27 protein-coding genes, 2 other RNA genes and 3 pseudogenes (1 of these 32 cut by a window edge) are annotated in these 42,968 nt (G+C 64.4%); 11 read left to right on the top strand and 21 right to left on the bottom strand.

All coding sequences use genetic code 11. From position 1 onward, the window contains the following. The 4 genes from NX05_RS13575 to NX05_RS22655 all read left to right on the top strand — a co-directional run. Nucleotides 1-1,439 carry the 3' portion of a TonB-dependent receptor gene (locus tag NX05_RS13575; protein ID WP_039436605.1) on the top strand. Its footprint begins 724 nt before the window's first position, so 1,439 of the gene's 2,163 nt are visible here — the last part of the coding sequence; its start codon lies beyond the left edge, outside the window; it ends in the stop codon at nt 1,437-1,439. A 375-nt stretch (nt 1,440-1,814) separates the two neighbouring features. Continuing rightward, nucleotides 1,815-2,390, top strand: a complete 576-nt coding sequence (gene pnuC / locus NX05_RS13580) for a nicotinamide riboside transporter PnuC (protein WP_039436602.1) — start codon at nt 1,815-1,817, stop codon at nt 2,388-2,390. Between the two features lie 105 nt (nt 2,391-2,495). Beyond that, nucleotides 2,496-3,224, top strand: coding sequence for a UTRA domain-containing protein (locus tag NX05_RS13585; RefSeq protein WP_039436598.1), 729 nt, complete (start codon nt 2,496-2,498; stop codon nt 3,222-3,224). A 60-nt stretch (nt 3,225-3,284) separates the two neighbouring features. Further along, nucleotides 3,285-3,360, top strand: a non-coding RNA gene (locus tag NX05_RS22655) — sX9 sRNA. Nucleotides 3,361-3,796: 436 nt separating this feature from the next. On the opposite strand, the gene NX05_RS13590 is transcribed toward NX05_RS22655, so the two are convergent. From NX05_RS13590 to purL, 15 genes and pseudogenes are all read right to left on the bottom strand, one after another. Then, nucleotides 3,797-4,627, bottom strand: a complete 831-nt coding sequence (locus NX05_RS13590) for a glycosyltransferase family 2 protein (RefSeq protein WP_039436595.1) — start codon at nt 4,625-4,627, stop codon at nt 3,797-3,799. A gap of 444 nt (nt 4,628-5,071) precedes the next feature. Next, complete coding sequence (gspD, locus tag NX05_RS13595) at nt 5,072-7,357, bottom strand: type II secretion system secretin GspD (protein ID WP_039436592.1); 2,286 nt, start codon at nt 7,355-7,357, stop codon at nt 5,072-5,074. Further along, the gene (xpsN, locus tag NX05_RS13600; protein ID WP_010367764.1) at nt 7,354-8,151 is read right to left on the bottom strand and encodes a type II secretion system protein XpsN; all 798 of its coding nucleotides are present in this window, start codon (nt 8,149-8,151) and stop codon (nt 7,354-7,356) included. Before xpsN ends, gspD begins: the two co-directional genes overlap by 4 nt. After that, nucleotides 8,141-8,794, bottom strand: coding sequence for a type II secretion system protein GspM (gene gspM, locus NX05_RS13605; RefSeq protein ID WP_010367766.1), 654 nt, complete (start codon nt 8,792-8,794; stop codon nt 8,141-8,143). Before gspM ends, xpsN begins: the two co-directional genes overlap by 11 nt. After that, nucleotides 8,778-9,899: a PilN domain-containing protein gene (locus NX05_RS13610; protein ID WP_017113742.1), complete on the bottom strand. Its 1,122-nt coding sequence runs from the start codon at nt 9,897-9,899 to the stop codon at nt 8,778-8,780. The genes gspM and NX05_RS13610 overlap by 17 nt, the downstream gene beginning before the upstream one ends. Further along, nucleotides 9,896-10,747: a type II secretion system minor pseudopilin gene (locus NX05_RS13615; protein WP_039436590.1), complete on the bottom strand. Its 852-nt coding sequence runs from the start codon at nt 10,745-10,747 to the stop codon at nt 9,896-9,898. The genes NX05_RS13610 and NX05_RS13615 overlap by 4 nt, the downstream gene beginning before the upstream one ends. Continuing rightward, on the bottom strand, nt 10,744-11,379 hold the full coding sequence (locus NX05_RS13620; protein WP_010367772.1) for a type II secretion system protein J: 636 nt from the start codon (nt 11,377-11,379) through the stop codon (nt 10,744-10,746). The genes NX05_RS13615 and NX05_RS13620 overlap by 4 nt, the downstream gene beginning before the upstream one ends. Beyond that, the gene (xpsI, locus tag NX05_RS13625) at nt 11,376-11,792 is read right to left on the bottom strand and encodes a type II secretion system protein XpsI (RefSeq protein WP_010367774.1); all 417 of its coding nucleotides are present in this window, start codon (nt 11,790-11,792) and stop codon (nt 11,376-11,378) included. Before xpsI ends, NX05_RS13620 begins: the two co-directional genes overlap by 4 nt. Beyond that, nucleotides 11,789-12,298, bottom strand: coding sequence for a type II secretion system protein XpsH (gene xpsH, locus NX05_RS13630; protein WP_039436589.1), 510 nt, complete (start codon nt 12,296-12,298; stop codon nt 11,789-11,791). Before xpsH ends, xpsI begins: the two co-directional genes overlap by 4 nt. Before the next feature lie 9 nt (nt 12,299-12,307). Next, nucleotides 12,308-12,739 (bottom strand): type II secretion system major pseudopilin GspG, encoded by a 432-nt coding sequence (gspG, locus tag NX05_RS13635; protein WP_010367778.1) that lies wholly within the window; start codon nt 12,737-12,739, stop codon nt 12,308-12,310. Nucleotides 12,740-13,006: 267 nt separating this feature from the next. Next, entirely contained in the window at nt 13,007-14,224 is a 1,218-nt protein-coding gene (gene xpsF, locus NX05_RS13640) for a type II secretion system protein XpsF (RefSeq protein ID WP_039436588.1), read from the bottom strand. Between the two features lie 175 nt (nt 14,225-14,399). Further along, nucleotides 14,400-16,127 (bottom strand): type II secretion system ATPase GspE, encoded by a 1,728-nt coding sequence (gene gspE, locus NX05_RS13645; RefSeq protein ID WP_039436586.1) that lies wholly within the window; start codon nt 16,125-16,127, stop codon nt 14,400-14,402. A gap of 129 nt (nt 16,128-16,256) precedes the next feature. Then, a pseudogene (locus NX05_RS13650) lies at nt 16,257-18,138 on the bottom strand (diffusible signal factor-reguated S8 family serine peptidase). A gap of 220 nt (nt 18,139-18,358) precedes the next feature. Then, the gene (locus NX05_RS13655; protein ID WP_039436583.1) at nt 18,359-24,931 is read right to left on the bottom strand and encodes an ESPR-type extended signal peptide-containing protein; all 6,573 of its coding nucleotides are present in this window, start codon (nt 24,929-24,931) and stop codon (nt 18,359-18,361) included. A 979-nt stretch (nt 24,932-25,910) separates the two neighbouring features. Continuing rightward, nucleotides 25,911-29,957 (bottom strand): phosphoribosylformylglycinamidine synthase, encoded by a 4,047-nt coding sequence (gene purL, locus NX05_RS13660; RefSeq protein ID WP_039436581.1) that lies wholly within the window; start codon nt 29,955-29,957, stop codon nt 25,911-25,913. A 185-nt stretch (nt 29,958-30,142) separates the two neighbouring features. Here purL and NX05_RS25175 point away from each other — a divergent pair, with 185 nt between their 5' ends. Together NX05_RS25175 and NX05_RS22670 are read left to right on the top strand one after the other, a co-directional pair. Continuing rightward, entirely contained in the window at nt 30,143-30,268 is a 126-nt protein-coding gene (locus tag NX05_RS25175; protein ID WP_257003512.1) for a hypothetical protein, read from the top strand. Nucleotides 30,269-30,325: 57 nt separating this feature from the next. Next, a non-coding RNA gene (locus NX05_RS22670) (sX9 sRNA) lies at nt 30,326-30,402 on the top strand. 139 nt (nt 30,403-30,541) lie between these two features. On the opposite strand, the gene NX05_RS13665 is transcribed toward NX05_RS22670, so the two are convergent. Next, entirely contained in the window at nt 30,542-31,339 is a 798-nt protein-coding gene (locus tag NX05_RS13665) for a DsbC family protein (RefSeq protein ID WP_017122182.1), read from the bottom strand. 489 nt (nt 31,340-31,828) lie between these two features. Then, nucleotides 31,829-32,800 (bottom strand): site-specific tyrosine recombinase XerD, encoded by a 972-nt coding sequence (gene xerD / locus NX05_RS13670; protein WP_039436918.1) that lies wholly within the window; start codon nt 32,798-32,800, stop codon nt 31,829-31,831. Between the two features lie 432 nt (nt 32,801-33,232). Here xerD and NX05_RS13675 point away from each other — a divergent pair, with 432 nt between their 5' ends. Beyond that, complete coding sequence (locus NX05_RS13675) at nt 33,233-33,700, top strand: RDD family protein (RefSeq protein WP_039436579.1); 468 nt, start codon at nt 33,233-33,235, stop codon at nt 33,698-33,700. Between the two features lie 112 nt (nt 33,701-33,812). On the opposite strand, the pseudogene NX05_RS25255 reads toward NX05_RS13675, so the two are convergent. The 3 genes and pseudogenes from NX05_RS25255 to lptF all read right to left on the bottom strand — a co-directional run bounded on the left by NX05_RS25255 (nt 33,813) and on the right by lptF (nt 36,306). Continuing rightward, nucleotides 33,813-34,116: pseudogene (locus NX05_RS25255) on the bottom strand (hypothetical protein). A 4-nt stretch (nt 34,117-34,120) separates the two neighbouring features. Then, the gene (gene lptG / locus NX05_RS13680) at nt 34,121-35,275 is read right to left on the bottom strand and encodes an LPS export ABC transporter permease LptG (RefSeq protein ID WP_170962550.1); all 1,155 of its coding nucleotides are present in this window, start codon (nt 35,273-35,275) and stop codon (nt 34,121-34,123) included. Further along, nucleotides 35,224-36,306, bottom strand: a complete 1,083-nt coding sequence (gene lptF / locus NX05_RS13685; RefSeq protein ID WP_039436577.1) for an LPS export ABC transporter permease LptF — start codon at nt 36,304-36,306, stop codon at nt 35,224-35,226. Before lptF ends, lptG begins: the two co-directional genes overlap by 52 nt. 107 nt (nt 36,307-36,413) lie before the next feature. Between lptF and NX05_RS13690 the strand changes: the two genes are divergently transcribed. From NX05_RS13690 to NX05_RS13705, 4 genes are all read left to right on the top strand, one after another. Then, complete coding sequence (locus tag NX05_RS13690; RefSeq protein ID WP_039436575.1) at nt 36,414-37,886, top strand: leucyl aminopeptidase; 1,473 nt, start codon at nt 36,414-36,416, stop codon at nt 37,884-37,886. Between the two features lie 44 nt (nt 37,887-37,930). After that, a complete protein-coding gene (locus tag NX05_RS24945) occupies nt 37,931-38,077 on the top strand; it encodes a hypothetical protein (protein ID WP_236611290.1) in 147 nt (48 codons plus the stop codon). A gap of 163 nt (nt 38,078-38,240) precedes the next feature. Beyond that, nucleotides 38,241-38,666 carry a DNA polymerase III subunit chi gene (locus tag NX05_RS13700; protein WP_003490202.1) on the top strand — a complete coding sequence of 142 codons (426 nt, stop codon included), beginning with the start codon at nt 38,241-38,243 and terminating at the stop codon, nt 38,664-38,666. A 206-nt stretch (nt 38,667-38,872) separates the two neighbouring features. Then, on the top strand, nt 38,873-41,707 hold the full coding sequence (locus tag NX05_RS13705; protein ID WP_039436573.1) for a valine--tRNA ligase: 2,835 nt from the start codon (nt 38,873-38,875) through the stop codon (nt 41,705-41,707). Nucleotides 41,708-41,898: 191 nt separating this feature from the next. Here NX05_RS13705 and NX05_RS22675 read toward each other — a convergent pair. Continuing rightward, nucleotides 41,899-42,630 (bottom strand): annotated as a pseudogene (locus NX05_RS22675) (IS5 family transposase); the annotation flags it as partial. Nucleotides 42,631-42,968 lie beyond the last annotated feature (338 nt).

The raw sequence follows: 42,968 nt of genomic DNA on the forward strand, positions 1-42,968 counted from the left end.
ACGTGGAATATCAACATCGGCAACAGCGCTCGGTGCCGGGCTATCAACTGCTGGGTGGCACGCAGGTGCCGCGCGATATCGATGTGCATCGCCTGCTTGGCTATCAGCCGTGGGCACGCCCGGTGGAAATGGATACGCTCAACGCGCAGCTGCGGTACGCCTACCAACTCAACGACGACTGGCGCGCCACCGCCGAAGCATCGCGCAGCCGCTCGACGATCAACGACTTCTCCGCGTTCGCCTGGGGCTGTTATGGCGCGGCAAGCTGCGCCGACATCGCCACGCCGAACTTTTTCAGCGCGCAGGGCGAGTACGACGTCTACGATTACCGCAGCCCCGACGACACCCGTGTGCACGATCAACTGCGTGCCACGCTGGAAGGCCATAGCGTCACCGGCGCGCTGGAGCACCACCTGAGCATCGGCGGCGAATGGCTGCGCCGCACCATCGACCGTTTTGGTTCGGTCAACGAATTTGTCGGCAGCGGCAACATTGATCGCGATCCGGAGGTGTTCGCGCAGACCGATGTGCCGCTGGACCCCAAGCAGCGCCGCCTGGATAGTCGCCAACGCGCGTTGGTGTTGGCCGACCGCATCGGCCTGGGTGCGCAGTGGGAGCTATCGCTGGGCGCGCGCCATGTGCAACTGGACGAACGCGCCTTCGATCGCGAAGGGCTGTTGGAACGACGCACCCGCAAAGACACGGTGCTGCCGCAGGCGGCATTGTTGTTCAAACCACAGCAGAACGTGTCGCTGTATGCCAGCTACGCCAAGAGCCTGGCGGCCGGTGGCACTGCGCCGTGGTTTGCCGACAACGCCGATGAAATCCTGCCGCCGACCAATGCCTATCAACTGGAAACCGGCGCAAAGATCGACCTGCAGGGCCTGCGCCTGGGCGCAGCGCTGTTCGACATCCGTCAGGCCTACCAGTTCACCCAACCGCAGGCCGATGGTGGACTGCTGTTCGTGCAGCAGGGCCGCCTGCATAACCGCGGCCTGGAGCTGTCTGCTGACGGCGCAGCGACGCAGCAACTACGCCTATTCGCTAGCATTGCGGCAATCCGCGCGCACGCGGAAGACACCGACATTGCTGACTACGAAGGCCACCAGGCCATCAACGTGCCCAAGCTGCGCGCCAGTCTGCAGACCGATTACAGCGTACCCGGCGTCGATGGATTGGCGTTGTTGGCCGGTATGCAATACAGCGGGCGCAAGTTCGCCGACCGCCTGGGCAACGCCAGCGTGCCGGCCTACACCGTGGCAAATCTCGGTGCGCGCTACGCCACGGCACTGGGCGGTCTGGCGACCACCTGGCGCCTGAACGTGGACAACGTGTTCGACAAGCGCTACTGGCGCGATTCCGGCGAGTACCAGGGCGATGCATATCTATTCCCAGGTGCACCGCGCACTGCGCGTCTGACGGTGCAGGTGGATTTCTGACCTGCCATGGCATGCACTCGCTACGTGCCTTCCCATGCATGCGCGGGAAGGACGCGGAAGTGATGCATGGTTTGGCAGCATTGACCGCCGACACATCTGCAAGTTGCCGTGATCAGCGCCTGGTCGCGGGCCTTGCTGGCATGTTGCGCACCGCGCGTTTGCTGCACGCATCGTCCGGGTTCGAAGAACAGCGACCAGCGCCTAGCGACCAGTCCTCACGTGGGGATGAACGGCGCTGCGGAACCGACGTTTTTGCGAGGTACACGCCGCACCGGGCACTGGCTGCACCTGCATGGCGACCGGGCAGGCGTTTTGTTAGCCACTCCCGGTTGTCTTACGCATCTCCACCGTAGTCCAGACCGCACCAGGAACCGCATGTCGCTGCTCGAATCCATCGCCGTCGTGATCAACCTGCTGGGCGTGTGGCTCACCGCGCGGCGCATTCGCTGGTGCTGGCCGGTGGGCATCGTGGCGGTGGCGTTGTACGCGTGGCTGTTCTATGAGTGGAAGCTGTACTCGGACATGCTGCTGCAAGGGGTCTATGTGCTGACTCAACTCTACGGATGGTGGCACTGGCAACGCGGAACCCCTGCAGACACACGCATTCGCCCGCTGCCGATGCCATCCGCGGAACTCTGGTTCTCGCTGGGCATCGGCGCGGCGTTCGCTGCGGCGCTCGGCGCCCACATGCATTACCGCACCGATGCGGCGCTGCCGTGGCTGGACGCGGCACTGGCCAGTTTCAGCCTTGTGGCCAGCGTGTGGGCGGCACGCAAGCGCATCGCCAATTGGGTATTGTGGATCGTGCTGGACTGCGTCTATGTCGGCGTCTTCCTCAGCAAGGGGCTGTATCCCACTGCCGCGCTCTACGCCGGCTTCGTGGCGCTTGCGGTGTACGGCTGGCACAGCTGGAAACCCCAACAGAACCCGAACCTGGCCAGCGCACGCTGAGCCAGGCGCGGTTTACGCGCACTTTCTTCTTTACCATCGCAACATGCACGCCTTTCACCTCTTTGCCTTGCGTATATCCAGCGCCCTCCATCAACGGTTCGGCGTATGAGCGTCTCGCGCCAGCACACCATCACCGAAGCGATCTCCGCGCAGATTGCAGCCGGCGAATGGGGCCCGGATCAACGCTTGCCGGTGGAACGCGCATTGGCCGAGCGGTTCGCCTGCACTCGCATTACCCTGCGTGAAGCGTTGCAACAACTTGAAGCCGAAGGCCGCATCTACCGCGAGAACCGGCGCGGCTGGTTCGTGAGTGCGCCGCGCGTGCGCTACGACCCCACCAGCATCGCGGGTTTCATGCAGTACGTGACAGCGCAAGGGCGCAAGCCGCGCACAGAATTATTGAGCGCCACTCGGCAGATCGCGGGCGCGTACTACGCTGCGGCATTGCGACTGGACAGCCAGTACGACGAGGTCTTCGTGATGCAACGCCGGCGTTGGATCGATCGCCGCGCCGTGCTTCTGGAAACCAATGTGGTGCTCGCGGACTGGGCGCCGGGCCTGCTCGAACACGATCTGGCCGGATCGCTCTCGACTGTGTTCAACCAGCGACTCGGGCTGTTTCTGAGCCACGCGCAGCTGTCGATGCACCCGACCGGTTTGGATGCAGCACAGGCGATGCTGCTGCAATCCACTCCCGGTACGCCATGCTTCCGGCTGCAGCGGATCAGCTTTGCCGAAGACGGCCGCGCGGTGGAACTGGATATCGAGTCCTGGCGTCACGATGCACTGGATGTGGTGGTGCGTACGGAGGCACAGACGCGCGCAGCTTCTTAGAGCAGCGGACAAAACTACTGCGCAACCACCAGGCGGACTCGGCCGGTGCTCAGAATCGGCATGTACCACTCGTACACTGCGTTTCCTCCGCGTCGTCCACGCCGACTTGGCGTCTGCTCGCGACGTTTTGTTAGCGGCTCTTAGCGCCGGGAAGCGGGAATCGATAAGAGCATGCTTCGTCGTCATCGTTGTTGCGGGTGCGGCGCTTCCTTGCAGCCTCAACGTAACTGAGACTAGATCACGAGCTATCGCGATGGATGCGGGTGGTGCGCTCGGAGCAGAGAGCACAGATGATACGTGCAGTGCCTGGCAGTGGCTGGCAGTGGCTGCAAACGGCTGCCGACTGCGTGGTGCGTTTGTCAGTCGCTTGATCAACTGCATCACTGCGTTGATCCGAGGCCCTGCGAGGCACGGTCGCGAGACGAGGAAGAGCGACTAACCACAAGCCGTGGCGGGCAGCCGTCAGGTGGTCGTAGACGGCGCGCAGGAAACCGCAGTGGACGAGTTGTGTACGCCGCACCAGGCACCGGCCGCAAACGTCTGGCGTTAGCGCCATTGTTTTGTTAGCTGCTCTAGGCGTCAAACAACGTGCGTTGCGGGTCCGGTGGTGGCAAGTCGGCTAGAAGTTGAGCCAACTGATCACGCTGCGCGCGCAGCGGGTCGTGCATCAGGAAGCTGGCCAGACGCGCGTGCCAGGCCGGCCAGCGGGTGGCCAGGGCATCCATGTCGCCGTCGACCGGTCGGCCCTCGCGTGGCGAGGCGACGAAGGCGGTGTCGCACAAGACGTTGCGCCAGCCCAGCCCGCCCATGCGCAGGCTGAGGTCCACCAGTGCGGCGTACCACGAGCCGTAACTGCTGGCATCCAGGCCGCCGGCCTTGCGTCGCGCGGTGCCGCGCAACAGCACCGCGTGGCCGATCGCCGACGGGAGTTCCGGATGCAGGGGCGGCATCGCGGCGCAGGCAGCTGCAAGCCGCTCGGTTGCATCCGGCATGGGGTTGAGTTCGCCCAGCCGCGGCCAGCTGCAGGCTTCGCCCACATTGCTCCATGGCGTGGCGGTGGCAATCGCAGCGTCTCGTGCGAAACATGCGGTCAGTTGCTGCAACCACCCAGGCAACGGGCGGGCATCCACTCCGAGCACCACCACGTCGGCATCGCCACAAGCGCTGAGCATTTCGTCCAGATGCGCGACCTCGCCAAGCATGCGCTGGCGGCGGGTGTAATGCGCCTGCAATTGGGTGCGTGCCAGCCAATGGTCGATCACTGCGCGCCCGCGCGGGCCGGCCTGCGCATCATCGACCAGCCAGACGCGTGTTCCTGCGGGCGTGGCCGCATCCAGTGCGCCCAGACAGGCATCCAGCGCCTGGTCGTCGGTGCCCACCGGCATTAAAATAATAGGCTCCATTCGCCCTAATATCGCCAAATAAAAATGACCTCATTATTAAGAAAGTCTCGGCAATACTTACCGAGACTTTCTCGCCTCACAATTAATAAATCTCTAAACTAAATTTCCCGGGTGCAGGTCACTGTTGCGATAACGGTCAACCCCAAGACGGGGTCTTGCCACCACGTATAAGACGTCATAGGACATGTTTTTGGCGACAGAGCCGACTGCCCCCAACCGTCGCCACTATAATAAGCCTTCATCCTTGCATAGCCTGCCGCAATATTAATTGCATTAGAAAGCGGTATGCCGCTGTATTTATCACTATAGGACAGACTAAATGGGACTGCGCTAGCACTGCCCGCTATAAAAAAGCCAGCCATTAGTAAACTAGCCCGAATAAAACGGGAGCACTTATTGTTACTCATCTTTTACTCTCCATGTTGTTTGACCCCCCCTGCAAATTCAGTTGCGACTTTTTAGAGGCTTCATTGCATTAAATTTAGCACCATACTCGTCGGTTAAATTACGCGCCTCCTGAGGATTGCGAACTATTGAAGGCGTTATAAGCACGATAACTTCTCTGCGGCTAGTATTTTGTGTCTTGCGCCCAAAAAGAGCACCCACAACTGGTAATCTACTAAGGAATGGGATGCCATTGCTACCATCAGATGTATTGTCATCAATCAGGCCAGCAAGCATGATGGTATCGCCATTTTGAACAGCCGCCTCGGTTTTAACTCGACGAGTATTGATATCAACGTTACATGCCGCACTATTAACTGTTGTAGTTGCTGCAGCCGTGCAAGCTGCGGGGCGAGCACCAGGCGTACTAACCTCTTGGACAATATCAAGAAAAACCATCCCATCTTTAGTAACGCGAGGGCGAACCTTCAAAATAACGCCGGTATCGATGTATTGAACTGAAGAAAAACTACTATCGCTACCTAGCCCCGTATTTATCGACGTCGAATTAATAGGAATTCGAGAACCTACATTGAGTGTAGCCTCTGCATTATTCCGCACAAAAACTGAAGGAGTCTGGAGGATACGTAAATTTGTGACATGGTCTAATGCACTAATTATTGCGGCAGCGTTTTTCCCCAGAAAAGTCCAGGCAACACCATTATTTGTAACACTACCGGATATGTCCCCCCATATACTTCTGCCCGCAGCTGATGGCAGACCAGCACCACCCGTACCATCTGCGTTTACGGGTGCGTTGACTGCATTCTCGAAATACCAGTTAACACCGTATTCCAGCTGGCCAGTCAAAGTCACTTCAGCGATCTGTGCCTCGATGTGCACCTGCATAGGCATCACATCGAGCCTTTCAATCACATCACGAATAGAGCCCCATGCTTGAGCACTTGCACGTACCAGCAGCGTATTAGTTTCAGCAACTGCCGAAACGCCGACTTTGCCGCCTTCAACTTCAAGAGTTACGCTACCGTTTTGGTTAGTGCTGGGCTGTAGCTGGAGCATGCCACTGCCATTTCCACTGCTTCCGCCGAAGCTCCCAAACGTATCCGATTGACTCGAACCATTACTCGTGCCACCGATCTCTCCACCAGTGGTGCCACTGCTACTTCCAAGACTTTCATCCCGATCGGTCGCGCCACTGTTATTTCCTAACATACTCACAACACCGCCCGGCACCAAAGAAGGACCGCTACTACCGCCATTGCCACGGCCGCCGAACACTTCCGAAAGACGGTCAGCCAGGTCCTTGGCCTTGATGTACTTCAACTCATACGAGAACAGCCGCACGCCGCCGCCGGCACTGTCGATGCGATCCAGCCACTGCTGGATTTGATCCAGATAGCGCGGCTGCGGGGTGATCACCAACACCGCATTGGCGTTTTCCAGCGGCATGAAACGGAACATGCCGGCGCTGGGCGTCTTGCTCTGCTCACCGAAGACTTTTTCCAGATCGGCAGAGACTTTCTCGGCCTTGCCGGACTGGATCGGAAACACGCCCACCGACATGCCCGACAACCAGTCCACGTCGAAGATCTGCACGGTGCGCAGGTAGTTTTCCAGTTCGGCGCGGGTGCCGCCCAGGGTGATCACGTTGCGCGCCGGGTCGGTGCCGACGATCGCATTCGGGCGTGCGTACGGCTCCAGCACCTTCTTCATTTCGCTGGCGGAAATGAACTTCAGCGGCACCACGCGCACTTCGAAACCGCGTGCGGCCGACGGCGATGCGGTGCTGGGCGCAACAGTGCCGGCCAACGCCTGGTCGGCCGGCACGATGTTGTAGCGGCCACCGCTGAACACCATGCGGGCATTGTTCCAGCCCAGCACCATCTCCAGCAGGTTCAAGGCCTGCGCCGGAGAGACCGGATTGGGCGTGGCCAAGGTCACGGTGCCCTGCACGCCGGGCGCGATGACGTAGTTCTGACCGAGCATGTCGCCCAGGATGGCCTTGACCACCGCCTGCACCGATTCGCCTTCGAAATTGAAGGTGGCGCTGCCGCTGCTGGCCATGCCCAGCGTGGGCGCCGGCGCGGATGCAGCGCTCTGGTTGATCATGGTGCCGCTGCCGCGCCGGATCACCGGGCTGGGCTTGGCGATCACGCTGCCGTCGGCACTCTGCTCGGCGGTGGTCTGGGTGGCGCCGGCAGCGCCGACTTTCGGATCCAGGCGCGCATCGCGGCGCACGTCCGGCGGCGGAGTGGTGGCGCAACCGGCCAGCAGGCCAATTAACAGGGACACGGGGAACAGGCGCGGCGTCATGCGTTCACTCATTGGGTCTGACCGGGGGTAGAGCCGCTCTGGCGCTGCTGTTGCAGCTGGCGGCGTCGGGCTTCGATGCGTTCGCGGATGGCACGCATCTGATCGTCGGAGGGGCGTGGGGCTTCCTGCGCGCCATCGCTGCGCTGCGGCGGCACCGTCGGCGGCGCCTGTCCGCCAGGCTGTTGCACAGGCGTCACAGGTTGCGGTTGTTGTTGCGGCGGCTGCGGCGCGGCAACCGCGGCAGCGTCGGGAGACTGTACCGGCGGGGTCGCAGCGGCTGCACCACGTGCGGCGGCATTGGCGGTGGGCGGCTGCCCGCCCTTGCCGTTGAACACGTGCAATTCCAGCGTTTGTGTGCCGCCGGGGCCTTCGATGGTTGCGCTACGCGGCTGCAGGGCGAGCAGGCGCCAGCCCTTGACCGCATCGCCGCCCAGTTGCACGCGCACCGAATCCTGCGGGTCCAGGGTCAAGGTCGCCATTTTGAAGGTATCGGTCAGCAGTACGCCGGTCAGGCGCACCGTGGAGGCAGCGCTGCTGCCGTCGTTGCCGGACAGGAAGAACGGATGCGGCAGGCGGTCTTCGGCGAATGCGGGATGCGCAGCAATTTCAGAATATTTCTCGAACGCACCCAGGCGTTCCGGTGCCGGTGCAGGCAAGGTGGGCAGCCGCTGCACCAGTGCCGGGTCGTCGGGCAGCAGCTCGACGCGCTTGCCCAGGCCGGCAACGGCCAGCACGCACACCAGCAGCGCCCATCCGACCACGGTGGCCAGCAACCAGGTGCGCAGGCCGATCATGTCAAGGCGCATTGCTGGCCTCCGCGGCGTCGGGGGCGGCAGGTGCGGCCTCGTTATTCAGCGGTGCGGCGCTGGCGCCCGGGCGCAGATAACCGGCCAATTCGAAGGCGATATCCAGACCGTTGCCGCTTTCGTTCGGCGAGAGTTGGTAGCGCTGCGCCATCACGTTGAGGTTGTCTACGAACAGCCGCGGCGTGCCGTTTTCCAGGCTGTACAACACCGAAGCCAGTTCCGGCGTGCCGCAGCGCAAACGTACCTGCACGGCCACGCGGGTGAAGCGGTTCTTGCTCTCCGGCTGCAGCGGTGAGCGGTTGCTGATGGCGCAGCTGCGGTTGCCGGGGCTGGCCTCCACCACCGCGCGTTCCAGCCGCTGCACGAGCCCGGCGGAGGCGAGTTCGGCCGAGGTTTCCGGCAAGAACCCCGGGCGGCTTTCCAGTGTCTGACGCGCCTGCCGCAGCCGTTTACTGACTTCCGGTGCCTGCTGCAATTGCACGCGCACGCGCAGCTCGCGCTCGCGCAGCGCTTGCAAGTCGTCCTGCACCGCGATCATCGGTTGGGTAAACCACGGATGCACCAACACCAGGTAGGCCACGCCGATCACCAGCAACAGCAGGCCCAAAGCGATCCAGCGGTCGCGCTTAACGCTGCGTGGCATCGGCCGCCTCCTTCGCATCGGGGCCGGCAAGCTCGGCGGTGATGGTGAAGCGGTCGACATTGCGCCCGGCATCGCTCTGCAGCACGCCGGTCAGCGACGGCTTGCGCCACAGCGGCGAGCCTTCCAGACGACGCACCAGCGAAGAGGCTTCGTTGCTCAATCCGATCAACTGCAGTTGCCCACCTTCGACCGAGAATTTTTCCAGATAGGTACTACCGGGCAGGCGCCGACTCAGTTCGTCCCAGATCTCAACCGAGGTCGGGCGGGTGGCGCGTTGCTGCTGGAAGAACCGTGCGCCTTCAACCAGATCCATCAGTTGCTGCCGTTCGGCAGCGACCTGGCGCGCGCGCGCCGCGTTGGCCTGCACCTTGGCGCGCAGATCGTCGGCAGCCTGGCGGCGATTGTCGAGCAGCAGCCAGCCGGCCACCGCCAGCAACACCAGCGCTGAGGCGGCGAGCAACAGATTCCAGCGCTGCATCGGGTCGCTGCGGCGCAGGCGGCGCGCCGGCGGCAGCAGATTCACGCCCAGCGGCGACCCGTTGGCGTCGGCAACATCAATCCCCGACAGCGCGCTGTTCCATACGTCCGGCACACCGGCCGGGCCATCGATCATGCGCCGCGGCACCACCACCAATTCGGCATCGAGCTGGCCATCTTCGCGCACGTCGAGCACACGTGCATCGACATACACCTGGTCGGCGGTGAACGGGGTTTGCCGATCGATCTCGAATCGCGCCACATCCTGCAACCGCGCCGCCGCCGCTGCAGGCAGGCGCAACGGCCGGCGCAGCGCGTGCGCGGCCGGCAACAGCCAATACCGGGGCAGGCCTTCCAGCGCGGTCGGCAGCAAGTTATTGACTTCCTGCGGATGGACCGGCCACGGCAGGCTGGCGACGCTGTCGCAGCTATGGTCGCGCTGGCGCAGCAATTGCAGCGTGTCGCCGTCCTGTTGCAACAACAGGCGCGCCTGCGACAGACCCAACTGCCACTGCCACCGCTGCGGCAGCCATGCCAGCAGCGATTGTTGCCACCAACGCCAGAAGCCTCCGGCTCCCGGCATGGCGCGTACGCCGATACGACCCAAGGTATCCCGCCATGCGGTCATTGCACTACTGCTCCCTCTTCCCAACGCAACACGGTATAGGCCGACCCTGGTAATGCAGACGCGCTGGTCGACACCACCGCCCGCAACACGGCCTCGCGTCCCTGACTCAGTCGCGCCCGGCTCTCGATACTATAAGTGCCCGAGCCACCCACCGTCGCCTCGCTGCCGGGCAAACCCAGCGGCGCGTCACGTTGGGCCAGCAGTTGCTGCGCATCCAGCCCCATCGCGGTAAGCACCGGAGCGGGCGCAAACCGCGCTTCAGGCCGCGAACGACCGCTGTACAGCGTGACGTTGGGCAATAGCTTGCGATACAGCTCGCCATCGATACCCAGCACCAAGCGCAGTTCGCCCAGCGTTTCAAACGGGCTGTCTTTTGCGCCATACGGCAGCCCGGCATCGGCGTAATCGCGATCTTCCGCGCCACCGCCCGGCTGGCTCAATGAATCGGTATCGCGCCAATCGACGATGGCACCGGCGATGCGCGTGGCACTGGCCTGGTCGCCGCCTACCGCACGCACCAGACCAGCCAGCAAGCTGGGCTCGGCCATGTTCAGATCCACCTTGCCGCTTTCATCGGTAATACGAATCTCCACGCTGGCATCGTCCATCTGCCAGCGATAGCGCCGGCCGTCTGCGCGCCAGCGTGCCTGGGTGTCGGCATCTTGCAAGCGAAATAATGCGTATTCCAGGCCAGCGCGCGCGTATTCCTGCGCCTGCGCGCCGTTGCGCAACATGCTGCCCTGCAGTGCCTCCACGCGTGCGGTGAGCGCAAACGCGCCGATCATCGCGGTAAGCAACGCGATCAACCACAACACCAACACCAGCGCGGCACCGCGCGCGCGGCTCATTGCCCTGAGCCCGGGTTGCTGGATTGCGGCAATGCCACCACCATCGGCGGCCATGCGGCATCGTCACTGCGGATGTCGATGCGCACTATCAGCGGCAGGCGGTCGTGCCATTCCCACTGCGGCAACCACGCGCTCAGGCGCCCGGTCTGCGGATCCATGCCGCGATAACGAAAACTCACCTGCTGCACGCCTTCGGCAAGCTTTTCCGGCGGCAGCGGGGTGCTCTCTTCAATCGACGTGCCCGATTGCAGCATGGTCAGCGCAATGAGCAGGTTGCTTTGATCGCCATCGCCGGCCACCGACAGATCGTGCAGATACGGCCCACCACGGCCAAGGTAATCTGGCACATCCGCGGCAAAGCGCAGCCGTTGCGGCTCGCCGATAAACAGAATCGGCTGCTGGCTTTGCGTATCGATGCCCATGGCGATCGGCAGTGCCGCGGCCAAGCGCCGCCGCAGGAATTCTTCCACTGCACGCACGCGCTCGCTGCGTTGTGCGATCGCCTCGCCGCGCTGACTCACCGCACTGGCCGAGCGCAACGTGGCAAACGCCAACGCCAGCCCGCCGACCAGCAACATCGTGGCCAGCAACACTTCGATCAACGTAAAGCCCGCGCTGCGCGAACGGCTCATGGCGGGCTGCCCTGCGCGTTGGCCGCCACCAGCCGCAACGTGCGCCATTGCAGCATCTGGTTGGGCTGCTCACCCCAGCGCACCACCAAGGTCAGCTGCAGCAGACGGTGCGCACCGGGCGACATTGGCGCCTGCGGGTTGCGCCGCGGTTCGTCGTAGGGGCGCACATCCATCGACCAGCGAAAGTGGCCATTCTCGAAGGTGCCTTGTTGCTGCTCGGGCTCCAGCGGCTTTTCGATACCTTGCACGGCCAGCAGCGATTGCGCGTGCAAGGTGGCGCGCGTGCTTTCATCGGCGGCGCGCACCTGGCGTGCGGCGCCGGACAACGATCCCAGCAACAAGCTCAATGCCAGCGCCAGCAACGCAAAGGCGACGATCACTTCGATCAAGGTGTAACCACGCTGACGCTTCATGGCGATGGTGTCCGCACTGGACCCGAACGCACCTCGCCGGTGATCCAGCCCACGTCCACACGCCATCTGGCGTCCTTGACCTGCAGATCGATGCGCCCGCCGGTGGAGGCACCATCCGGAAAGAACTGGATCGCGCCCTGATCCTGCCGCGATTGCACTTGGCGCGCGCCGGTGAAGCGCACTTCCAGCGACGGCGGCAGATCACCGTGGTGGCCGCCGGGTGCTTCCCAGCGACGCTGCTGCGGGTCGATCAAAAACCGCTGCGGCGTGCCGGTGGCAATCGCCTGCGTGCGCGTATAGCGCAGCTGCGAAGCGATCGCCTTGCCAGCGGTGCGCAGGCGCATGCCGTCGATGCCGCCATTCAATGCCGCGGCTGCGAGCACGCCGGCCATTGCGATCAACGCGATGACCAGCAGCATCTCCAACAACGAGGTGCCACGCGTGCGTGCCCGACCAGGGCCGACCACTCCATGCGGATGACGCAACGGCTGACACGCAACGCGCATGGCGAATGCTTATTGGTACTTGATGTCCGCGTCGTAACTGCTACCGCCGGGCTTGCCGTCCTTGCCCAGGCTCATCAGATCGAACGGCTGACCGTCGCCGGGCACGCGGTATTCGATGGTGTGGCCCCACGGGTCGTTGAGTTCGGCCGGCTTGGCGTACGGACCCAACCAACCGCTGCTGTCGCCGGGCTGGGTGACCAGGTCATCCAGCTTGCTCGGTAGCTTGCCGGTGTCGAGCTGAAAATTCTCGATCTTGCCGGCCAGCGTCTGGATCTGCGACTTGGCCAGGTTGGCCTTGCCGCGATCGGCGCCGCCGAGCACGCGGCTGCCGACCAGCGTGAGCACCGCACCGATCAGCACGATGACGATGATGATTTCCAGCAAGCTCATGCCGGCCTGGCCTGCGCGCGACGGACTGCGGGTGATGGAACGCTTGATCATGAACGATTTCCTTGCACGTCGATGAAAGATGCTGCCGCCAACAAATGACACGGCGAGCATTGCAATGGTTCCCGCATGGCTGTTGTGCGGTCACCGGAACGGTGTTGTGAATACGCTGCCCAGTCAACACCGCTGGCACAGCGCTGCGCGAGCTTGGCCGTTGGGCGTAGCGCGCGCGCAGGACGTGCAGTGTACGAGCGGTCCAGGCCGATGCCGAGCACCGGCTGCGCTCGCCTGATAACTGCGCCGTTGCAGTGACCTCCGCTCTCAGCCGATTGCATTGGTGAGGTCATACAGCGGGACCAGTACCGAAATGATGACAAGCCCCACCACCGAGGCCAGCACCAGCGTGATGAACGGCACCAGCGCGGCCAATGCGCGGTCGATAGCCTGCGCGGTTTCCAGTTCGAACGTGTCGGCGGTCTTGAGCAGCATCGTGTCCAGTGCGCCGGATTCTTCGCCCACCTGAATCATCTGCAGCGCCAGCCGCGGAAAGCGCTTGCCGCGCGCCAGCGACATCGACAGGCCATGGCCGTTCTTGACGTCGTCGGCTGCGTTGGCAACATCTTCCACCAACGCCAGATTGGACATCACATTGCGCGCGATGCCGATCGCCGCCAGCAATGGCACGCCGTTGCGCAGCAAGGTGCCCAACGTGCGTGTCAGGCGTGCGGTTTCCAGCCGCGCGATCAGGCTGCCAACCACTTTCTGGCGCAGCAGCCATTCGTCCAGCGAGGCGCGAAATGCGGCATTGCGGCGCTTGCGATCCAGCCACAGCCCCAGCACGCCCGGCACCACGACCAACACCAGCCACCAGTCGCGCACCAGCAGGCCCACACTCAACACCGCCTGGGTAAACCACGGCAGCGCGACATCCAGGCTTTCGTACATCTGCGCAAATTGTGGCACCACATAGCCAAGCAGGAACAGCAGCGCGCAGCCCACCACCGCCAGCAGGATCGCCGGGTAGATCAACGCATTGATCACCTTGCCCCGGAGCGCGCGGCTACGCTCCAGATAATCGGCCAGCCGTTGCAGCGTGTCCTGCATGCTGCCGCCGGCTTCGCCCGCGCGCACCATGTTGATGTACAGCTTGGAAAACAGCCCATGCTGGCGCTCAAGTGCAGACGACAACGGCGCACCACCGCGCACGGTGTCGCGCACATCGCCGATCACGCGCCGGCTTTTTTCGTCTTCGGGTAGCTCCATCAGAATCGACAGCGCGCGATCCAGCGGCTGCCCGGCACCGATCAAGGTCGCCAGCTGCTGAGTAAATTGCATCAGCGCCGCGTTATCGAACGGCTTCTTGCGCAACAACATGCGCAGCGAAGGCGAATCGTTTTCGCCGGTGGCCAGACGCGTTTCTACCGGCAGATGCCCCTGCTCCTGCAGACGCAGCGCCACCTCGGCGTCGCTGCCCGCTTCCATCTGGCCGTCGAGCATTTCGCCGTGCGCGTCCAGGGCCTTGTAGCGGTAGAGAGGCATCAGGCTGGGAGGCCGGGATTGGGGAATCGGGAATCGGGAATCGGAAGAAGCACATCGCTGCGTACTGGCGACATCGCGCACGCATCGCTGTCCACGCACAGCAGAGCCAGCGGGTTGATGTGCTGGCGGGTCGTTGGCCCGGTGCCTGCTAAGCGTGTTTCTGCCACCTTACCGATCACGCATCCTCCGTGACGCGCAGGACTTCTTCAATGGTGGTTTCGCCGCGCAGGGCCTTGGACAACCCATCTTCGTACATGGTGCGCATGCCGGCCTGGCGGGCCAGTTGTTCGATCTCGCCCATGCCGGCGCGGCGCATCACCGCACGCCGCAATTCGTCGTTCATCACCAGGAATTCGACGATGGTGGTGCGGCCGAGATAACCGGTGGGTGCGGCGGCGGACGGACGCGGGCGATACAGGAAAATCTCTCCCTCGGGCTGCAGGCGACGCAGAGTGAAGCGTTCGATCTCTTCGGGCGATGCGGCGTAGCGTTCGGCGTTGGCCAGGTCGAGTTTGCGTACCAGCCGTTGCGCCAGGATGCCGTTGATGGTGGAGGTGAGCAGATAATCCTCCACGCCCATGTCGAGCAGACGGGTGATGCCGCCGGCCGCGTTATTGGTATGCAGCGTGGACAGCACCAAGTGTCCGGTGAGCGCGGACTGGATCGCGATGCGCGCGGTTTCCAGATCGCGCATTTCGCCGATCATGATGATGTCCGGATCCTGACGCACGATGCTGCGCAACGCGTTGGCGAAATCCAACCCGATCTGCGGCTTGGCCTGAATCTGGTTGATGCCTTCGATCTGGTATTCCACCGGGTCTTCGACGGTGATGATTTTCACGTTGGAGGTATTGAGCTGGCTCAACGCGGTGTACAGCGTGGTGGTCTTGCCCGAGCCAGTGGGGCCGGTGACCAACATGATGCCGTGCGGTTGTTCCAGCACCTTGCGGAACTGCGGCAAGAAGTCTTCGGTGAAGCCGAGCTTGTAGAAGTCGAACACCACTGTTTCGCGATCGAGCAGACGCATCACCACGCTTTCGCCATGCGCGGTGGGCACGGTGCTGACGCGCAGATCCAGCTCCTTGCCCTGCACGCGCAGCATGATGCGGCCGTCCTGCGGCAAGCGGCGTTCGGCGATGTTGAGCTTGGCCATGATCTTGATGCGACTGATCACTGCGGCAGTGAGCTTGGCCGGCGGGCTTTCGCCTTCCACAAGCACGCCGTCGACGCGGTAACGCACCTTGAGCCGGCTTTCGAACGGTTCGATATGGATGTCGGAGGCACGCAGTTCCACCGCATGCTGGATCACCAGATTCACCAGCCGGATCACCGGCGCTTCGGAGGCCAGATCGCGCAGCGCTTCGATGTCGTCGCTGCTGTTGGCATCGCCATCGGCGGTTTCGACGATGGTGCCCATCGCGCTGCGGCCCTGGCCATACCAGCGCTCGATCAAATCGTCGATTTCCGAGCGCAAGCCGACCTGCAACAGCAGCGTGCAGCCGGTGGCAAGACGCACCGCATCGATGGCGTAGTCATCGTACGGATCGGCGATCCACAGCTCCAGCCGGCCATCGCGTTCGCCGACCGGGCACAGATGAAATTGTTTGAGAAAGCGCAGCGATAACCCCTGCACTTCAGGCAGCATTTCCGGCGGGGTATCGCCAAGCTGGCGTGCATCCACCAATGGCAGGCCGAGCACCTCGGCGCAGGTTTCTGCGTGATCGCGTTCGGACACCAGACCCAGGCGGCCGAGCAACGTGAGCAAGCCCATGCCGGATTCGGTCTGCAATTGGCGCGCGCGCAGCAGATCGGTGTCTTTCAAACGACGGCGTTCAAGCAGCGCATCAACAATGCGCATTTCCGCATTTCGATGCTCGATAGGATCGACGGCAACCGCGTTCACACTCGTCTCCACTGGTCCGGCGCCGACTGTAGCAGTTTGCCGCGACGATCAACCGCACGCATCTGAATCGCCCTGAAAAGCAATGCCCCCGGTGGTTGGCCGGGGGCATCGGTCACACTATTTCGCTACTTACTGTCGCGCAACGAGCGTCAGCTTCGCATAGTCCGCCGCACCAACCAACTTGATGTAGTAAGTGCCGGCCTTGGGCGCAGTGAAACGCACGGTTTCGCTGTTGCCCGGACGGGTCGACTTGGCGTCGTAGCTGGTCGCGCTGGGCTCGGCCTCAAAGCTGACGTACACCGACACATCGCCGGTTCCGCCGTATGTCATGAAGCTGAGCACCGCACCGGCCTTGGCTTCGAAGCTATACAGCGTGGAGCTGCCTGCGGCGCCGCTCAGTCCAGCCACCGGTGCCTTGTTGGTCAGTTCGATAGCGTTTGGTGCGCAGCTCTCGGTGGCCGGGTCGCACGGCTCTTCTAGCAGTGCTTCCAGCGCGGCCTTGGCATCGACGATGCCGCTGCCGATCGGGGTGCTGGCCGGCGGGGTCACCGGGAAGCGACGGCTGGTCTGCTTGAGCAGCGCTTCGACCGCAGCCGGGGTCAGCGGGCCTTCGCCCAGACCGATCGCTGCGCTCTGCACCAACGCCACGACGCCAGCCACATGCGGCGAGGCCATCGAGGTGCCGGCCATACCCGTATATGTATAGCTACCCGAGGTCGGCGTGGTCGCGCCGGTGTAGCCGGCCTGCCAGATGTAACCGCCCGGATTGCCGTCCACGCTGCCACCGCCGCCCGGGCCGGACAAGTCGACCTTGCTGCCGTAGTTGGAGTAATAGGTGATGCCGCCGGTGATGCGGGTGGCGCCAACGGTGATGGTGTTGTTGCAGCTGGCCGGCGAGTGGTTGGCTGCATCTTCGCCGTCGTTACCGGCCGCCACCACCACGGTGGTGCCGCGCGACACCGCACCATTGATCGCAAGCTGGGTGGCCGAATCGCAGGCACGGCCGCCGCCCAGGCTCATGTTGATCACTTCGGCCGGGTTGGTGTTGGTCGGCACGCCTTCGACGGTGCCGCCGGAAGCCCACACGATGGCATCGGCGATATCGGAGGTGTAACCGCCGCAACGGCCGATCACGCGCACCGGCAGGATGGTCGCCTTCGGCGCCACGCCAGCCATGCCCACGCCGTTATTGATCGCTTCGGCAATGGTGCCCGACATGGGTGCCGTGCCAGGAACTTTCCTGCGCCACCGAGCCGGTGTAGCAGACGTTGTCGGCCTCTTCCCAGTCGCCGTAATCGAGTGCGCCCGGCACGCGCGCATCGGTGGGGCGACGCGAGACTTCGGCGTCGCTGATGAAGTCATAACCCTGCAGGATGTTGCCGGCGAAATCCGGATGGCCCGGCAGGATGCCGGTATCCAGCACCGCCACCACCACGCCTGCGCCCTGCGACAGATCCCAGGCGCCCGGGGCATTGATGCCGCCGTTGGGTTTGCTCAGGTGCCACTGGTACTGCGCGTACAACGGGTCGTTGGGAGCCAGCTGCGGGCTCACATCGGTGGCGGGAACGCTTTTGCTGATGTCGATCGGGCGCAGCATGCGGTCGATCTGCACGTCGGCCACGGACGGGTCATTCTTCAGCTCGACCACCACCTTGTCCACCTGCGCGGCGTTCAGCGTGCTGGACAGCTTGATCAGGTCCGAACCGATAGCGAGCTTGCGCACATACGTCGCCTTGGCAGCGGCAGCGCTGCTGCGCGCGCCAGTGCTGGCACCGACGCGGCCCACCGCGGCCTGCACGGCGCTCAGCTTGCTGCTGCGATCAGTCGCAGCAGCGGTGTTGTCCTTGTAACGCACGATCAACCGGCTACCGAACGCTGCGCCGGCCGGGGCTGCCTGGGTTGGTTCCTTGACCAGCAGTTTGGGGGCAGCAGCGAGGCCGCCAGAAGCACCAAGGGCCATCATCAAGATGGCGCCGGTCAGCGGGTTGAGACGGAAATTCTTGTCGATCACGGTGAAGTCCTCTTCGTATTTTTCGTGAATCAGGCTTGGAGCAGCCAGCGCAATCGCTGCGTCCCGCGTGCGGTTCGCTGCGTCCTTGTCAGCCACCCCTGGTACGGCCATCACTCCATGCGAATCCGTTGGCCGGCCCAGCCACGGTCCTTGCCTGCCCCCTCAGGCCTTACTGATCACGACGGCGCACCTGGCGCCGCCGCGTTTGATGAAACTGCGCTTACCACCCGAAACCGGCACCCACGCCGACCGAGCGGTCGTCGCCACTGAGTGCGCCACCCACGGTGACCGTGGCGCGCGGGCTGATCGCACGCTGATAGCCCACCGACAGTGCCGACTCGCCGTTCTGGAAACCGACACCGGCACCGATGCGGTTCTGCGAAGCGATACCGGCCACGCTGGCGGACATGTTCAACATCGCCGAGCTCATTGCGCCCTGACGGTCCAGACGTCGGTTCTGCCGGCGCAGACGGTCTTCGATATCGCCCTGATAGGTTTCAAAGCTATCGGCCATCGCGTTGTAGCGGCTGTCGGTGTAGCTGTTGGCCGCAGCAACGCCGCTATCCAACTGGCCCTTGTTGACCGCATCGGTGGCACGCGTACCGGCGGCCACATTGGCTACCTGACGCTCGCCGCCGACGCTGCCCACCGACACCGTGTCGGCACGATCGGCAACCGAGCCCTGACCCAGTGCGACAGCGCCTTGTGCCGTGGCACGTGCGCCCTGGCCGATGGCGGTGCCGGACGCAGCGGTCACTTGCGCGCCTTCGCCCATGGCCACGGCATTGGTGGCCACGGCCGCGATCTGCGTATTGGCACCTACCGCCGTGCTGCCGTCGGCATTGACGCGTGCATTGCTGCCGATCGCGGTGTCGTTGGGGCCATGCGCATACGCGCTGCCACCAATTGCCGTGCCGGTGACGTGGTTGGCCACGGCTGCCGTACCAACCGCCGTGGAGGTGGCTGCCGGGGTGATGCTGCCGACCACTGCTGCCGTCGGTGTGCCCTGCACAGCGGCGGTTGCCTCGCTCGCAGCAGTTGCGACGTTGCTTGCCACATCGCTGACCGCAGTTGCGGCCACTGCCGGTACCGTTGCGGTGCGTAGCGACGCGGTGCGTGCTGCGGTGTTGGCAGGAGCGGTACCACTGCGTGCATCCAGCTCGGTGACCTTGCTGTCCAACGCAGTCAATGCCGCACCGACGTTATTGTAGCTGGCACCTTGGATGACGTAGGTCGGCGCCACGAACACACCCTGCGCACCGATCGCCGCACCGCCGCCGAGGAAGCTGGCGGCATTGCTCAACGATTGGAACAACTGGCCGCCATTGATCGCCTCAAGGCTGGCACTGGCAATCGCGCCGGCGCCCACATTGACGATGCGCCGCGTGGCCGGGCCGCCGCGGCCGTTGCCGCTACCCACCGACACCGTATTGGCGTCATAGGTGCGCGAGCCCGAGCCCAATGCCACCGAATCGGCACCGCTGGCACCGGCGTTCGCACCGAGCGCCATGGCATTGCTGCCGCTTTCGCGCACGAAGGAGTTGTAGCCCAGCGCAACGCCGTTTTCGCCGATGGAGTTGGTCTGCCGGCCCATCGCGGTGCTGTTCACGCCGCTGGCGCTGCTGTCCACACCCATCGCGCTGGCGCCGGTGGCCGCAGCGCGGCTCCCGGAGGCGATCGCCACGCTGCGTGCGCCAGTGGCCGCAGCGCCGGAGCCAGCCGCAGTGCTGCGGTCGCCCGTGGCCGTGGCCACCGCGTCGCCGGTGGTCTTGAACTTGCTGGTGCTGTTCTGCACATCGGCCGAAACCGCATCCAGCTGGCCCTTGTTGACCGCATCGGTCGCTACCTGGCCGTCGCTGACGTTGACGATGCGACGCGTGGCCGGACCGCCGCGGCCATTGCCGCTACCGATCGATACCGTGTCGGCTTCGTAGGTGCGCGAACCCGAGCCCAGGGCCACCGAATCGGTACCGGTTGCACCAGCATTGGCACCCAGTGCCACTCCGTTGACTGCGCTCTGGCGCACGAACGAGTTGTAGCCCACCGACACCGCGTTTTCGCCGATGACGTTGACCTGACGACCGACGCCGGTGCTGTTGACGCCGGTGGCCGATGCATCCACACCGATCACACTGGCACCCACCGCATTGGCGCGGCTACCGCCACCCAAGGCCAGCGTGTTGTCGGCAAGCGCGGCTGCACTCTGGCCCAGCGCGGTTGCATTGACACCGTCGGCATAGGAATTCCAGCCGATGGCGGTGGTGTAGTCCGCAGTGGCCCAGGCACCGGCACCGAAGGCCGCTGCGCCCGTGCCCGATGCACGTGCCGGAATGACGCCGAAGAACGTGCTGCCGCCGACAGCCACGCTCTCATCGCCGGTGGCTTCGCTGAACTCGCCAACGGCGACCGCGCTGGCACCGGAGGCCAGCGCCACCGCGCCGAGGGCGGTGCTGTAATCACTCGACGCCACTGCGCCGTAGCCCAGCGCCGACGACAAGCGACCGCTGGATTCGCTATAGCCCCCGAAGGCGGCACTGCCGACATTGGAGGCGGCACTGCGGAAACCCGCAGCAATGGCCTGATTGTCGGAGGCCACCGCTTCGCTGCCGAGTGCGGTGGTGTAGGTTGAAATCGCCTGCGCGCCTGCACCATTCGCCGTGGCGCCGATATCGTTGGCCACTGCGTTGCTGCCGACCGCACTGCTGTTTTCGCCCAGCGCCTGCGCATTGTTACCCAGCGCTGCCGCGCCGTTGCCGCCAGCCAATGCGCCAACGCCCACTGCGGTGGCGTTGTCGACCACTGCCTGCGCGCCCGCACCCAATGCGGTGGTGCCAGTACCGGTGGCATTGGCGCCCTCGCCCGCAGCCAATGCGTTTTCACCCTCGACATAGGCACCGGCATCGCTGTCGGCGCCGCCACTGGCCTTGAAGTGCTTGCTGGTGGTTTGCGCGGTTTCGGCAACGGCGTTGAGCTGATCCAGATTCACCGCGTCGGTGCCTTGCGTACCGGCCGCCACATTGGTGATCTGACGCTCGTTACCAGCACTGCCCACCGACACCGCAAAGCCGCGATCGGCCACCGAGTCGGCACCCAATGCCACGCTGCTTTCGCCAGTGGATTCAGCGAGATTGCCCAGCGCGGTGCTGTTGAGGCCAGGTGCCCACGCCGCGCCACCGACTGCAGTGGAGTCGTCGCCAGAGGCTTCGGTCGGCAACAGGCCGAGCAAGGCGCCACCAACCGACACGCTGTTGTAGCCGCTGGCCACACTGCCCTGGCCGGCGGCGATGCTGTAGGCGCCAGTGGCGGTGGCATCACCGCCCACGGCCACCGTGTTCGAACCGCTGGCAGTGCTGAAATTACCCAGCGCCGTGCTGTTGAAACCGCTGGCGCTGGAATACCCACCCAACGCGGTGGAGTAATTGGACGTGGCCTCGGCACCGAAGCCGAACGCCGTAGCACTGGTGCCGTTGGCGACGCTTTCCGCACCCACGGCGGTGGCCGATTCGCCACTGGCGCTGGCGAAATAGCCCATTGCGGTGGATTCGCTGCCCTGTGCTTCGCTCAGCGCGCCGACTGCCAGCGAGCCATCGCCATACGCACCGGCGGCGGCACCAAGCGCGGTGCTCTGCGCACCGGCCGCTTCGCTTTCGCCCCCCACGGACACGGCGTAATCGCCACTGGCCTGGCTGAAGGCGCCATTGGACACGCTGCCAAAGCCGCTGGCCGCTGCGTTGTAACCGGCGGCATTGGCGTACTGCGCCGTGGCGCTGGCACCGCTGCCGATGGCCACGGCACCGATTGCGGTGGCCTGGCTGCTGGAACCGAATGCGCTGCTGTAATCGCCGTCGGCCGTGGCATTGGAGCCCGCTGCGGTGGCGTCTTCGCCCTGCGCATCGGCAGTGCCGGTGCCGGTGCCCGCGAACAGGCGCGCGGTATTTTCCGCTGCGCCAGCCACGGCGTTGAGCTGGTCGAGATTCACCGCATCGGTGCCCTCGGTGCCCGCCGCGACATTGGCAATCAGCCGCTCGCTGCCGGCTGCCCCCACCGACACCGTGTTGGCGCGATCGGCGATCGTCCCTGCGCCCAGCGCAACGCTGTTGTTGGCAGATGCCAACGCACCGCCACCCACGCTGACGCTCTGCGTGCCGAATGCACTGGCTTCCCAACCCAGTGCGATGCTTTCATCACCGGTCGCATTGGATTGGCCGCCGAGCGAAATGGCACGCGGACCAAATGCATTTGCGTAGGTGCCCACCGCAATCGAGCCGGTGTCGGCCGCAGCCGCGTTCGCGCCCACTGCCATGCTGTCGTCACCGTAAGCAAGACTTTCGGTACCGATCGCGGTACCACCGTCCCCCCACGCCACACTGGCGAAACCAAGCGCGGTCGATGCAGTGCCATTGCCGATGCTTTCGTAGCCGATCGCCGTTGCACCACGCCCATTGGCGATGCTGGTGCCGCCGACGGCGGTGCTGAAATAGCCGGATGCATTGCTGTCACCACCGAGCGCGGTGGCGTAGTCATCGCCGGCACTGCTGTTGTTACCGACAGCAGTGGCGTTGGCGATGCTGGCATTGGCATTGCTGCCGACGGCCGTGGTGCCTAGCGCAGAGGCCTGGCTGCTCGCGCCGAGTGCAATACTGTCGTCGCCCGATGCATTGCTGGAACCACCCAGCGCAACGGTGCGCTCGCCAAAGGCACTGCTGTTTGCGCCGATCGCAGTGGATGCCGTACCGCCGGCAGCGGCATTGGCGCCGAACGCAGCACTGTCGGTACCAAAGGCCACGCTCGCACCGCCCACTGCGGTGCTGGTGTCGCCGAACGCCACGCTGCCCACACCCAGCGCAGTGGCGTCCGCACCGTTGGCGATGCTCTCGTAACCCAGCGCAGTCGCGCCGCTGGCGGTGGCCTGGCTTGCGCCGCCAACTGCGGTGCTGCCATCACCCAAGGCGCTGCTGTTGCCGCCAAGCGCAGTAGTGTTTTCCGCGACTGCGGTGCTGTTGAAACCGACTGCCGTGGCGTTGTCGGTAGTGGCATTGGCGCCACTACCAACTGCGGTTGCGCCCTGCGCCGATGCCACGCTGCTGGAACCCAGCGCGGTGCTGTAATCGTTGAATGCTGCAGCGTTGGAACCGGCCGCGACGCTGTCGACGCCTTCTGCAACTGCGGCGCCCTCGCCGGTGGCGACGAACGCGCGCGCGGTGGTGGATGCAACGTCGGCCACCGCGGTGAGCTGGTCGAGATTTACCGCATCGGTGCCTTCGGTGCCGGCCGCCACGTTGGTGATCTGACGCTCATCGCCGGCTGCGCCCATCGACACGGTGTTGGCGCGCGTGGCGACCGAGTTGGCCCCCAAAGCAACCGAATTGGCGCCGCGTGCGGTGCTGTAATACCCCAGCGCCGTGCTCAGCTCGCCGCTGGCCCAGGATTCCGGGCCCACTGCGGTTGCGCCTTCGCCCGGTGCATACGCGAAGTAGCCCACGGCAGTGGCTTCGGTGCCGGAGGCTTCGCTCAGCGTGCCGACTGCGGTGGTGTACGTGCCCGATGCAATCGCGCCCGCGCCGAGCGCGGTGGACGCTTCACCGCTGGCCTGGGTCTGCACGAAAAAGCCCAGACCAGGAATCAGATCAACCGGGCCGCCGACTGCAGTGCTGCTGGTGCCGCTGGCGCTGGTTTGGGTGCCAACAGCGGTGGCGTAATCGCCGGCCGCATTGGCCACCGCACCGAACGCAGACGCCTGCGCGCCGGCCGCATAAGCACCCACGCCGAACGACGATGCCGCAAAGCCATCCGCATTGGCGCTGGCACCAACGGCAGTTCCGCCGACGCCGGCACTGGTGGCGCCAGTGGTGACCGGCACGCCGCCATTGGTGATCAACGGTTCGCCATCTTCGTTCACCGCAGCGCCGCCCACGGCCACGCTGGCCGGGCCATTGGCCTGCGCGTTATGGCCGAAGGCTGCGCTGTTCTGCCCGGACGCCAGCGCATTGGCGCCGACCGCAGTGGCGTTCTCGGCGACCGCATTGGCGCCGGTTCCCAGCGCTGTGGTCGCCGTGCCGACGGCATTAGCACCATCGCCTGCAGCCAGTGCGCTGTCGCCTTCGACATAGGCGCCCACGCTGTCTTCGCCCGGGGTCGCCTTGAAGAACTGCGCGGTGTTTTCAGCCACATCGGCCACGTCGCGCAGCTGCGTCACGTTGACTGCATCGGTTGCGTTGACACCGGCAGTGACGTTGGTAATGCGGCGCGTGGCCGGGCCACCGCGGCCGTTGTCGCTACCGATCGACACCACGTCGTCTTCGTGGGTGCGCGAGCCGGCGCCCAGCGCCACCGAATTTGCGCCGGTGACGCCCGCATTGGCACCGAGTGCAACGCCGTTTTCGCCGCTCTGGCGCACGAAACTGTTGTAGCCGATGGCCACTGCGTTTTCGCCGATGGCATTGGTCTGACGGCCGATTGCACTGCTGTTGACGCCACTGGCGCTGCTGTCGGCGCCGGTGGCCACCGCGCCGGTTGCGCTGGCGTGGCTATTGGCACCGATGGCGGTGGCCTTGCTGGCCGGTGCCGATGCACCGCGGCTCACTTCCACCGACTGCGCATTGGCGGGAAGCGGCGTGGCGAATCCGGCGCCACCCAGCGCCAGGGCGATGGCGGCGGTCAGTGCCAGGCGATGGCGGCGATCGATGAACGAGGCTGACGCAACGGCTCCGGGGCTGTTACCGCTGGCCAGTTCCGAGGCCACGGCCCATACACCAAGCGATTTGTTCCAGACCTTGCGATAAATCCGATTCATCGACGCGCGACTCCTGAGTTGTTGGACTGGTTTTTGGCGGACACACGCAGCGGAAGGCTTCCAGCCTGCGATTCACAGCAGTTATTGGCGCTATGGGCCTTGTGAGCGGGGCGGCTTGCGCCTGCTCCTTGGATAGTCAAAAAAGTGAACGGTACCCAACCATAGAACTGAGCGGAGTGTTAACAGCCGTCGTTTGAGGCGTCAAGTTTTTGACAGGAAGCGAAGATAAGTGCGCTCTTGATCACATTTCTGTTTGCTTTCATTAGATTTTTGATAAATCTTTGGAAAACAGCGACCTAGATCATGTCCGTAGGGACATTTCAGGGCTGAATAGGCAGAACTAGAAAAGACAAAACCCACCCTCGCGGGACATCGGCGGGCTTGATTGCGCAAAAAGGCATGGGTGGCGGGCCGGTTCTGTGGCCAATGTGTCGCACCGCTAACACACCGTCATCTGGCGCATGGGACATGCCCCGTCAGGCAATTTCCGCCAAAGAAATGACGATGCTGCGGGACAGAGCGACAAGCGTCGAATCATTGGCGCGCCAACAGGCTGCCGCGTCGAAGGCGGTGCCCTCCACTTTGAGGGGCTTCGGTGCCGGCACGCAGCGTCGCGAAGTAGGTCGTCTGGCTAATGCCGTAAGGCATGGATGCTGGCGCCAAGACAGTTTTCGCTGAGCACGTCGAACTGCCCCGGCTCGCGCTCGTAGGCAGTCCATGTCAGGTACGAAGCGCTGCAAGCCTTGCGTATCCACGCGCAACACGCCGGCGATGGCGACACCTGCAAACAACGTGGCGCTTTGAAAACCATCGTCATCAATTCGCTCTAGCATCCGCCGGTGACCGCAGCACTCGGCGAAGCTTCAAACTCCCGACGGCTGGAAGCGCAGCACGGCCTGCCAAAACGACAACGGCCGTGTGCATTGCTGCACACGGCCGTCGGGTGATGCATCAGCGGCTGCAGATCAGCCGCACGCCATCAACCGCACCACACCCGCGCGTTGCGGAACATCCGCAGCCACGGCGAGTCATCGCCCCAGTCGGCCGGACACCAGCTCAGATTTGCGCTGCGCGGCGTGCGCTCCGGATGTGGCATCAAGATGGTGACGCGGCCGTCGCTGCTGGTCAGCCCGGTGATGCCGTCGGGCGAGCCGTTCGGATTGAGCGGGTACTGCGAGGCCACCGCGCCATCGCCATCGATGTAACGCAATGCCACGCGTGCGGCAGCCTGGTCCACGGCGGTATCGAATTCCGCGCGGCCTTCGCCATGCGCCACCGCCACCGGAATCCGCGAACCGGCCATGCCACGCAGGAAGATCGACGGCGACTCCACCACTTCCAGTAGCGCGGTGCGCGCTTCGAACTGTTCGCTGCGGTTGCGCAAGAAACGCGGCCAGTGCTCGGCGCCGGGAATGATGTCCTTGAGCTGGCTGAGCATCTGGCAGCCGTTGCACACGCCCAGCGCGAATGTATCGATGCGCGCAAAGAATGCAGCGAATGCATCGCGCAGTGCCGAGCGCTCCAGAATCGAGGTCGCCCAACCGCGGCCGGCACCCAGCACGTCGCCGTAGCTGAAACCGCCGCACGCTGCAAAGCCGACGAACTCGCTCAGATCCACGCGGCCTTCGATCAAGTCGCTCATGTGCACGTCGTAGGCACGGAAACCGGCGCGCTCGAAGTTGTAGGCCATTTCGATCTGGCCGTTGACGCCTTGCTCGCGCAGGATCGCCACCTTGGGCCGCGCACCGGTGGCCACGAACGGCGCCGCCACATCTTCGGAAGGATTGAATACCAGCTTTGGACGCAGGCCCGGCGCCTTGAAATCACGCGCCAACGCGCGCTCTTCGTCGGCGCTGTCCGGGTTGTCGCGCAGCTTCTGCATGGCATGGGTCACCGACCACCATGCATCGAACAACTCTTCCCAACGCCACTCGGCCAGCACGCGGCCCTGCCCGCTCACGCGGATGCGCGGCGTGCCGGTGGGCCGTGCAATGCGCTGCGCGCATTCGGTCAACGCATGGCGCTCGACCAGATCGGCGAACGCGGCGCGGTCTTCGCTGGCGATCTGCACCACCGCGCCCAATTCTTCGTTGAACAGGCTGCGAAACGCATCGTCGCCCCACGCATCCAGCGTGATATCCAGACCCTGCCGCGAGGCGAACGCCATCTCGCACAACGCCGCAAACGCACCGCCATCGCTGCGATCGTGATACGCCAGCAACAGCCCGCTGTCGCGCGCGTCGCGGATCAATTCAAAGAAACTGCGCAGACGCTGCGCATCGTCCAGATCCGGCACGTCACCGCCGAATGCCGGCAACGCCGCATCATCGGCATACACCTGCGCCAGCACCGACCCACCCAGACGCTGCTTGCCGCCGCCCAAACCGATCAACCACAACTCGCTGTCCTCTTCGCTGCGCAGCAACGGTGTCAGCTGCGTGCGCACATCGCCGACTGGGGCGAAGGCACTGATGATCAGCGAGACGGGTGAAACGCTCTTCAGCGTTTCACCGGGAATGGGGAATGGAGAATCGGGAATGGTGGAAGCGGAGGGCTCTGGCGTTTCACCATTCCCGATTCCCGATTCCCGATTCCCGACCTGCCACTGCGCCTGCATCGACAGCGAGTCCTTGCCCACCGGCACGCTCAGTTCGAGTGCGGGGCACAGTTCCATGCCGATCGCGCGCACGGCGTCGTACAGCAGTGCGTCTTCGCCGCTATGGCCGGCGGCGGCCATCCAGTTCGCCGAGAGCTTGATGCTGTCCAGTCGCTGCACCGGCGCAGCGCACAGGTTGGTAATCGCTTCGCCCACGGCCATGCGCGCGGACGCGGCGGCGTTCAACAGCGCCAGCGGGGTGCGCTCGCCGATCGACATCGCCTCGCCTTCGAAGGTGTCGAAACCGGCCATGGTGATCGCGCAATCGGCCAGCGGCAGCTGCCACGGGCCGATCATCTGTTCGCGCGCAGTCAACCCACCCACACTGCGGTCGCCGATGGTGACCAGAAAGCTCTTGGACGCCACGGTGGGATGCGCCAACACGCGCAACCCGGCCTGCTGCAGTTCCAGCGCTGCGGTCTGCAGCACCGGCCACTGCGGCGCGGCCGGATGTACCGCATCGCGATGCATCTTCGGCGCCTTACCGAAGAGCACGTCCATGGGTAGATCGATTGGAAGCTGGGATTGGGGAGTCGGGATTGGGGATTGGTGAGAAGCGGCATCGGTTGCCGGCAATGCGCCGTTGCCAATCCCGAATCCCGAATCTCCAATCCCGTTATCGAGGACGCCGTAACCAACCACCAGCCGCTCCTCGGCCGTCGCTACGCCGACCGCGGCGAACGGGCAGCGCTCGCGGGCGCAGATGGCGGCGAATTCTTCCAGGCGCGCCTGCGGCACGCCGAGCACGTAGCGTTCCTGCGATTCGTTGCACCACAGTTCCAGCGGCGACAACGACGGGTCGTCGGTGAGCACGCGGCCCAGGTCGATGATGCCGCCCACGCCCGAATCGTGCAGCAGCTCGGGAATGGCGTTGGACAGCCCACCCGCTCCCACGTCATGGAACCAGCGGATCGGGTTGTCGATACCCAGCGCCACGCAGCGGTCGATGACCTCCTGGCAGCGCCGCTCCATCTCCGGGTTTTCGCGTTGCACGCTGGCAAAATCCAGCGCCTCGGCGCTGTCGCCTGCGGCCACTGAACTGGCCGCACCGCCGCCCAGGCCGATCAGCATCGCCGGGCCGCCGAGCACGATCACCGCGTCACCCGGCTGCAGGCGCAGCTTTTCCACCTGATTGCGATCGATCGCGCCCAAGCCGCCGGCCAGCATGATCGGCTTGTCGTAGGCGCGCGTCAGGCCCGGGCCCTCGGCGAGCTCGAAACTGCGAAAATAACCGAGCAGATTCGGGCGACCGAATTCGTTGTTGAACGCTGCGCCGCCGAGTGGGCCGTCGAGCATGATGTCCAGCGCCGGCGCCATGCGCGGGTTCAGCGCGCGCAGCGCTTCCCACGGCTGCGGCAGGGTCGGAATACGCAGGTGCGAGACCGAGAACCCGGTCAGGCCGGCCTTGGGCTTGCCGCCGCGGCCGGTTGCGCCTTCGTCGCGAATTTCGCCGCCCGCACCGGTGGCCGCACCGGGGAACGGTGCGATCGCGGTCGGGTGGTTATGCGTTTCCACCTTGATTGCGAAGGCCGACGGTAGCACCGCTTCGCTGCGGTATTCGCCGGTAGCCGGATCCGGGCGATAGCGCGCCGCCGACACGCCTTCCACCACCGCCGCGTTGTCGCTGTAGGCCGACAACGTGTGCTGCGGGGTTTGCTGGTGGGTGTGCTTGATCATGCGGAACAGCGAGCGCGCTTGCGGCTTGCCGTCGATGGTCCAGCTGGCATTGAAGATCTTGTGCCGGCAATGCTCCGAGTTGGCCTGCGCGAACATCATCAGCTCGACGTCGGCCGGGTCGCGGCCCAGCGCGGCGAAGCGTTCGCGTAAATAGTCGATCTCGTCCTGCGCCAGGGCCAGGCCCAGGTCGCGGTTGGCCTGCTCCAGCCCATCCAGCGGCACGCGCTGCAACTGACCCGGGTCGGGCACGTTGAACAGCGCCTCGGCCGCAGCGGCCGAACCGAGCAGCGATTGCGTCATCGGGTCGTGCAACAGCTTGGCCACGGCGGCCTGCGCGGCCGCGTCGTCCGGCCAGCCGGCCAGGTCGATGCGGGTACCGCGCTCCACGCGCTGGATCGGCTGCCCGGCGCCGCGCACCAGCTCGGTGGCCTTGCTCGACCACGGCGACAGCGTGCCCAGGCGCGGCACCACATAACGCGAAGCCGCATCTGGATCGCGCGCGGCGGGCGCAGCGTTGGCCTGCAGAATCCGCTGCAAGGTGGCTTGGTCGGGCGACTGCCCGGCCTCGGCGCGGATGAAGTACACGTGCCAGGCGCCAGTGAGGCGCAGCGCGGGAACGAGGGTTTGCAGGCGGGTTTCGAGCCGAGCGCGGCGGAACGGCGAAAGGGCGGAAGCGCCCTCGAGGACCATCATGTCCGAGGAACCGTGTCAGAAACGGGGCTGCAGATTGTAACGGAGCTGGTGGATCGACGCCGGACTGCGCGCGCGCTGACGGGCAATGGGTGGGTTCATCAGGCCCTGTTGCCCTGTCTCATCGCCCTGCGCGGCACCGGTGGCGATGGCTGGCTGACCCGCTGGCCTGTCTGCCTACGTGCTGGATGCTGTGGCTGCTGTCGCTGCTGTCGCTGCTGTGGCTGGTCTGCCTGGTCTGCCTGGTCTGCCTGGTTGGCCTGGTGGATCTGGTGGATCTGGTGGATCTGGTGGGTCTGGTTGGCGGCTTATAGCAGCTAATAAAACCACTACGCAGCCACCAGGAGCACGGCTGGTGCTCGGTGACCGGCATGTACCACTCCACACACTCGGGTTCCTGCGCACCGTCCACGCCGACCTGACAACTGCTCGCCACATTTTGATCGCCGCTTTCAGCACCCCGGGCCCACCAACTTGCCGCAAAAACGCGGAAGGCCGGAATGCATCTGCATTCCAGCCTTCCGTTCGATCACGCCAGCCACCGAGGTGACCCGCCAAGCGGCATCACACCGCCGCTTTGCCGTGGATCAGCGGCTGCCGCCGGCCGTGGTGACAGCGCGCTTTTCCAGCGCCTCACGCAGCTGCGCTGGCGGCAGGTAGCCACCGAGCTGGGTGCCGTCGGGCGCGAAGATTGCCGGCGTACCGTTGACGCCCAGGCGCTGGCCCAGGGTGTATTCCATCGACACCGGGTTCTTGCAGTCCTTGGACGCCACCGGCTGGCCGGACTTGGCGGCCGTCAGCGCCTGCTTGCGATCGGCCGCGCACCACACCGCAATCATTTCCTTGTGGTCCTGGCTGCCCAGGCCCATGCGCGGGAACGCGAGGTATTCCACCGCGATGCCCTGCTTGTTGAGCTCGCCGATTTCGCTATGCAGCTTGCGGCAGTAGCCACATTCCACGTCGGTGAAGACGGTGACGGTGTATTTCGGATTTGCCGGCGCAAAGACAATACGGTCGGCCTTGGGCACGGTGTCCAGCTGCTTGCGGCGGTAGGCCAGCAGGCCCGGGCTGGCGGCGAACTGCTTGTTCTGGATGTCGAACGGCTGCGCCTGCATCAGATACCGGCCGTCATCGCTGACGTACAGCACCTGCCCGCCAACGACCACTTCGCGGAAGCCGGGGAACGGCGCGGCACCGATGTAGTCGGGTTTGAAATCCGGGTCCAGCGCCTTGAGCGCCGTGCTCACGCGCTGGTCCACATTGCCGGCGGCGGCGGGCGCGGTGGCGGGCTTGGCGCCGGCGGTGCTTGCCGCAGGCTGCGACGATTGTGCGCAGGCGGTAAGGCTGATCGCGCCCAGCAGCGCGGCGATGGCAAGACGATACATTCACGCATCCAGGTGGAATGAGGTGCCCGGATTCTCGCACAGCGTAGATGAAGCCCGGCAGCAGCCGCGACTGTCGATTGCGACGGCAAGCGGTCAGCTGCTGCATCGATTGGACAAACCCAATGTAGAGCGCGTTATGGCGGCTATGGCGGCAGGTCTGTCCGTTGGCAGCGCAGAGCGTCCTGAAATCCCCCAAACGTCCAATCCCGCTCGCTCCGGCTCGTTGAGGTGCACCCGCGCCGCTCGGCGCTGACCACTGGCGTGATGCATGGTGCGAGGAGGCCACGCTCAGCCGACGCCAGCCAGACTAACGAGACCGTCGCAGAGGCCGAGCGCGGCTGATGATGCCTTGCAACCTCAGCCATGCGTTGTTCGTAAATTATGTGTTGTTCGTGCTGCCGTTGGTCATTCATTGACCGGGCACGTATCCCGCCCGGCCCTCAGCGCATCATCAGTGCGCCCACGCGCGGCTGGTCAAACGCGCGCGGACTAACCACGCGGATGATGGCTAGCGTGCAGCTTCTGCAGATGCTGGCGCGCCACCAGCGTATAGATTTGAGTGGTCGACAATGAGCTGTGGCCCAGCAGCATCTGCAGCGCGCGCAGGTCGGCGCCGTGGTTGAGCAGATGGGTGGCAAAGCTGTGGCGCAACCCATGCGGGCTGACCGTTGCCGGGTCGATGCCGGCCACCGCGGCGTAGCGTTTGACCAAGGCCCAGAATTGCTGACGGCTGAGCGGTTGGCGGGCGGCGTCGATGAACAACGGCACCTGCCCGTCCACGGCCGCCACCGGCCTGTTCGCGGCCAGCAGCGGGCGCGCCTGGCGCAGATAACGCTCCAGCCAGTGCTGGGATTCCTCACCCAGCGGCACCAGCCGGTCCTTGCTGCCCTTGCCGGTCACCCGCAACACGCCCTGACGCAAATTCACCCCAACCGCCGGCAGGTTGACCAGCTCGCTCACACGCAGGCCCGCGGCGTACATCAGCTCCAGCATGGCGCGGTCGCGCAGGCCCGCCGGGGTATCCACCTCGGGGGCGGCCAGCAGCGCCTCGATCTGGCTCTCGGTCAACGCCTTGGGCAGCGAGCGCGGCAACTGTGGCGGGTCGATCAATGCTGTCGGGTCGTCGCTGCGCATGCCATCGCGCAGACACAACCCATAGAACGCACGCAAGGTCGACAGCAGCCGCGCCGTGCTGCGTGGAGAGTAATTGGCCTTGGCACGCCAGCGTAAATAGTCGAACAGTGCCGCGCGGTCGATACCGAGCAAGCCACCACCGGCGCCAGCGCGCCAGCGCGCCAGCCCTTCCAGATCGCGCCGATAGCTCTCCAGCGTCTGCCGCGCCACGCCTTGCTCGGCCCAAAACCGGTCGAGGAAACGCTCGATCACACCGGCATCGGCCGCCTGCAGCGGCGGTAGCTGCTGGGCAAGTTGGCGGCGTTCGGCGGGGCTGCTGGCAGACATCGCCACAGCATAGAACGTGGCGCGCGCTTTGCGAGACAACGCATTGCGAATCGCCGGTACGCGGCAGGCTTGGGTGCGCTGCATTGTGGCAAGTGGGCTGCACACCAGTGTTATTTGTGACCAGGCCATGCCATCCGCACGCAGGGGCTTTTTGCGTGCTTCCTCTTGCGTGCATCGCATGACGTGCGCAGCAGAAGAGAGTACGCGTGCGCGTGAGGCCGCGATCAGGCAGACAAGACGCAAACGCGAATGGTCCATCGGAAATGCAGCAGTCCACCCACCGCATTGATGCCACAACAAGAAGCCCTGGGCGTGGACATGCGCCGATTGACTCCAGCCGACGCAGCGAACGCGTCAGCGCGAGCAAACACCCAGAGCGTGGCTACCGCAGCGCGGCGTTGCACCGTGCTTGGCGACCGTTATGCTCGCGCCATGACCTCGCTCTTTTCGCCCCGCATAGCACGCGCCCCTGCTCTGGTGGGCTGGCGGTTGCTGGCGATGTGTTACGACGCCTGGCCAGTGCTGGCGCTGTCGATGCTGATCTCCACCGTCTTCACGCTGGGCTTTACCTTCGCCGGGCACCCAGCACGCGAAAACATCGCACCCTTCAGCAGCTGGCAATGGCTGTTGTGGCTGTGCTGCTGGATCGCCGCCGGGGTCTACGCCACCGTGAGCTGGCGCCGCGGCGGACAGACGCTGGGCATGCGCCCGTGGCGGCTGCGCCTGATCGATCCACAGGCCTCATGGCGTGCGCTGTGGATTCGCTACGCAGTGGGCACCTTGTCGCTGGGGCTGGCCGGGCTGGGATTCTGGTGGGCGTGGCTGGATCGCGACCGGCTGACCTGGCACGACCGTGCGAGTGGGACCCGGTTGGAGCGAACTGCCAGGCCCTTGACGTAATCAGGTCAGCAGCACGCCCTCCCTGAATATCGATCATCCCCGCATGCTCAATGCATACGAGCTGCGCCTGAGTGCGACGAAACTAGCGTAGGCGACCAAACAAGGCTGCAGCTTATTTTGCGCCCGCGAAGGGGCGCGCAATTAACCCACTGAACTGCATGCCCAAACGCATGCAGGACCGCTAGCAATGGCGGAACCAGCAACGCATAGCATGTCGCCCAAGGCATGTTGGTTAACCAAGCATCAGCGCTAGGACATCCAGGGCGGCCAGCTGAAGCGTCAATGGCAATTGCGGCAGAACGATGTGGCCCTTGGAATCGCCCTTAGCGCTGAGCGCTCCCCACATGCACAAAGCAGTCACCGCCAGCCAGCTAAAGCAGGCAGAGCACGACACCCACGATGCTCACCCGCCGCATGCGGTCAGCTACTTCGCCTGCGGAACAACCACGCCGACACACCCAGCATCACCATCGGCGGTAGCGCATAAGCGATGCGGTAATCGAGCTTGAGCGCGCCAGCCATGCGGCCGAAGAACAACTGCAGCAGCCAGAAGCCCAGCGCGAACAGGATGCCCAGGAACAGACGCTTGCCCAAACCGCCGCTCCGCAACGAACCGAACGAGAACGGAATTGCCGCCATGCACAGCGCCAGCACATTGACCGGGTAGAACCAACGGCTCCAGTACTGATCTTCGTAATCGCGCGCGTCCAATCCATTGCGGCGGCGGTATTCGATACTCTGCTCCAGATCATGCGCGGACAGATTGCGCGGTTTGGCCAGACCGGCCGCCAGCGCTACCGGATTCAGCTGCGATTGCCACGGCAATTCGGGGAAGGTTTCGCGCTGCACCGAGCGTTCCTGAAAGGTATCGCGACGTACCTGGCGCAAGGTCCAACGGCCGTCGCGGTGCTCGGCCATCGACGCGTAGGTCAGCTGCTGCATCCTGCCGCTAGGGTCGAGGTGGTAAAGCCGCACATCGTGCAGATCCAGGGCGGTACCGCCGCCGTCGAGCAGCTTCTCTTCACCACTCAAGGCGTTGAGGAAGGTGTTGCCCTCACGTGCCCACAGGCCGGAATAGCGCGAAGACGCCATATCGCTGTTGTAGCGCGCACTGGCCTTGAGCGTGTCGGCCTGGTCCTGCGCCCACGGCCCGATGGTTTCGCCACTGATCACCATGCTGGCAGTCAGCAGCGCCATCGCTGCGACGACGGAGGCGGACATGCGTTTGCGCGACACGCCCAGCGCACGCAGCGCCGTCAGCTCGGAAGTGGCGGCCAACTGACCCAGGCCCATCAGCGCGCCAATCACCGCCGCAGTGGGAAACAGGGTGTAGGCCCGGCGCGGCACGGTATAGGCCACGTAAGCCACCGCATGGCCGAAGGTGTAGCTGCCCTGGCCGATGTTCTTGGCCTCGCTGGCGAAAGCGTTGACCAGGTCCAGCCCCAGCAGCACCGCCCAGGTCAGCAGCACGGTGGACAGCACCACCCGGCCGACATACCAATCATGGACCCGCGGCGTCAGCTTCATGCGCGCGCCCTCGGCCGACGCACGCGGCCATCGCGCGCATACGCCCATACCGCCACTGCCAGCAGCGGCAGCGTCAGCCACCACAGGCCCAGCGCCGCCGGGGTCTTGCCGTTAGCGATCCACTGGGTGCCGACGATCATCAGATTGGTGCCGACCATGTAGGCCAGGAACGCCAGCATGATCCGGCCGTAGCGCTGCTGCCGCGGTGCGCTGCGCGACAGCGGCAAGGTCAGCAATGCAAACGCCAGTGCCAGCAATGGCGGCGCCAGGCGCTCATGCAGTTGGGCACGCGCGGTGGGGCGCTCGTCGGACAGCAACTGGGTGGTCCACATCACTTCCGGGTCGTTGGCATCGTGCACGCGGGTACGGTCGGGCAAGGCGATGTCGCTGCTGGCGAACTTCATCAAGCGATAGTCCAAGGTCGCGCCGCCGGCCGGGCCCTCGGTACGGTAGCCATCGTCCAGGCGCAGGTAACGGTCGGTCTTGCCTTCAAAGAACATGGCACCGCGGTCGGCGGTGACCACATCGATGCGGTCGTTCTGCTGCCGCTGCATGAAGACCTTGCCCAGGCCCTTGCCGTCAGCAGAGATCGTCTGCATGTACACCACGCCACCGCCGGACAATGGCGTGAACTGGCCCGATTCCAGTCCAGCCATCAGCACGCTGCGGTTGGCATCTTCCAGCATCGCCTCGGCGGTGCGGCTGGCCCACGGGCCCAGCCACAGCGAGCACAGCCCGATGATCACCACCACCGGCACCACCAGCATCAGCATCGGCCGCAACATGCGCTTGGGGCCGACACCAATCGCAGTAATGACGGCCATTTCTGAATCGCGGTACAGCCGCGCCAGCGCCAATAGCAGGCCGAGCATCAGCGCCAGCGGCAAGATGATGGGCAGGTAGGCCACGAATTGCAGCCCCACTTGCGAGAGCAGCAAGCGCGCCGGGATGCGGCCATCGGCGATATTGCCGAGGATGTCGACCAGCACACCGCCGACGCTGACGACCAGCAGCACGATCAAGGTGGCCAGGAAGCTCTGGGTGAAATCGCTAAGCAGGTATCGATCGAGCTTCGGCATGGGGTGGGCTTGTTTTAAACTCTCGGATTCGTTCGCGGCGCCGCCAGCCTAGTTCGGTTGGCGTAAACAGCCCGCGATTGTACGGATTTGCCTACGGAATCTGATCAATGGCCCTGCAATTCACCCTGAACCAAGACGCGCCGGCAAGCGCTGCCGTCGACTGCATCGTGGTTGGCGTGTTCGCCGACAAGACCCTTTCGCCCGCGGCACAGGCGCTGGACAGCGCCAGCCAGGGCCGTTTGACGGCCTTGGTGGCGCGCGGCGACGTGGCCGGCAAGACCGGCAGCACCACCCTGCTGCACGACCTGCCCGGCATCACCGCGCCGCGCGTGCTGGTGGTCGGCCTGGGCGAAGCCAACAAGTTCGGCGTGGCGCCCTACCTCAAGGCCATCGGCGATGCGACCCGCGCGCTGAAGACCGGGGCGGTCGGCACCGCCCTGCTCACCCTGACCGAACTCACCGTCAAGGCCCGCGATACCGCCTGGAACATCCGCCAGGCGATCACCGTCAGCGACCATGCGGCCTACCGCTACACCGCCACGCTGGGCAAGAAGAAGATCGACGAGACCGGTCTGACCACCCTGGCAATCGCTTGCGACGACGCCCGCGCACTCGCCGTGGGCGTGGCCACCGCCGAAGGCGTGGAGTTCGCCCGCGAGCTGGGCAACCTGCCGCCGAACTACTGCACCCCGGCCTACCTGGCCGACACCGCCGCCGCCTTTGCCGGCAAGTTCCAGGGCGCCGAAGCCGAAATCCTGGACGAGGCGCAGATGGAAGCGCTGGGCATGGGCTCGCTGCTCTCGGTGGCACGCGGCTCGGCCAACCGCCCACGGCTGATCGTGCTGAAGTGGAACGGCGGCGGCGACGCGCGCCCGTACGTGCTGGTCGGCAAGGGCATCACCTTCGATACCGGCGGCGTCAACCTCAAGACGCAAGGCGGCATCGAGGAAATGAAGTACGACATGTGCGGTGGCGCCAACGTCATCGGCACTTTCGTGGCCACGGTCAAGGCCGAGCTGCCGATCAACCTGGTGGTGGTGGTGCCGGCGGTGGAAAACGCCATCGACGGCAATGCCTATCGCCCCTCGGACGTGATCACCAGCATGTCGGGCAAGACCATCGAGGTCGGGAATACCGACGCCGAAGGCCGCCTGATCCTGTGCGATGCGCTGACCTACGCAGAACGCTTCAACCCCGAAGCGCTGGTGGACGTGGCCACGCTGACCGGTGCCTGCATGGTGGCGTTGGGTCACCAGACCGCCGGCCTGATGAGCAAGCACGACGATCTGGCCAACGAGCTGCTCAGCGCCGGCGAGCACGTGTTCGACCGCGCCTGGCGTCTGCCGCTGTGGGACGAATACCAGGGCCTGCTGGATTCCACCTTCGCCGACGTCTACAACATCGGCGGCCGCTGGGGTGGCGCCATTACTGCCGGCTGCTTCCTGTCGCGCTTCACCGAAAACCAGCGCTGGGCGCATCTGGACATCGCCGGCGTGGCCAGCGAAGAAGGCAAGCGCGGCATGGCCACCGGTCGCCCGGTCGGCCTGCTGACGCAGTGGTTGCTGGACCGCGCCGTCTGATGTCGCCACACGCGGCACCGGGGCCGATTGCCGGCTTCTCCGTCGTGAACGGAGCAGCCAGCGCGGTGCCGGGCTGGACCAGCCCGGGCATCGACCTGCTCTGGATCGTCGTGCAGCTGCGGCTGTTGTTTGTGTGGCTGGCGGCCAACAGCCGCCGGCCGGCCTGGATAATATCGGCATCGTGGCGTTAGCCGCATTGTTCCTGCCGGTGTATCTGTACCGTTCGGGCCCGCCCAGGCGCCGCCTGCGTGCATTCGGCGGCCCGCTGTTAGCCATACTCGGCTGTGCTGGCCTGTTCGCAGCCGCCGGCGTCCCCACCGAATTCTTGCTCTCCTCTCGCTTTGTGACCGCCTGATGCCCCGTGCCGACTTCTACCTGATCGCCAAGCCGCGCTTCCTCAACGAACCGCTGCGGCTGGTCTGCGAGCTGGCGCGCAAGGCCAACGACGCCAACCTGTCTACGCTGATCCTGGCCCGCGACGCGGAGCAGGCCGAGGCGCTGGACGACCTGCTGTGGGCGTTCGACGACGAAGCCTACGTGCCGCACCAGATCGCCGGCACCGATGAGGAAGACGAACTGGCGCCGGTGCTGATCGCCGCCCCCGAGTTCGCCGCCCCCTCGCGCCCGCTGGTGATCAACCTGCGCGACGACCCATATCTGGGCGCTTGCGACCGCGTGCTCGAAGTGGTACCGGCCGACCCCGCCGCCCGCGAACCGCTGCGCGAACGCTGGAAACAGTACAAGGCTCTGGGCCTGGAACTGACCAAGTACGACATGTGAGTGCGGCCTGGATTGGGGAGTTGGGATTGGGGATTCGTCACAGCAGGTTTGCGCGCATCCACAGGCTGCAGCCAGCGAAGAATCCGACATCGCCACCCTCCGTTCCACAGCAACATCGCTGCCATTGATGCGTGGGTTGCCAGTGATCGCCACAGGCCCCATGACGCAACAAATCCCGAATAACGAATAACGAATCCCACCCTTATATGACCACCCTCGCCTCCAGCTACGACCCCTCTTCCTTCGAATCGCGCCTGTATGCGCAGTGGGAGGCGGCCGGTTATTTCGTACCGTCCGGCAAGGGTGAGACGTACACCGTGCTGCTACCGCCACCCAATGTCACCGGCACGCTGCACATGGGCCATGCGTTTCAGCAGACGCTGATGGATGCGTTGGTGCGCTATCACCGCATGCGCGGGTACGACACCTTGTGGCAGGTGGGCACCGACCATGCCGGCATCGCCACCGAGATGGTGGTGTCGCGCAATCTGGCGCTGGAAGGCAAGGGACACACGCGCGATTCGCTGGGGCGCGAGGGCTTCATCGCCAAGGTGTGGGAATGGAAGGCCGAATCCGGCGACACCATCGAACGCCAGATGCGCCGGCTGGGCACTTCCAGCGATTGGTCGCGCAGCACCTTCACCATGGACCCGCAGCCGTCGGCCGCGGTCAACGAAGCGTTCGTGCGCTGGTACGAGCAAGGCCTGATTTACCGCGGCCAACGCCTGGTCAACTGGGACCCGGTGCTGAAGACCGCGATCTCCGATCTGGAAGTGGAAAACGTCGAAGAAGACGGCTTTCTGTGGTCGATTCGCTACCCACTGGCCGATGGCGTCAACTACGAACACGTCGAGCACGACGCCGAAGGCAACGAGACGCTGCGCGAGACCCGCGATTATCTGGTGGTGGCCACCACGCGCCCGGAAACCATGCTGGGCGACACCGCCGTGATGGTGCACCCGGAAGATGCGCGTTATCTCACGCTGCATAACGCCCGCATCGTGCTGCCGCTGACCGGCCGGCACGTGCCGGTGATCACCGACGATTATGTCGACCGCGCCTTCGGCACCGGCGTAGTCAAGGTCACGCCTGCGCACGATTTCAACGATTACCAGGTGGGTGTGCGGCATGACTTGCCGTTGATCAACTTGTTCACCGTCACTGCCACCATCAACGACAACGCACCGGAGCGCTACCGCGGCCTGGATCGTTACGACGCGCGCAAGCTGGTGCTGTCCGAGCTGGAAGACTTGGGCATCTTGGTGGAAACCAAACCACACAAACTGCAGGTGCCGCGCGGCGATCGCACCGGCCAGGTGATCGAGCCTTACCTTACCGACCAGTGGTTCGTGAAGATGGATGCGCTGGCCAAGCGCGGGCTGGAACTGGTCGAGAGCGGCCAGATCAAATTCGTGCCGCCGAATTGGATCAATACCTATCGCCACTGGATGGAAAACATCCAGGATTGGTGCATCAGCCGTCAGCTGTGGTGGGGCCATCGCATTCCGGCGTGGTTCGACGATGCCGGGCGTTGCTACGTTGGCCACGACGAAGCCGAGGTGCGCGCCAAGCATGGCTTGGCTGCCCAGGTGGCGTTGCATCAAGACAGCGACGTGCTGGAAACCTGGTTTTCCTCGCAGCTGTGGCCATTCTCCACACTGGGCTGGCCGGATGCGCAAGCGATGGCCGAGCGCGGTTTCGAGCGCTATCTGCCGTCGTCGGTGCTGGTCACCGGTTTCGACATCATCTTCTTCTGGGTGGCGCGCATGATCATGGCCACCGACAGCTTCACCGGCCAAGTGCCGTTCCGCGACGTCTACATCACCGGCCTGATCCGCGATGCGCAGGGCCAGAAGATGTCCAAGTCCAAGGGCAACGTGCTCGACCCGTTAGACATCATCGACGGCATCAGCATTGAAGCCTTGGTCGCAAAGCGCACCAATAGCTTGATGCAGCCGCGCATGGCCGAGAAGATCGAAAAAGCCACGCGCAAGGAATTCCCGGACGGCATCATCGCCCACGGTGCAGACGCGCTGCGCTTCACCATCGCCGCACTCGCCACGCATGGCCGCGACATCAAGTTCGATCTGGGCCGCGCCGAGGGCTACAAGAACTTCTGCAACAAGCTGTGGAACGCCACGCGCTTTGTGCTGATGAATACCGAAGGCGCGCGCTTTACCGGCGTGCCGCAGCCGCGCACCGAAACAGAGAAGTGGATTCTGGCGCGCCTGGACAAGGTCACCGCAGAAACCCACGCGCATTACGCCAACTACCGCTTCGACCTGCTCGCGCAATCGTTGTACGAATTTGCCTGGAATGCATTCTGCGACTGGTTCGTGGAGCTGGCCAAGCCTGCGCTCAATAATCAGGATGCCGACGCTGCCGCCAGCACCCGCCACACCCTGCTGTATGTGCTGGAGTCGTTGCTGCGCCTGTTGCACCCGCTCACCCCGTTTGTCACCGAAGAGTTGTGGCAGCAGGTCGCACCGCGCCTGGGTATCACCACCGCCACGATTTCGTTGCAGCGCTTCCCGCAGGTTGGCGATGTCGATACCAGTGGCTATGCCACTGCCGAAGCCAATGTCGAATGGCTCAAGTCGATGGTGTCGGCACTGCGCCGCGTGCGCAGCGAGTTGAACGTGCCGCCTTCCAAGCAGGTGCGCCTGCTGCTGCAAGCCGGCACCGCTGACGACCGCCCGCGTGTCGCCCGCTTCGCCTCGCAGCTGTCGTTCCTGCTCAAGCTGGAAACCATCGATTGGCTTGAAGCAGGCCAGGACACACCGCCGTCGGCCGCCGCCATCGTCGGAGAACTCACGTTGCTGGTGCCGCTGGAAGGCCTGGTCGACATGGATGCCGAACGCACTCGCCTCGACAAGGAAATCAAACGCGTGGAAGGCGAGATCGGCAAGTGCAACAGCAAACTCAGCAGCGCCACCTTTGTGCAGAACGCACCAGCAGCAGTGGTTGAGCAGGAGCGTGCGCGCTTGAATGACTGGACCACGCAACTGACCGGCTTGCGCGAGCAGCGCGCGAAGATCTGAGGCAGTTGATCGGCTGCTAGCGTGTCGAGGGCGCGGTGCCCTCGCCGCTCGCGGGACACGCCGTGACACCGTCCCTAGGGAAGGTCTGAACAACGAGGCCTGGGATGGCGGGATGTCGCATCGTTCCGAAGAGGGGCGTTTGGATCTTCGGAATTTCGCCATTTCTGGCGCTTCCCGTGGAATTCCCCGGTTTACAGGTGCACGCTCCCCATAGCCGGCAGCAACTGCTTTCGCTTCATCCACAGATTGGAGAGCGCAAACAAGGTCAGCACGTGTGTGGTGTTCTTGGCCAAGCCGCGATAGCGGACCGTGGTGTAACCGAACTAGCGCTTGATCACCCGGAATGGATGCTCCACCTTCGCGCGCACGCTGGCCTTGAAGTGTTCCCAACGTTGTTCCCGGGCACGCTCGCGCTTGCTGCCGATGGCTTGGATCGTCGAGGGCCTGGCGGCGATGAAGAATGCAGCTTCGCAGTCCTGCAGCTCTTCGCGTTTGTCTGCACCGGTATAGCCGCTGTCGCCGAACACGCTGTCTTCGTTGCCATGCAGCAATGCGTGCGTCACCGTGACATCGGCGACATTGGCCGCTGTGCAAAGCACATGGTGCACCAGCCCGGAAAACTCATCGACGCCGATGTGCGCCTTCATCCCGAAATACCACTGATTGCCCTTCCTGGTCTGATGCATCTCAGGGTCGCGCGCGTGATCGGCGTTCTTGGTCGAACTGGGTGCGGCGATCAGCGTCGCATCGACGATCGTGCCCGACCGTAGGCTCTGGCCCTTGCGCGCCAGATGCGCGTTGACCGCTTCCAGCATCCGCGCGGCAAGGCCATGGGTCTCCAGCAGGCGCCGAAAGTTGAGAATCGTGGTCTCGTCGGGAATGTCGTCCAACCCGCCGAGCTGGGCAAATCGCCGTAAGGTCGGCCAAGCCGCTGAGCGCTCTTGAAGCGTCACATTGCGTGAAGATCTTTTAAGCGGGCTTACGGTACGGATAGCGCATGGCTTTTTCGCATTCATGGAAATGTGGATCCCATCACTGTATGAAGTTAAAAGCCACATCATTATCTTTATGCGGTTCAGTACGCTTATATCAATAGCTCAAAAGGAAATTAGCAATGAAAGGAATTACTTCTAAGGAAACTCTGAACAACTCCCCTTGATCCTGCGACAATCACACAGACGCAACGGACAACGACGATGCAACTGACCTTCGGCGATGCGGAGTACAACGGCAAGCGCAAGCGGACGCGGCGTGAGGTGTT

The sequence above is a fragment of the Xanthomonas vasicola genome (assembly GCF_000772705.2).
Taxonomy (GTDB): Bacteria; Pseudomonadota; Gammaproteobacteria; order Xanthomonadales; family Xanthomonadaceae; genus Xanthomonas; species Xanthomonas vasicola.

What these genes read in the sequence shown, in the direction of transcription:
- pnuC (WP_039436602.1), top strand. Translation starts at nt 1,815, where the DNA reads ATGTCGCTGCTCGAATCCATCGCCGTCGTGATCAACCTGCTGGGCGTG.
- NX05_RS13585 (WP_039436598.1), top strand. Translation starts at nt 2,496, where the DNA reads ATGAGCGTCTCGCGCCAGCACACCATCACCGAAGCGATCTCCGCGCAG.
- NX05_RS13590 (WP_039436595.1), bottom strand. Translation starts at nt 4,627, where the DNA reads ATGGAGCCTATTATTTTAATGCCGGTGGGCACCGACGACCAGGCGCTG.
- gspD (WP_039436592.1), bottom strand. Translation starts at nt 7,357, where the DNA reads ATGAGTGAACGCATGACGCCGCGCCTGTTCCCCGTGTCCCTGTTAATT.
- xpsN (WP_010367764.1), bottom strand. Translation starts at nt 8,151, where the DNA reads ATGCGCCTTGACATGATCGGCCTGCGCACCTGGTTGCTGGCCACCGTG.
- gspM (WP_010367766.1), bottom strand. Translation starts at nt 8,794, where the DNA reads ATGCCACGCAGCGTTAAGCGCGACCGCTGGATCGCTTTGGGCCTGCTG.
- NX05_RS13610 (WP_017113742.1), bottom strand. Translation starts at nt 9,899, where the DNA reads ATGACCGCATGGCGGGATACCTTGGGTCGTATCGGCGTACGCGCCATG.
- NX05_RS13615 (WP_039436590.1), bottom strand. Translation starts at nt 10,747, where the DNA reads ATGAGCCGCGCGCGCGGTGCCGCGCTGGTGTTGGTGTTGTGGTTGATC.
- NX05_RS13620 (WP_010367772.1), bottom strand. Translation starts at nt 11,379, where the DNA reads ATGAGCCGTTCGCGCAGCGCGGGCTTTACGTTGATCGAAGTGTTGCTG.
- xpsI (WP_010367774.1), bottom strand. Translation starts at nt 11,792, where the DNA reads ATGAAGCGTCAGCGTGGTTACACCTTGATCGAAGTGATCGTCGCCTTT.
- xpsH (WP_039436589.1), bottom strand. Translation starts at nt 12,298, where the DNA reads ATGCGCGTTGCGTGTCAGCCGTTGCGTCATCCGCATGGAGTGGTCGGC.
- gspG (WP_010367778.1), bottom strand. Translation starts at nt 12,739, where the DNA reads ATGATCAAGCGTTCCATCACCCGCAGTCCGTCGCGCGCAGGCCAGGCC.
- xpsF (WP_039436588.1), bottom strand. Translation starts at nt 14,224, where the DNA reads ATGCCTCTCTACCGCTACAAGGCCCTGGACGCGCACGGCGAAATGCTC.
- NX05_RS13655 (WP_039436583.1), bottom strand. Translation starts at nt 24,931, where the DNA reads ATGAATCGGATTTATCGCAAGGTCTGGAACAAATCGCTTGGTGTATGG.
- purL (WP_039436581.1), bottom strand. Translation starts at nt 29,957, where the DNA reads ATGATGGTCCTCGAGGGCGCTTCCGCCCTTTCGCCGTTCCGCCGCGCT.
- NX05_RS25175 (WP_257003512.1), top strand. Translation starts at nt 30,143, where the DNA reads ATGCTGTGGCTGCTGTCGCTGCTGTCGCTGCTGTGGCTGGTCTGCCTG.
- NX05_RS13665 (WP_017122182.1), bottom strand. Translation starts at nt 31,339, where the DNA reads ATGTATCGTCTTGCCATCGCCGCGCTGCTGGGCGCGATCAGCCTTACC.
- xerD (WP_039436918.1), bottom strand. Translation starts at nt 32,800, where the DNA reads ATGTCTGCCAGCAGCCCCGCCGAACGCCGCCAACTTGCCCAGCAGCTA.
- NX05_RS13675 (WP_039436579.1), top strand. Translation starts at nt 33,233, where the DNA reads ATGACCTCGCTCTTTTCGCCCCGCATAGCACGCGCCCCTGCTCTGGTG.
- lptG (WP_170962550.1), bottom strand. Translation starts at nt 35,275, where the DNA reads ATGGGCGTATGCGCGCGATGGCCGCGTGCGTCGGCCGAGGGCGCGCGC.
- lptF (WP_039436577.1), bottom strand. Translation starts at nt 36,306, where the DNA reads ATGCCGAAGCTCGATCGATACCTGCTTAGCGATTTCACCCAGAGCTTC.
- NX05_RS13690 (WP_039436575.1), top strand. Translation starts at nt 36,414, where the DNA reads ATGGCCCTGCAATTCACCCTGAACCAAGACGCGCCGGCAAGCGCTGCC.
- NX05_RS13700 (WP_003490202.1), top strand. Translation starts at nt 38,241, where the DNA reads ATGCCCCGTGCCGACTTCTACCTGATCGCCAAGCCGCGCTTCCTCAAC.
- NX05_RS13705 (WP_039436573.1), top strand. Translation starts at nt 38,873, where the DNA reads ATGACCACCCTCGCCTCCAGCTACGACCCCTCTTCCTTCGAATCGCGC.